The 42,454-nt window shown below is 67.3% G+C and carries 40 protein-coding genes; 26 read left to right on the forward strand and 14 right to left on the reverse strand.

Annotated elements, in window-relative coordinates:
• Positions 1-145 precede the first annotated feature (145 nt).
• Positions 146-1,093, forward strand: coding sequence for an MBL fold metallo-hydrolase (locus tag M2428_RS21100; protein ID WP_277527929.1), 948 nt, complete (start codon positions 146-148; stop codon positions 1,091-1,093).
• A 22-nt stretch (positions 1,094-1,115) separates the two neighbouring features.
• Here the strand turns inward: M2428_RS21100 and M2428_RS21105 are convergent, their stop codons facing one another.
• Together M2428_RS21105 and M2428_RS21110 are read right to left on the reverse strand one after the other, a co-directional pair.
• Positions 1,116-3,143, reverse strand: a complete 2,028-nt coding sequence (locus M2428_RS21105; protein WP_277527930.1) for a glycosyltransferase family 2 protein — start codon at positions 3,141-3,143, stop codon at positions 1,116-1,118.
• A gap of 163 nt (positions 3,144-3,306) precedes the next feature.
• Positions 3,307-3,540, reverse strand: coding sequence for a hypothetical protein (locus tag M2428_RS21110; RefSeq protein ID WP_277527931.1), 234 nt, complete (start codon positions 3,538-3,540; stop codon positions 3,307-3,309).
• 249 nt (positions 3,541-3,789) lie between these two features.
• Between M2428_RS21110 and M2428_RS21115 the strand changes: the two genes are divergently transcribed.
• From M2428_RS21115 to M2428_RS21130, 4 genes are all read left to right on the forward strand, one after another.
• A complete protein-coding gene (locus M2428_RS21115) occupies positions 3,790-4,395 on the forward strand; it encodes a DUF1992 domain-containing protein (RefSeq protein WP_277527932.1) in 606 nt (201 codons plus the stop codon).
• A gap of 39 nt (positions 4,396-4,434) precedes the next feature.
• Positions 4,435-5,343, forward strand: a complete 909-nt coding sequence (locus M2428_RS21120; RefSeq protein WP_277527933.1) for an SDR family oxidoreductase — start codon at positions 4,435-4,437, stop codon at positions 5,341-5,343.
• A gap of 442 nt (positions 5,344-5,785) precedes the next feature.
• On the forward strand, positions 5,786-7,267 hold the full coding sequence (locus M2428_RS21125) for a cytosine permease (protein ID WP_277527934.1): 1,482 nt from the start codon (positions 5,786-5,788) through the stop codon (positions 7,265-7,267).
• 259 nt (positions 7,268-7,526) lie between these two features.
• Positions 7,527-8,303: a hypothetical protein gene (locus M2428_RS21130; RefSeq protein WP_277527935.1), complete on the forward strand. Its 777-nt coding sequence runs from the start codon at positions 7,527-7,529 to the stop codon at positions 8,301-8,303.
• A gap of 117 nt (positions 8,304-8,420) precedes the next feature.
• Here the strand turns inward: M2428_RS21130 and M2428_RS21135 are convergent, their stop codons facing one another.
• A complete protein-coding gene (locus M2428_RS21135; protein WP_277527936.1) occupies positions 8,421-9,176 on the reverse strand; it encodes a FadR/GntR family transcriptional regulator in 756 nt (251 codons plus the stop codon).
• Between the two features lie 214 nt (positions 9,177-9,390).
• On the opposite strand from M2428_RS21135, the gene M2428_RS21140 reads away from it, so the two are divergent.
• The 6 genes from M2428_RS21140 (at position 9,391) to M2428_RS21165 (ending at position 15,629) form a co-directional block, all read left to right on the forward strand.
• Positions 9,391-10,755, forward strand: coding sequence for an MFS transporter (locus tag M2428_RS21140; protein WP_277527937.1), 1,365 nt, complete (start codon positions 9,391-9,393; stop codon positions 10,753-10,755).
• A 152-nt stretch (positions 10,756-10,907) separates the two neighbouring features.
• Complete coding sequence (locus M2428_RS21145; RefSeq protein WP_277527938.1) at positions 10,908-12,668, forward strand: dihydroxyacetone kinase family protein; 1,761 nt, start codon at positions 10,908-10,910, stop codon at positions 12,666-12,668.
• Positions 12,665-13,135 (forward strand): ribose-5-phosphate isomerase, encoded by a 471-nt coding sequence (locus M2428_RS21150; RefSeq protein WP_277527939.1) that lies wholly within the window; start codon positions 12,665-12,667, stop codon positions 13,133-13,135. The genes M2428_RS21145 and M2428_RS21150 overlap by 4 nt, the downstream gene beginning before the upstream one ends.
• Positions 13,119-13,937 (forward strand): triose-phosphate isomerase family protein, encoded by an 819-nt coding sequence (locus tag M2428_RS21155; RefSeq protein WP_277527940.1) that lies wholly within the window; start codon positions 13,119-13,121, stop codon positions 13,935-13,937. Before M2428_RS21150 ends, M2428_RS21155 begins: the two co-directional genes overlap by 17 nt.
• Positions 13,934-14,767 carry a sugar phosphate isomerase/epimerase family protein gene (locus tag M2428_RS21160; protein WP_277527941.1) on the forward strand — a complete coding sequence of 278 codons (834 nt, stop codon included), beginning with the start codon at positions 13,934-13,936 and terminating at the stop codon, positions 14,765-14,767. The genes M2428_RS21155 and M2428_RS21160 overlap by 4 nt, the downstream gene beginning before the upstream one ends.
• Position 14,768: 1 nt before the next feature.
• A complete protein-coding gene (locus tag M2428_RS21165) occupies positions 14,769-15,629 on the forward strand; it encodes a phosphogluconate dehydrogenase C-terminal domain-containing protein (RefSeq protein ID WP_277527942.1) in 861 nt (286 codons plus the stop codon).
• 160 nt (positions 15,630-15,789) lie between these two features.
• Here M2428_RS21165 and M2428_RS21170 read toward each other — a convergent pair whose 3' ends face one another.
• From M2428_RS21170 to M2428_RS21180, 3 genes are all read right to left on the reverse strand, one after another.
• On the reverse strand, positions 15,790-16,431 hold the full coding sequence (locus M2428_RS21170; RefSeq protein ID WP_277527943.1) for an NAD(P)-binding domain-containing protein: 642 nt from the start codon (positions 16,429-16,431) through the stop codon (positions 15,790-15,792).
• A gap of 222 nt (positions 16,432-16,653) precedes the next feature.
• Positions 16,654-16,839, reverse strand: a complete 186-nt coding sequence (locus M2428_RS21175) for a hypothetical protein (protein WP_277527944.1) — start codon at positions 16,837-16,839, stop codon at positions 16,654-16,656.
• A 99-nt stretch (positions 16,840-16,938) separates the two neighbouring features.
• On the reverse strand, positions 16,939-18,369 hold the full coding sequence (locus M2428_RS21180) for an LssY C-terminal domain-containing protein (protein ID WP_277527945.1): 1,431 nt from the start codon (positions 18,367-18,369) through the stop codon (positions 16,939-16,941).
• A gap of 110 nt (positions 18,370-18,479) precedes the next feature.
• Between M2428_RS21180 and M2428_RS21185 the strand changes: the two genes are divergently transcribed.
• Positions 18,480-19,808, forward strand: a complete 1,329-nt coding sequence (locus M2428_RS21185; protein WP_277527946.1) for a histidine kinase — start codon at positions 18,480-18,482, stop codon at positions 19,806-19,808.
• The gene (locus M2428_RS21190; protein ID WP_277527947.1) at positions 19,801-20,481 is read left to right on the forward strand and encodes a response regulator transcription factor; all 681 of its coding nucleotides are present in this window, start codon (positions 19,801-19,803) and stop codon (positions 20,479-20,481) included. The genes M2428_RS21185 and M2428_RS21190 overlap by 8 nt, the downstream gene beginning before the upstream one ends.
• Before the next feature lie 125 nt (positions 20,482-20,606).
• Here M2428_RS21190 and M2428_RS21195 read toward each other — a convergent pair whose 3' ends face one another.
• The 5 genes from M2428_RS21195 to M2428_RS21215 all read right to left on the reverse strand — a co-directional run bounded on the left by M2428_RS21195 (position 20,607) and on the right by M2428_RS21215 (position 27,083).
• Positions 20,607-22,052, reverse strand: coding sequence for a S8 family serine peptidase (locus M2428_RS21195; RefSeq protein WP_277527948.1), 1,446 nt, complete (start codon positions 22,050-22,052; stop codon positions 20,607-20,609).
• 121 nt (positions 22,053-22,173) lie between these two features.
• On the reverse strand, positions 22,174-23,556 hold the full coding sequence (locus M2428_RS21200; RefSeq protein WP_277527949.1) for an ammonium transporter: 1,383 nt from the start codon (positions 23,554-23,556) through the stop codon (positions 22,174-22,176).
• Positions 23,557-23,736: 180 nt separating this feature from the next.
• Positions 23,737-24,750 (reverse strand): CapA family protein, encoded by a 1,014-nt coding sequence (locus tag M2428_RS21205; protein WP_277527950.1) that lies wholly within the window; start codon positions 24,748-24,750, stop codon positions 23,737-23,739.
• 32 nt (positions 24,751-24,782) lie between these two features.
• Positions 24,783-25,025, reverse strand: a complete 243-nt coding sequence (locus M2428_RS21210; RefSeq protein WP_277527951.1) for a DUF2630 family protein — start codon at positions 25,023-25,025, stop codon at positions 24,783-24,785.
• A gap of 183 nt (positions 25,026-25,208) precedes the next feature.
• Positions 25,209-27,083: a Na+/H+ antiporter gene (locus tag M2428_RS21215; protein ID WP_277527952.1), complete on the reverse strand. Its 1,875-nt coding sequence runs from the start codon at positions 27,081-27,083 to the stop codon at positions 25,209-25,211.
• A gap of 175 nt (positions 27,084-27,258) precedes the next feature.
• Between M2428_RS21215 and M2428_RS21220 the strand changes: the two genes are divergently transcribed.
• From M2428_RS21220 to M2428_RS21235, 4 genes are all read left to right on the forward strand, one after another.
• Positions 27,259-27,825 (forward strand): type 1 glutamine amidotransferase domain-containing protein, encoded by a 567-nt coding sequence (locus M2428_RS21220; protein ID WP_277527953.1) that lies wholly within the window; start codon positions 27,259-27,261, stop codon positions 27,823-27,825.
• Between the two features lie 230 nt (positions 27,826-28,055).
• Positions 28,056-28,469 (forward strand): VOC family protein, encoded by a 414-nt coding sequence (locus tag M2428_RS21225; protein ID WP_277527954.1) that lies wholly within the window; start codon positions 28,056-28,058, stop codon positions 28,467-28,469.
• 105 nt (positions 28,470-28,574) lie between these two features.
• Positions 28,575-28,784, forward strand: a complete 210-nt coding sequence (locus M2428_RS21230) for a hypothetical protein (protein WP_277527955.1) — start codon at positions 28,575-28,577, stop codon at positions 28,782-28,784.
• A 190-nt stretch (positions 28,785-28,974) separates the two neighbouring features.
• Entirely contained in the window at positions 28,975-29,763 is a 789-nt protein-coding gene (locus M2428_RS21235; protein WP_277527956.1) for an alpha/beta hydrolase, read from the forward strand.
• A gap of 24 nt (positions 29,764-29,787) precedes the next feature.
• On the opposite strand, the gene M2428_RS21240 is transcribed toward M2428_RS21235, so the two are convergent.
• The gene (locus M2428_RS21240; RefSeq protein WP_277527957.1) at positions 29,788-30,522 is read right to left on the reverse strand and encodes a GAF and ANTAR domain-containing protein; all 735 of its coding nucleotides are present in this window, start codon (positions 30,520-30,522) and stop codon (positions 29,788-29,790) included.
• Positions 30,523-30,879: 357 nt separating this feature from the next.
• On the opposite strand from M2428_RS21240, the gene M2428_RS21245 reads away from it, so the two are divergent.
• Positions 30,880-32,244, forward strand: coding sequence for a phosphoribosyltransferase (locus tag M2428_RS21245; RefSeq protein ID WP_277527958.1), 1,365 nt, complete (start codon positions 30,880-30,882; stop codon positions 32,242-32,244).
• A gap of 84 nt (positions 32,245-32,328) precedes the next feature.
• Here the strand turns inward: M2428_RS21245 and M2428_RS21250 are convergent, their stop codons facing one another.
• Entirely contained in the window at positions 32,329-32,988 is a 660-nt protein-coding gene (locus tag M2428_RS21250; protein WP_277527959.1) for an SRPBCC family protein, read from the reverse strand.
• Positions 32,989-33,280: 292 nt separating this feature from the next.
• On the opposite strand from M2428_RS21250, the gene M2428_RS21255 reads away from it, so the two are divergent.
• Both M2428_RS21255 and M2428_RS21260 read left to right on the forward strand, forming a co-directional pair.
• Positions 33,281-34,153, forward strand: coding sequence for an NAD(P)-dependent oxidoreductase (locus M2428_RS21255; RefSeq protein ID WP_277527960.1), 873 nt, complete (start codon positions 33,281-33,283; stop codon positions 34,151-34,153).
• 20 nt (positions 34,154-34,173) lie between these two features.
• Positions 34,174-35,205 (forward strand): aldo/keto reductase, encoded by a 1,032-nt coding sequence (locus M2428_RS21260; protein ID WP_277527961.1) that lies wholly within the window; start codon positions 34,174-34,176, stop codon positions 35,203-35,205.
• A 7-nt stretch (positions 35,206-35,212) separates the two neighbouring features.
• Here M2428_RS21260 and M2428_RS21265 read toward each other — a convergent pair whose 3' ends face one another.
• Positions 35,213-35,962, reverse strand: a complete 750-nt coding sequence (locus M2428_RS21265; protein WP_277527962.1) for an FCD domain-containing protein — start codon at positions 35,960-35,962, stop codon at positions 35,213-35,215.
• 139 nt (positions 35,963-36,101) lie between these two features.
• Here M2428_RS21265 and M2428_RS21270 point away from each other — a divergent pair, with 139 nt between their 5' ends.
• The 6 genes from M2428_RS21270 to M2428_RS21295 all read left to right on the forward strand — a co-directional run bounded on the left by M2428_RS21270 (position 36,102) and on the right by M2428_RS21295 (position 42,270).
• The gene (locus M2428_RS21270) at positions 36,102-37,397 is read left to right on the forward strand and encodes a sugar ABC transporter substrate-binding protein (RefSeq protein WP_277527963.1); all 1,296 of its coding nucleotides are present in this window, start codon (positions 36,102-36,104) and stop codon (positions 37,395-37,397) included.
• A gap of 126 nt (positions 37,398-37,523) precedes the next feature.
• Positions 37,524-38,477, forward strand: coding sequence for a sugar ABC transporter permease (locus tag M2428_RS21275; RefSeq protein WP_277527964.1), 954 nt, complete (start codon positions 37,524-37,526; stop codon positions 38,475-38,477).
• Positions 38,474-39,367 carry a carbohydrate ABC transporter permease gene (locus M2428_RS21280; RefSeq protein ID WP_277527965.1) on the forward strand — a complete coding sequence of 298 codons (894 nt, stop codon included), beginning with the start codon at positions 38,474-38,476 and terminating at the stop codon, positions 39,365-39,367. The genes M2428_RS21275 and M2428_RS21280 overlap by 4 nt, the downstream gene beginning before the upstream one ends.
• Before the next feature lie 7 nt (positions 39,368-39,374).
• Positions 39,375-40,523 (forward strand): galactonate dehydratase, encoded by a 1,149-nt coding sequence (dgoD, locus tag M2428_RS21285; RefSeq protein ID WP_277527966.1) that lies wholly within the window; start codon positions 39,375-39,377, stop codon positions 40,521-40,523.
• A gap of 53 nt (positions 40,524-40,576) precedes the next feature.
• Positions 40,577-41,248 (forward strand): bifunctional 4-hydroxy-2-oxoglutarate aldolase/2-dehydro-3-deoxy-phosphogluconate aldolase, encoded by a 672-nt coding sequence (locus tag M2428_RS21290; protein WP_277527967.1) that lies wholly within the window; start codon positions 40,577-40,579, stop codon positions 41,246-41,248.
• Complete coding sequence (locus tag M2428_RS21295; protein ID WP_277527968.1) at positions 41,245-42,270, forward strand: sugar kinase; 1,026 nt, start codon at positions 41,245-41,247, stop codon at positions 42,268-42,270. Before M2428_RS21290 ends, M2428_RS21295 begins: the two co-directional genes overlap by 4 nt.
• The last annotated feature ends 184 nt before the right edge of the window (positions 42,271-42,454 follow it).

Here is a 42,454-nt window from a genome sequence, read left to right on the forward strand (position 1 = left end):
GGGGGGGGGGGGGGGGGGGGGGGGGGGGGGGGGGGGGGGGGGGGGGGGGGGGGGCGGGGGGGGGGGGTTTTGGGGGGGGGGGGGGGGGGCCCCCCCCCCCCCCCCCCCCCCCCCGCCACCAGAGCCGACGCACACAGGAGAACGCATGGATACGCCCCCGGAGCTGATCGACTTCACCGCAGGCCACCCCCGTTCCGGTGATCTTGACGTTTCCTGGATCCACGGATCAGAATCCGCGAAGCACAACACGGACCCGGACATCCAGGTCCACGCCTACGATGAGCACACGTTCATCCTGCGCCAGAACATGGCCGTCAACTACGAGGCCCCGTTCATGTTCCTGCTGTTCGGCAACTCCCGGGCCGTGCTCATCGATACCGGCGCCACCACGTCCGCGGACTTCTTCCCCCTGCGCAGCGTTGTCGACGGCCTCATGGACACGTGGCTGGCCGCGCATCCCCGCGACGGCTACCGGCTCCTTATCCTCCATACCCATCCGCATGGCGACCATGTTGCGGGGGACGCCCAGTTCGCCGGCCGCCCCGGTACCGTCCTGGTGGACGCGGACCGGGACAGCGCGTGGGAATTCTTCGGATTCACCGGCGCTTCCGGCGATTCCGGTAACACCGGCGACGACGACGACGGCGACGACGGGTTGGGCGGGTTTGGCGGCACCGCACTGCCGGCGCAGGTGGATCTGGGCGGACGAGTCCTGCAGTGCTGGCCCAGCCCGGGGCACCACAACGCGGCGGTGACGTTCTACGATCCCCACACCGGGTTCCTCCTCACCGGAGACACGGTCTACCCCGGCCGGCTGTACATCCAGGACTGGCCCGCGTTTGTCCGCACTATCGACCGGCTGATCGGGTTCTGCAGCACCCACCCCGTCACCCAGGTCCTGGGCTGCCACATCGAAATGTCGCGGGAACCCGGCGTCGACTATCCGGTCTTCACCACTTACCAGCCCGACGAACCATCGCTGCAGATGACCGTCGGGCAGCTCCGGGAGATCCGCCGGGCCATTGACGAGGTGGGCGGACGCCCCGGCCGGCACGTGTTTCCCGGCTTCATCCTCTGCCTCGAAGGGGGCTGAGGCGGCAACCGTCCCGTGACACTCAGCGCCCCCGCAGCGACGCCGCGGCGGGGACGCCGGGCGGGAAATCGGGCAGCGCCCCTGCGGGCGTGTGGAAGATCCACAACGAGAGCGCACGGTAGGTGGCCCAGTCGTCGTCGGCCGCCCGCAGGGACGCGATCTCGGTTCCGTCCGGCTGCCCAGTGGTGCGGATGACCTGTAGCCGGACCGGCGCCGCTTCCGGCAGCCGGAGCGTGACCAGTCCAGAGGCCGGCATCGTTCCGCGCGGGAAGCGAACTGCGGCGCCACCGACCGAAATGTCCAGCAGCTCTCCGCAAGTGCCCTCGGCTTCCACCAGCGCAGACACCTCCATCCGGTAGGCGTTGCGGCGGGACGTGGCGAATTCGGCGGCCCGGATCCGCCGCGTCCCGAGCACCAGGACAGCGCCGGCGAGCACCAGCCAGGCACCCGATGCCACCGTAGAACCGGGCGTCGTGCGCCAGGGCACCAGCCCGGCCAGCCCGGCCGCCGCGTACAGAATCACTGCGGTGATCAGGACAACCATCACGATTAGGATCCGCGGCGTCCGGCCCCGGAGCCGGAGGTCGGCGGCGCCCTTGGGCGTCACCTGGAACTCCAGGATGTTCCGGGACATGAGCCACCAGAGGCACGCGAGGCCCACCGGGACGCGGAAGATCCGCAGGGCGAAGGCTGTGGGCCAGTGGATTTCGTTGCGCATGAGCTGCTTGGACCCCCACAGGCGCACGGTGAACATGACCAGGAAGACCCCGGTGAAGAGCAGCGGGCCAGCGGTGGAGGTCTGTGCCCCGGACAGCATGATCACCACCGGAATAAGGAAGGCCACCAGCGTGGCGATGCCCTCCAGCCACCACAGCGTGCCGTTGAGGTACTCGTGGTAATTCCGCCACGACATCCAGCCCTTCGCCGCCCACAGTTTCTCGTGGACGAGGATCTGCATCGCACCCATGCCCCAGCGCCGGCGCTGCAACAGGTACTGGTCCGGCGTCGCCGGCGCGAGCCCGACGGCGAGCGTCTGGTGGTGGTAGACGGTCCGCCAGCCGCACCGGATGAGTTTGAGGGTGGTGTGCATGTCCTCGGTGATGGTCTCGGTCGCCACGCCGCCCACCTCCTCCAGGGCGCTCAGGCGCAACAACGACGTCGACCCGCACCAGAACGGTCCGGCGCCGGGAACGTTGCGGGACGCCATGAGGACGTTGAAGAAGGTGCCCTGCTCGCCGGTGATGCCGTCGTCGTCGAACGCGCCGCCGTTGTAGAAGGACTGCGGACCCTGGATCAGGGCGATCTCAGGGTCTTTGAACCAGCCCAGGGTGGCGGTGAGGAACGTTGGCAGCGGGACGTGGTCGCAGTCCAGGACCGCGATGATGTCGATGCCGGGGCCGCCGCCGGCTCTTTCCGCGGCCATCAGGGACAGGGCGTGGTTCATGTTGCCTGCCTTGGCGTGGTCGTGGACGGCCCGGCGGACATACCGGGCACCATAAGCGATGCACATTTCCTCGACCCAGGGCCGGTCCCCGTCGTCGAGAACCCACGTCTCATGCGCCGGGGCGAGCCCGCAGGCCGCGGCGACCGTGGGCGTCAGCACCTCGATGGGCTCGTTGTACGTAGGGATCAGCACCGCCACCCGCATGCCGTTCGGGGCCTCCGACACGGGCGCCGGAGGACGGCTGTCAATGTTCCACACGGACCACGCCTTCAGGACGAGGCCGGCCAACGGCAGGGCCTCGAAAGTGACCAGGATCCAGGCGATGGTCAGGTTCCATTCACCGGACGGCATTGTGAACAGGACACGCCAGGCCAGGTACAGGACCAGGGCGGCGATGGCCGCGATACCGCCCACATGCGCCAACCTCCGGGACCGGGGAGCCTCAGGTCCGGGAGGTCCCAGCCGGGCGGCCCAGCCGGCAATGCCGGCACGGGTCAGCGCCGCGGCGTCAAGCGCAACGGGCTGCGGCTCAGTGGATGTTCTTCCGGTGATTCGTCCCTCAGCGGATGCGTTTTCGGCGCGCTGCCGTAGGTCTTCACGAGGCACGTGATCTCCCTCAGCTAGATCCGGTGCTCAATGTCCGATCATCGTAGCCGTGGCGTGGCACGTGCAGGCGGGTCCGCCGGAATCCTTGCGCAAAACTGCGTTTGGAGTGGTCTTTGACATGGTGCCCCGCGTTCTAGTGCCCTGTGGTCTGGCGCCCTGCGGTCTAGTGGACTGCGACGTCTTCCGCGTCCTCGGGCCCGACGAAGTTGCACGAACCCGGGTGGCGCACGGGCAAGGTACAGGTGCGCCCGGTGGGCAGGTGGACGTTGGCGCACCGTCCCGCCATAGCCACGTCTTCGCGGACATGCGTGACGTGCGTGCTGCTCTGTTCCTGTGCCGCTTGCTCGACGCTGGTTTGTTGGGAGTTTCCGGACGCGCTGCGGTTTTGGCTGTTCACGGCTGCAACTCCTTGGGATCTGCGGTGCAGAAAGGATGGGAAGGTGCTTGGTTTTACCAGAAGTCCCCAGCTTCGCACGGGCGGGTTAACACGGGGTTACGGGAGTGTAAGGATCCCGTCTCGTCGAAGGTGCGCGGGCTGGCCGGGCCCCCCGGGGCGACACCGCCGAACGGCCTTTTGCCACCGCCGGCTGTTCCGCATACTGGAAAGCAGATCCGCGATTCCGGCAGGTGAGGACGGTGGTGGCTGATGAGCAGCGGGGTAGAAGGTTCCGGCAGTGCATTCCGGCGCCGGGTAGAGCGTGCCGCGGAACTCCGGGCGGTGCGGGCCTCGGGCAGCACCGCCCAGGAGAACGACGCGCTCAACGCCGCCGAGGAAGAGCTCCGGCAAAAGCGCGCCAAGATCGACGACGCTGCCAAGGCCGAGTACCTGATCCGGGATGCCATGGCGCAGGGCAAGTTCGACAACCTCAAGTACGCCGGCAAACCCATTCCCGGGCTGGGCGAGGCGTATGACCCCGACTGGTGGGTCAAGGGTCTGATCCAGCGGGAGAACATCTCTGGCCTGGGCCCGAAGGCGATCCTGCTCCGCACCGAGGACGCCGAGCTTGATGCCCGTCTCGATGCCCAGTTCAGCGAAAAGCAGGTGCGCGAGATCGTGGAGGACTTCAATGCCAGGATCATTGATGCCCGGCGGCAACTCCAGGGCGGCCCGCCCGTGATCACAAAGACGCGCGACGTCGACGTCGAACTGGAGCGCTGGCGGGCGCGCCGGGCTGCCGCGGCCACCGCGGCCCCGCCGGAGCCGGAACCGAAGCGGCCCTGGTGGCGGCGGCTCTGGAACGGGGCTGGCTAGGCGTTGCCCAAGGTGGGGCCGTCAATCTAGGAGAAAACAATGTCTGAACATGAACATGAACATGAACCTGTCCTGGTGATCGGTGCGACGGGATGGCTCGGCGGCCAGGTCGTCGACCGGCTTCTTGCCCGCGGAAAAAAGGTTCGCGCCTTGGTGCGCCCGACCTCGGACGCGGCCAAACTCGAAGCCAAGGGCGTCGAGATAGCCCGCGGCGATATGCTCGACCTCGATTCCCTCGTCATCGCGATGACCGGCACCGCGGCGGTAATCACGACGGCGGCCGGTTACACCGGAAAGAACAAGAACGCCCACGAGATCGACACCCGTGGCAACGCCAATCTCGCCATCGCCGCGAGCAAAGCCGGGGTGAAGCGCTTCGTGCTCACCAGCATCCTCACGAGTGACCAGACACCCGGTGTGCCGCATTTCTGGCAAAAGAAGCTCACCGAGGACAAGCTCGAAGAACTCGGTGTCCCGTTTGTCGCGCTGCGTCCCGGAGCATTTTTCGACCAGATTGCCCGGATTGGCGGTGACCCGTTCGAGAAGGGCCGCATCATCTGGCTCGGCTCCAAGAGCGTCCCCCTGACGTTCGTCCTGACCAGCGACCTCGCGACCTACCTCGCGGAAGCCGTCGACGCCGACATCGTCGGCGGGGAACGCATCGATATCGGCTGGACGCGCCCCATCAGCATGCGGGAAGGTGCTGAACTGGCGTCGCGGCTGGCGAACACCAAAGTTAGGGTCCTGTCTGTTCCCGCCGGGATGCTCCGCGGCATGGGCAAAATTTCGGGGAAGGCCGGTTCGCGCATGCGTGACATGGGAGCCATGGCGGTCTGGTTCGATACCGGCCGATACGTGGCCAACACGAGCCGGCAGATAGAACTCTTCGGTCCCGCGCCAACTCCGGAAGACGCAGTCGCGCGCTTCGCTGCCAGGCTTGGCCACTGACCAGCGCACGTCTGAAGGGTGCCTCGGTGTCCAGGTAATCGGGTGGTCCCGGTCGCTGGAACATGCGGTGGTGCGGTCCGTGTGGCTGCTGGCCAGCGCCTGGTTCGGGAAGGACGCGCCGGCCCGCGACATGAGGCCCGGGTAGCAGACCGGGCACGGCGAAGTCGCCGGAAACCTGCGAGGTCGCCGGAACATTCCGGCGAGGTGGCACGTTTCCGGCGAATTCGCGCGTTGGGGCTAGACGGTGCGGTCCCGATCCACCCGCCAGCTGGCCCATGTTGACGGTGTCGAGCCCAATTAGTCACGAAGCCCGGCCGCAAGCTCAGGGTCCAAGTCTGAAATCCCGGACGGAGAATCAAACTTCGCCGTGATGCAGCTCACGCGCCGTGCTCAGATGTACTCACGACTTCGTCAGGATCCATTCTCAATGTGAGGAACAGTCATGCAGGCCACTACAAGAACGGGAACAGCAGAGCCGCGCGTCGAGCGCCGCTCCATCGACTTCGTCCCTGAACACGAACGCCACGGGTCACCGACGCAGCAATTCACCCTATGGTTTGGCGCGAACATGCAGATCACGGCAATCGTGGACGGAGCGCTGGCGGTGCTTTTCGGCGCCGATGCCCTGTGGGCGATCCTCGGGCTGCTGATCGGCAACATCCTCGGCGGAGCCGTCATGGCACTGCACGCGGCCCAGGGACCCAAGCTTGGTCTCCCGCAGATGATCTCCAGCCGTGCGCAGTTCGGCGTCCTTGGCGCCGTGATCCCCCTGGTGCTGGTCATCATCATGTATCTCGGCTTCGCGGCCACCGGAACTGTCCTGGCGGGGCAGGCCGTAGAGCAGATCACCCACACCGGAACGCCGGCCGTGGGCATGGTCATCTTCGGGGCCTTGACCGTGCTGGTGGCGACCCTGGGCTACAAGTACATCCACCTGATGGGACGGATTTCGACCGTCGTGGGCGTGCTGGGCTTCACCTACCTGGGCATCAGGCTCCTCGCCAGTCAGGACGTCGGCGCGCTGCTGAGCTCCGGCAGCTTCGAATTCCCCACGTTCCTCCTGGCCGTCTCCCTCGGCGCCGGGTGGCAGCTGACGTACGGCCCATACGTCGCCGACTATTCCCGTTACCTGCCGTCTGACACTGCGCCCCGCCGAACGTTCCTGACCGCCTTCTTCGGCACGGTCCTTGGATCGCAGTGGTCCATGACCCTCGGCGCCCTGTTCGCTGCCCTGGCGCTGCCCAAGGGCCAGCGGTTCCTCGACGGTCAGGTGGCCTTCCTCGGCAACCTCAGCGGCGGTGGCCTAATCGCCGTCGTCATTTACCTGGTGATCGTGACCGGCAAACTGACCGTCAACACCCTCAACGCCTACGGCGGATACATGACGATGCTGACCTCTGTAACAGCGTTCACGCGCAAATCGACGGCACCGTCACGGACCCGGTTGGTCTATGTGATCGCCTTCATCGGGCTTTCCGTCCTCATCGCGGTACTGGCTTCGCCGGACTTCATCGCCAACTTCAAGAACTTCGTCCTGCTCCTGCTCATGGTTTTCATTCCGTGGAGCTCGATCAACCTCGTGGACTACTACCTCGTCTCGAAGGAAAAGGTGGACATCCCGGCGCTGTACGATCCTGACGGCCGGTACGGGCGGTGGAACAAGACCGCTCTCTTCTCCTACGCCGTCGGCATTCTCGTCCAGATTCCGTTCCTCGCCCAGACTCTCTACACGGGACCGATGACCAAGATGCTGGGTGGCGCCGACATCTCCTGGCTGGTTGGCCTGGTGGTCACCGCCCTCGTGTTTTATCCGCTGGCCAAGCGAAACTCGAACGCACCGGCGCACATGATCTACCCGGCCGACGCCGGCCCGCTTGCCACTGCCTCGGCCAGCGAACCGCTTCAGAGCAGCCAGGTGCCCTGAACCGGAACGAGCCAGACCGGCCGAATTCGCCGGAAACCTGCGCGCTCGCCTGAACCTTCCGGCGATCTCACAGGTTTCCGGCGAATTGGCGCGTCGACCCGAACGTCCGTGATAGATGCTTGCCGGCGCAACGGTGGCCGGCACATTCGGCCGCAAGATGCCGATCCAAGGCCCGTGGCTTCGCGGGCGCAATCGGCGTAGCCTGCGCTTAGGCGCACTCATCGCGGACCTGCGCGGTCGGCACGAAGCGGGCGATGCCATGAAAAAGTTCGAGCCGCAGGACAGCCATACCCCGCGGCCAGGCACTGGGTCTGAACCGGGGCGACTCGCAGCACTGCGCGCGCAGTTGCGCCTGGCCGCCACGCTGGCGTTTGCTGGCTTCGCGGTGTCGGTGATTGCCGGACTGTTCCATGCCGACACCGCCAGCGCGAACGACCACCCGGCCACGTTCGCGGAGTACGCCCGCAGCGGCATCTGGACGGCGGTCCATCTGGGGCAGTTCGCGGGCATGGCGCTTCTCATCTCAGGGCTGCTGGTCCTACTGGTGGTCCTGAAAGCGCCGGACGGGGTCATGGCCTGGGCGGCACGCTTCGGCATTGCGGCGGCGGTAGCCGCGCTGGCCCTATATGCCTCGCTCCAGGCCGTCGACGGGGTTGCCCTCAAGCACGCCGTGGACGCCTGGGCTGCCGCCGCGGAATCGGAGAAACCCGCCCGGTTTGCGACCGCCGAGGGCATCCGGTGGCTCGAGTGGGGCCTGCGCAGCTACCAGAGCTTCGTGCTGGGCGCGGCCCTGCTCCTGACCGGTGCCGTGGTTGTCGGGGCACACCGGGTCTCCCGACTGATCGGCTATCTCATGGCGCTCTCCGGCCTGGCGTACGTTGCCCAGGGCTGGATTGTCGGGGCCGAAGGCTTCTCCTCGGCGAACACTATTCCCATACTGGCCGGGATTGCCTTGATCCTGGTGTGGTCCGTGTGGCTGCTGGTCAGCGCCTGGTTTGGGAAGGACGCGCCGGCCCGCGACAGGAGACGCGGGTAGCTGGCCCCGCACGGCGAAGTCGCCGGGTAGCTGCGAACTCGCCGGAACGTTCCGGCGAACCCGCAGGTTTCCGGCGATTTCGCGTGCTGGGGCGCGCTTGCCGGTGCGGGGGCAGTGTCAGTCCGTGGCAGCCTGGTCGGCGTCGAACCCGGCCAGGAGGCGCCGCGAGGCCGTGTCCATGTGGGAGCGCATGGCTGCCGTCACCGCGGCCTCGTCCCGCGCTTCCAGGGCGTGGAAGATTTCCCGGTGCTCGGCCAGGGCCGCCGCCGCGTGCCCTTCGTCCGTCAAGGCGCGGTCTACCCAGATGCGCAGCAGCGAGCGGATGCTTTGCAGCAGTTCCTGCAGGACCTGGTTGCCGGAGGCGGCCGCAATCTCGCGGTGGAAGGCGGCGTCGGCCTCCACGAAGGTTGCGAGGTCGTCGAGGTTGTGCTCCATGGTGGCCAGATTTTCGCGCATCCTGCCCAGGGCGCCGTCGGTAATCCGCTGGGCCGCCAGCTGGCCGGCCTGAACCTCGAGTCCGCCGCGTAGCTCCACGAGTTCGCGTGTGCGCGGGGCGCCCAGCATGAGGCCCCAGCTCAGCGTGCGGGGGAGGAGTTCGGAAATGCCGTCGCGCAGGTAGGTCCCGGAACCCGGGCGGACGATGACAATCCCGAGGATCTCCAGCGCTGCGAGGGCTTCGCGGACCGCGGAGCGCCCGACCCCCAGCGATGCGGCGAGCTGGCGCTCGGCCGGCAGGCGGGTTCCGACGGCGATCTCGCCGCTCGTGAAGTAGCCCAGCAGCCGTTCGGCGACTTCGGAGACAACCGATCCTTGCTCCATGGAACCAAGCGCGGCACTGATTTTGGCCGTGGAAGCGGCGGAATTAACGGACACCTTCCCAGCGTAACAACCAGGACAGGCGCAGCCGCGCAGGCTTTACCCTCAGACATAAACATGTCAACCGGTTGACCAATTTGGGGTCCTCGCTTTATGGTGTTAATCACACGCTTAGTACCGGCCCCGCCAGCTTTCCCGAACTAGGCACTGAGACCCATCCCAAGGCATCCATCGCAGGCCGCCGCCGGGAGACCAACATCTAGGAGTCAATGTGGACACCACACAATCGGTGGTCGAAAGATCTGCAATTAAGAAGGTGGCATACCGGCTGGTGCCGTTCGTCGCCCTGATGTTCTTCATCAATTACCTGGACCGGACGGCTATCGCCTTTGCCGGCCCCAACGGCATGAACGCCGATCTGGGCCTCTCGGCCGCCCAGTTCGGCTTCGCGTCCGGGGTCTTCTTCATTGGCTACATCCTGCTTGAAGTACCCAGCAATCTGGCCCTGCACAGGTTCGGCGCCCGCCGCTGGCTCTCCCGCATCATGGTCAGCTGGGGCATCGTCTCCCTGCTGTTCGTCTGGGTCAGCAGCGTGGAGGGGCTCTATATTCTGCGCTTCATCCTGGGTGTGGCCGAAGCCGGCTTCTTTCCCGGCGCCATTCTGTTCCTGAGCCTGTGGGTCCCGTCCCGTCACCGCAGCAAGATCCTGGCCCTGTTCTACTTGGCCCAGCCGCTGACCACGGTCATCGGTGCACCGCTTGCCGGTTGGCTCATTCAGCAGGAGGGCCTCTTCGGCCTCGAGGGCTGGCGCGTGATGTACCTCGGCGTATCGGTTCCGGCCATCGTCGTCGGCATCATCGCCTGGTTCTACCTCGCCGATTCCCCGGCCAAGGCCAAGTGGCTCAACCCGGACGAAAAGACGTGGCTGACCAACGCCCTGGAGACGGAAAAGAAGGAAACCAAGGCGAGCCACAAGCACGTTAGCGTCCGCACTGTCTTCTCCAACGGCAGGGTCTGGATGCTGTCCGCGATCTACTTCGGCTTCATCTACGGCCTCTATGCGTTGGCGTTCTTCCTGCCCACCATCATCGCCGGCTTCGAAAGCCAATACGGCACCAAGTTCGATGTGCTCCAAAAGGGCCTCATCACGGCCATCCCGTATGTGTTCGCGGCCTTTGCCCTGTACTTCTGGTCCAGGGACGCCACGAAGCGCGGCGTCAAGACCTGGCACATCGCTTTGCCCGCGCTCATCGGCGGCCTGAGCGTCCCGCTGGCCTTGTTTGCCGGCTCTCCGGCCGCGACCATCGCCGTCATCACCGTCACGGCCATGGCCATCTTTGCCGCACTGCCCAACTTCTGGACCGTCCCCACCCAGTTCCTCACCGGAGCGGCGGCCGCGGCCGGCATCGCCCTGATCAACACCGTGGGCAACCTGGCCGGCTTCAGCGCCGGGTTCGTTACCGGCTGGCTCAAGGACTGGACCGGCGGCTACACCGTCCCGATGTTCGTCGTCGGCGGCTTCCTGCTTCTTTCCGCCATCCTCATGGTGGTGCTGAGCCGCTCCGGCAAGATCAGCGAAGGCGTACCCGCTGAAGCGCTTGATCCCTCGGGGGCCGGACACCACGCCGAACCGTAACAGACCCGGGGGCGTCCCCCTTACCCGGGGATGTCCCCGCACCAATCCGCGCCGGCCGGCGCATGCTGGCCGCAGACATGTCCGCCGCCACCAGTCGGCGTCCCAAGAACAATTTCCCTCAGCTAGCCTCTATATATTCCGGGAGACACCGCATGACCCGCCTGTTCAATGAACCTTCAGCCTTCGCTGACGAGATGATCGAGGGCTTCGTTGCCTCCCACCGCCGCTGGGTCAAGCGCGTTTCCGGTGGTGTTGTCCGTAACACCCGCAGCACACCCGGCACCGCTGCCCTGGTGATCGGCGGCGGCTCCGGACACTACCCGGCCTTTGCCGGGCTCGTGGGCCAGGGCCTCGCCCACGGTGCCGCGATGGGCAACCTGTTCGCTTCCCCGTCCGCGCAGCAAATCTACAACGTGGCGAAGGCCGCCAACAACGGCGGCGGTGTGCTGCTGGGGTACGGCAACTACGCCGGTGACGTCCTGCACTTCAACCAGGCCCAGGACCGGCTCCGCAACGAGGGAATCGACTGCCGGAGCATCGCTGTTACGGACGACGTCTCCTCCGCACCGCCGGCCGAACGGGCCAAGCGCAGGGGCATCGCCGGTGACCTGACGGTCTTCAAGGTGGCCGCCGCGGCCGCTGAAGCCGGCTACTCCATGGACGCTACGCTGGCGATCGCCGAACGCGCCAACGACCGGACCCGCTCCTTCGGTGTTGCCTTCACCGGATGCACCCTGCCCGGCGCCGACCACCCGCTCTTCTCCGTCCCGGAAGGCCGCATGGCCGTCGGGATGGGCATCCACGGTGAGCCGGGCATCGGGGAAACGGACATCCCGACGGCGGACGAACTCGCCGAGTTGCTCGTCAGCAGCCTCCTGGCAGAGGTTCCCGACGGCCTCGGGGACGGCGTCGCTTCCGGCGGTGCACGGCGCGTCGTCCCCATCCTCAACGGCCTGGGCAGCGTCAAGTACGAGGAACTCTTCGTGGTCTACCGCCGCGTCGCCCAGCTCCTCGCCGAGGCCGGCCTGGACGCCGTGGACCCGCAGGTGGGCGAACTGGTCACCAGCTTCGACATGGCCGGCACCTCCCTGACCCTGTTCTGGCTCGACGACGAACTCGAATCCCTCTGGGACGCGCCCGCCGACGCCCCGGCCTTCCGCCGCGGCGCCGTGACCGCCGAGGCCCTCGAGACCACCGAATTCACAGACCTCGCCGAGGTCGAAGCGCCGATCCCGGCAGCTTCCGACGAATCCCGTGCCGGGGCCCTCCGGGTACTGGCCGCGCTCGGCGCCGCAAAGGACGTGGTGGACGCCAACGCCGAGGAGCTCGGCAGGATTGACGCCATCGCCGGCGACGGCGACCACGGCATCGGCATGGAACGCGGCGTCGGGGCGGCTGTCACTGCCGCAGCGGACGCCGTCGCCCGCGGCGCGGGAGCCGCCACCACCCTCCGCCTCGCAGGTGACGCCTGGGCCGACAAAGCCGGCGGCACCTCCGGTGCACTGTGGGGCATGGCCCTGCACGCCGTCGGAGACGCCCTGGGCGACTCCAAGGCTCCCGACGCCGGCGCTGTCGCCGACGGCGTGGCCGCCGCGGCCGCCGCGATCATGGACTTCGGCAAGGCCAAGCCAGGGGACAAGACCTTGGTGGACGTCCTGGTCCCGTTCCGTGACGCCCTCAGCACCGGTGTCAGTACCGGAGAGTCCCTCACGCAGGCCTGGGGTACGGCGGCAGGGGTTGCCGAGCAGGCGGCCGAAGACACCGCCCAGCTGCTGCCGCTCATGGGACGCGCCCGCCCGCACGCTGAGAAGAGCCTAGGCACCCCCGATGCCGGCGCCGTGTCCATGGCGCTGATCGTACGAGCCATTCACAAAATCCTCGTCGAGGAAAAAACAGTTAAGGAGAACGCATGAGCGCCAAACTGCGCCTGGTCATCGGAGCCGACGACGCTGGATTCGACTACAAAGAGGCCCTCAAAGCCGATCTCGAGGCCAGTGACCTCGTCGAATCGGTCCACGACGTGGGCGTGGATGCCACCAGCCACACTCCCTACCCATCCGTGGCCATCGCGGCCGCCGAACTCATCGCCGCCGGCAAGGCGGACCGCGCCCTGCTGGTCTGCGGCACCGGGCTCGGCGTCGCGATCGCCGCAAATAAGGTCCCCGGGATCCGAGCCGTCACGGCCCACGACAGCTACTCCGTGGAGCGTTCTATCCTGAGCAACAACGCCCAGGTGCTCACCTTCGGCCAACGCGTCGTCGGCCTGGAGCTCGCCCGCCGGCTCGCCCGCGAATGGCTCACCTACACCTTCGACGAAACTTCCGCCTCGGCCGAAAAAGTCACACTAATTAAGGACTACGAGGGTGTCACTTCCTGCTAAGACAGCAACAAAACCGAAGGCAATCATCGGCGTCAGCCTGAAGATGTACTTCGGCTACGAACGCACGCTCGAATACTGCCGCGAGGTGGCCACCATCGCTTTCGCGCATCCGGCGGTCCAGAGCGGCGGCATCGAACTGTTCGTGCTGCCCACCCTGCCTGTACTGCCCGAAGCGGCCCGCATTCTCGGGACCGCCGGGGCAGCCGCCGGAGCCCAGGACATCTTCTGGGAGGACGAAGGACCCTACACCGGGGAGGTAGGCGGCAGGACCGTTGCTGAACTCGGCGGCCGCTACGCAGAGGTGGGCCACGCAGAACGGCGCCGGATCTTTGGCGAGGATGACAGGATAATCGGCCTCAAGACCGCCGCCGCCTACCGCAACGGGCTCACCCCGGTGCTCTGCGTGGGCGAGCTGCAGCCCGGTTCCGTGGAGGAAGCCATCCGGACCTGCTCAGCGGACATCGACGCCGCGCTCAACCGGGCACGGTCCCTGGGGCCGGCAGCGCGGACCATTGTGGCCTACGAACCGCAATGGGCCATCGGCGCCCCGGAACCGGCCACGCCGGAGTACATCAGCGCCGTCAGCGTCGGCCTGGACGCGCACCTGCGCTCCCTGCCCGGCCAGGCCGACAGCCGGGTCATCTACGGCGGAAGCGCCGGCCCGGGCCTGATCGGCCGGCTCGATGATGCCGTCGCCGGGCTGTTCCTGGGCCGCTTCGCCCACGACCCGAAGGCCCTGAAGACCATCCTGGACGAGACCGCCGAACGGCTGGGCCTGCTGTCCGGAAGGGCGGCAGCATGAGCACCATCGGCCAGGGCTCCCGGATCGGATCTGGTTCAAGAATTGGATTGAGCAGCTACGCCTTCTTCTGGCAGCTCTCGGAGAAGGTTTCGGAGCCCATCAGCCTCCGCGAGGCGCTGGAGCGCACCGCGGCCCTCGGCGTGGACCTCTTTCAGATCTGCGACTACGCACCGCTCGAAGCCATGAGCGAAGCGGAACTGAAGGACATCCGGGCCACGGCCGACTCGCTGGGGATCGCGCTGGAACTGGGCACCAAAGGCATCCGGCAGGAACACCTCCGGAAGTTCCTGCGGATCGCCGGGATCTTGGGCGCGCCGCTCTTGCGGACCATGTTCAACGTCCCGGGCCACACCCCGACACCGGAAGAAGCCGTGGCGATTTTCAAGGACGTGCTGCCGGAGTTCGAGGCCGCCGGAGTGAAGATCGCGGTGGAAACCTATGAGCAAGTTCCCACGGCCCGGATCCTGGAGGTCATCCGCAGCGTCGGGAGCCCCTACCTGGGCATCTGCAGCGATCCCGCCAACACCGTGGCGGCGCTGGAGTCCCCGCGTGAGGTGATTGACGCCGTCGCGCCCTATGTCCTCAACATGCACATCAAAGACTTTGCGTTCAGCCGCAAGGAGGGGTGGGTCGGCTTCACGTACTCCGGCGCTCCCCTCGGCGAGGGCCTTCTGGACTATGACTACATGGCCGGAAAGCTTCAGCCCAAAGAAAGAAACATCAACCAAATTGTCGAGCACTGGCTGCCGTGGCAGGACTCCGAAGAAGAGACCATCCGCCGCGAAAACCAGTGGACCCAGCAAAGCCTCGATTTCCTAAGGAGCAAGTGAAATGTCAGCAGAAAAATTGACCGTCGCCGTCATCGGGGCCGGAGGCAAAATGGGGCTGCGTGTTTCAGCCAACCTCCAGAAGAGCGCCCACAACGTCTTCTACAGCGAGAACTCGCCTGCCGGACAGGAGCGCGTACGCGCCGAAGGACGGGAAATCAGCAGCACGGAGGATGCGATCAAGGACGCCGATGTCGTGATCCTCGCCGTCCCGGACACCGTACTGGGCGTCGTTTCCCAGGGTGTGGTCCCGCAGTTGAAGTCGGGCGCCATCCTGCTCACCCTTGACCCGGCCGCCGCCTACGCCGGCCTCTTGGCCACGCGCGACGACGTCGTCCAGGCCGTGGCCCACCCGTGCCACCCGTCTGTGTTCCTGGAACGCACCACCAAGGAGGAATGGGCCGATACCTTCGGCGGACAGGGCGCCCCGCAGAACGTCGTCGCCGCGATCGACGAGGACGCCTCCGAGGCCGCCCGCGCCGCCGCCGAGGCGACCATCAAGGTCATCTACGCCCCCGTGATCGACGTCCACTGGGTCACTGTGAAGCAACTCGCCATCCTCGAACCCACCCTCGTGGAGACCGTGGCCTGCATGATCGGCACCCTGCTCAAGGAAGCCCTGCACGAGACCGTGCACACCGCGGGCGTCCCGGAGGAAGCCGCCAAGGCCATGCTGTTCGGACACGTCCAGATCGCCCTCACCAACGCCCTGCGCGGTTCCAACCCGTTCTCCGAGGCCTGCGAAATCGCCATCCAGTACGGCAAGGACACCATCGTCAAGGACGACTGGAAGAAGATCTTCGACGACTCCGAGCTCGACTACGTGATCGCCAAGATGCTCAAGCTCGACGCCGTCAAGCGCTGAGTCGACGCCGGACTCGCCCGATCTGGGCGGCGTCCCGGCTCACGAACGGCCGAAGTCGCCGGAAACCTGCGGGCTCGCCGGAACGTTCCGGCGGTCTCGCGGGTTTCCGGCGAACTCGCCCGTCGGGGCACGGACCGATCGCGCGTCCGGGCCCGGAGCGTCAGATGGTGCGCGGGGCCTTGGCCAGGTTCTCGGCCAGCTCGGCCACGTTCTGCCGGATCACGTAGGCGGGGCGGTCCCGTTCCGTGCGCCAGCTTTCGGACAGGGGGCCCATGTTGACGGTGTCGAAGCCGAATTCGTCATAGAGCCTGGTGACAAGCTCAGCCGCTTCCGGGAAATCGCTCGCCGTGGCCAGGGCCCGGCGGTTGGGTGTTCCGGCCGGTGTGCCGTCCGTGGTGATCTGGGAGAACCTGATGTGGTTGAAGGCCTTGGCCACCTTGGACTGGGGCAGGTGCTCCTGCAGCAGGCCGCAGGTGGTGGCCTCGCCGGCATCCAAAGCGGGCACATGCCCGTCGCGTTCCCAGTAGTAGTTGTTGGTGTCCAGAACGATCTTGCCCGCCAGCGGCTCCACGGGCACGTTCCGGATGCTCTTAAACGGCACGGAGACGACGGCGAAGTCGCCAGCAGTTGCCGCTTCGGCCGGCGTTGCGGCCTGGGCCCGGGGCCCTAGCTCCGCGACGAGGTCCGCCAGAGTTTCCGTGCCCCGCGAGTTGCTGATCACGACGTCGTAGCCGAGCTCCACGGCCTTGCGGGCGATCTGGCCGCCAATGTGTCCTGCACCGATGAATCCGATTGTTGTCATGTCGGGGCCAACACGCAGGCAGGCGAACATATTTCGTCCGTTGCCGGTTGTGTCCTGCCAGGACCATCAGGCCCAGGCACGCCGAAGTCGCCGGAAACTTGCCCGTTCGCCGGAAACTTGCCCGCTCGCCGGAAAGTTCCGGCGAGCTCGCAGGATTCCGGCGAGGTCGCGCGCCGAGGCCGCCATTCGTGCGTCGGGCCGCCAATAGGCGCGTCGGGGCCGCTACGGCCCGGTCCTGCCGCCCGGCGCGGCGTTGCCCTTGGCTCCGGGGCCCGGTTCGTCGTCGATGTCCGGGCCCTCTGCCGCGTCCTGGGAATGGGCCCGGTCGTCAAAGGGTTCAGCCGTTGCATCACCCTCGGCGGGGGTCTCGCTGTGGGCGCGTTCCGGCGCCTCTGAGTCTTCCCTCATGTCCGCTCCTCTGCTGCGAATCCTGCGATGGTTGTCGGCTCTTGACCATCTAGCTCCCGCAGCAAGAGGGCTGTCAAGACCTGCCGGATGCTTGGAGATTCAGAACGGTGCCCGGCCGCCGGGACGGCTGGAGTCCCGTTTAGGTTCTTTGCCGGGGCGCAGGGCATAGTCGCGGGACCGTTTGCTGGAGAGCGCCAGAAGCAACAGGATGTCCAGGGTCAGGCCGGGCAGATTGGACTGCAGCGTGATGTCCGGACCGCCGTGGAAGACATCGACGGCCTGGGCGCAGATGGCGGCCGTGCTGAGCGCCATGGCCACAGTCCGGGCCCAGTTTCGGCCCAGGAACACAAACCACGCCAGCAGGATCTCGGCCAGGGCAAAGAGCAGGACAACCACTGTTGCGGCGGTGACGGCCAATTCCGCCTGGGCCTCCGTGACGGCAAGACCCGCTACGGGCTGCACCAGGGAGTCCACGTGTGCGTCCTTGAAGAGCACCATGGACATGGCCAACAGGGCGGCCGCCGCCGCGCGGGCAGCGACGAAGACTGCCCCGACAATCGTGGTGGCCGGACGCCTGTTGCGGCTGTCGCTCGGGGCCCTGTCGCGCTGGGCTTTGTCGCTCTGAGGGCAGAGCGCCGCGGCCGGCCCCGCCGCGGCCGGCCCTTCCGCGGCCGGCCCTTCCGCGGCCGGCCCCACGGCGGCCTGCCTGAGATCGATGATCGGCAGATCGCCGTCCGTGGCAATGTTGTCGCCCCCGCCGTTGCGCGCGTGGTAGCCGGTCGAGAAATCGCGGATCACCCGGAGCTCGGCCGCGGGGTCGGCTCCGGTGATGGCGCCTACCACATGGTCGCGTTCGGCGTCGGTGTTCTCATCGATCTTGTGGGTGATCTGCAGGGTAAACAGGGACAGCCCGACGCTGCGGTCATACGTGCCGGCCGCCAGCCAGTCGACGGCCAGTCCGCCGGGCAGCAGCCAGCCGGCCGGGCATTGCCAGAAACGGACGTGGTGCCGCTTGCCTGGGGTGCCGTCGACTTCCTGCTGATAGGCAAAATCCTGCTGGCGGCCGAACAGGAACAAGGGACTGACCGGGGCCTGGAGATAGCTGCGGCGCAGGAGGGTGGAGGAAACGATCCGCCGGCTGCTGGCCAGCGTCACGTCATCGGCCAGTGTCCAGCCTGCCGCCCGCATCACCCCGTGCACCTGCGGTTCGGTTCCTAGCAAGGCCACGTTCACGGGATCGCCGAGCAACCCGTCGCTGGTGCGGGCCCGGCCGATGAAGTAGTCCGGAACGTAGAGCCGGGTCAGGATCCGGTGGAGACGGGGGAGGACCAGATAGGCGAGCAGGGCCCAGAAGATGAAGAGGAACCAGACCTGCGCCCAGCCCCACTGGAAGCTCAGCTGAACCAGCAGCGACGTCAGCCACACCGCCGCGACGCCGCCCACCACGAAGAACACGGTGTCCAGTACGGAATACGGCACCGCGGCCGCGGGGGCTGTGACCTCAACCGCTGCCTTGGTCATGGCCGTCATACTACGCGCACCGGCGGCGGCTGGCCCGAAAGATGAATCTTCTGGCCCAGAGGTTGAGTATGGCGTGATGTGACCGGCTAGCGCCCACCCCCGTGGATAGGGTGACAGTCATGGAAGCACTGTTGAAAGTCTTGCGGCATTGGGGCGCCCCCGCGGCGGCCGTTCTCTTTTTCACGCTGTGGTGCGTGGCCGAGGCGGGCAGAATGGGGCCAGGCCTCCACACCTGGTCCGGGACGTGGCCGCTGATCATCATGACAGCAGCCATTGCCCTGGCCGCCTGGAAGCCCTATGTGTCGCTCGGATTCACGGCAGGGCTGCTCGCGGGTCAGCTCGGGTACGCTATTCCCGCGATGTATTCCAACCACTGGGCCATCTACCTCGGGGCGTTTGTGGCACTGGCGTTCATCCAGTGGACGGCCGGGCGAAGGACACGCTTCGTTGCGGCCGGCGTCAATGTTGTCTTCGCCTGCGCCATGACATTCCTCATGCTGTCGTGGCGCTACAGTGCCGGCGTGGGTTGGTTTCCGCCGCTGTACATGGGTGACCGGTGGACGTTTCGGGCCTTCGGCTGGCAGCTCTTTTCGCTGCTGCTGCTGATCGCGGCAGCCTGCGCCGCCGTCGGGCTGGCACTGGCCCTCTACGAGGAGCGCGGCAGCCTCATCCGGGCCCGGACCATGGCCCAGACCAGCCTCCGGGAAGCCGAGGTGGAACTGATCGTGGAGCAGGAGCGGACGCGGATCGGCCGGGACCTGCACGATGTCCTGGCCCACTCCCTTGCCGTGATCGCGGCACAGGCGGATGGCACCCGCTACCTGAGCAAGGACCAGCCGAGAGCCGTGTTGAACGCCCTGGAAAACATCGCGACGTCGGCCCGGAGCGCCCTGGTGGACGCGCAGCGCGTCATCGAAGGAGTGCACGACGACGGCGCGGTCACCCCGCAGCCCCGGCTCAGCGACGTCGGGCCGCTTGTTGCGCGCATGCAGGACAGCCTCGCCATCGAACAGAGCGAGTCCGGTGCGCCCGCAGGGCTCTCTGCCGGGCAGCAACTGGCGGTCTTTAGGATCATCCAGGAATGCCTCACCAACGCCCTGAAACACGGCGGCCGCGGCACCGCAGTGCGGCTGCACCTGGACTGGAGCGGCCCCGGGGTGACCCTGCATGTGGCATCCGGGATCCCGGCCGCGTCGGACAACCCGGACCGCGCCGCCGAAACGCGGGTGGGCCGCGGTCTCGCCGGGATGCGGGAACGCGCCCACCTCGCAGGGGGCTGGATGACGGCCGGTCCCGACGGCGAGCAGTACCGGGTGACCGTCTTTATCCCCTACGGCACAGTGATTGCCGACGCCGCCGTCACCAGCGCGGAGCCAGCCCTGGTTCCCGCGGGAGGTCCTGCGGTAGGCGCGGACGTGTCGCCGGAGGAAGCCGACCACCGTGGCTGATGCCGGGGCGGCCATTACAGTGGCGATCGTCGATGACCAGGCGTTGTTCCGTGCGGGAATCCGGATGCTGGTGGAAAGCCAGCCGGACATGGCGATGTCCTGGGAAGCCGGCGACGGCGCGCAGGCAGCGGCATTCGCCGTCGAACGTTGCCCCGACGTGATGCTCATGGACCTGCGCATGCCGGTCCTGGACGGCGTCGGCGCCACACGGCGGATTGTGCAGCAGGCGGAAGCCGCGGGCACCGGAGCGCCGAAGATCATCGCACTGACCACCTTCAACCGGGACCAGGCGGTGGTCGACGCCGTGCACGCCGGGGCCAGCGGCTACCTGCTCAAGAGCGCCGAACCGGAGTTCCTGCTCGCCGCGATCCGGACCGTGTACTCGGGGTACTCCGTGATTGCGCCCGGATCAGTCCAGGATCTGTTCCAGCATGCCGCCCGGACCGTGCCGGCCGGGGGACCGGACCTGTCCGTGCTGGAAGTGCTCTCGGCCCGGGAACGGGACGTCTTCCTGCTCGCGGCCAAGGGGCTGGCCAACGGTGAGATAGCCGGAAGCCTGTTCGTTTCCGAGGCGACCGTCAAGACGCACCTCAGGAGCGTGCTGGGCAAGCTGGGGCTCGGCACCAGGCTTCAGCTGGTGGCCTTCGCCTATGAACGCCGGCTCCTGGGCTGAGGCCCGGCAACTGAGACGCGCAGGCTCAGACCCCCACTGAGATGCGAGGCTGAGGTCCGGCGGCTGAGACAAGCGGCTGAGACCGCCGGCCGAGGTTCGCGGCCAGCGGCCTCATGCCCGTTCTGTCAGAAGCTCGTCGTCTGCGTCAGATAGCCGTAGTAGTGCGACGAGATCGGGTGGACAGGATCGCCGTCGAAACCGTATTCGTTGTGCCGCTTCGTGTACGACTTCGTCGCGTGCAGGTAATCTGCCATGACCTGCTCGGCTGAACCCGTGCATTCGTTCTGGCTGATGCACAGGGCCACGGACCCTGCCACGGCCGGGCTGGCGAAGCTGGTGCCGTTGCTTACGTTGTAGCCGCCGGGCCAGGTGGAGAGCATGCACATTCCGGGTCCGGAAACCGTGTGGGCCTTGTCGTCGCTCGTGGTGGCGAAGTTGGAGAAGAATGCCGGTTGGTCATCCTTTTGCCCGTACTTCGAAAAGTCGTCCGGGCCGCAGGTCGGGGCGGCGTCGCCGCCGGCCTTTCCGTCGAAGTCGCCCATGGCGGTGGCGGTCAGCACCTGGTCGTACGTGGCCGGCACTGTGTTGGCGAAGTCCATGCCCTCGTTGCCGGCCGCGACAGCGTAGGTGACGCCGGCCCGGACAGAACGGCAGATGGCGTAGTGCATCGGGTCCGTGCCCTTGCCGCAGTTGGGCGTGTCAGAGGCGCCGCCGGCGATGCTGATGTTGGCCACGGCGATGTCGTTGTCCTCGTTCTCGTCCTTGTGCGTCGAGGTCACCCAGTCAATGGCGCAGATCAGGCTCTGCTCGGAGATCAGGCCGTTGTCGTCAACCACCCGGACGGACCACAACGGGGTGCCCGGGGCGGTGCCGATGACGCCTTGGCGGTTGTTCCGGGCGCCGATTACGCCTGCGACAAATGTCCCGTGCCCCAGAACGTCAACGGGGGTAACGTCCACGGGCGAGCCAGACTGGCAGTCCACGCCGCCCTTGACGTTCAGGTCCGGGTGGGTCGCATCAATGCCGCTGTCGATCACAGCAACGTTGACATTGATCCTGGCCGGCCCCCGGTCGAGGGCCTTCCGTACGTCTGAGTCGGTTCCGGCGATCCGCTTCCGCCAGAAGGGGGTCTCCTGGGTGGCCGCGGACCCAAGATCCCGCGGTTGCTGGAATGTTCGGCCCGCGGTGACGAAGTCAACGTTCGGGTCGGCCTGGAGGCGCTGCGCCTGGGATGCCGTCATGGTTGCCGAGTAGCCCATGACGGCGTTGCTGTAGAGCTTGGAGGCCGTGAATCCGTAGGCGCGTTGCTGGGCGGCCGCCGCGGCGCCGGCGTTCACGACGCCATCCTTGAGCACCACGATGTAGCTTTGCGCCTTCTGGGCCGCGGACGAGGGGGCGGCCGTCGCGAGGCCGAAGCAGGAGACCAGCGCAACGACTGTCAGCGAGGCCAGTGCGCGCCGGTACAGGAGTCGGTCAGGTCTGGGCAGGGCGCTGCGCCGGTGTCTGCGCGGGACCCGCGCCACCGATGTTAGCTGCGGGTCTGATGCCTTGCGGCTGGCTTGGCTGAACATCGTGGCCTCCCATTAAGCGAGTTCGCTAATTCGAGTGCCCCCCGCCCATATCTTAAGCCTCCGGTCGGGTCTTACACCCGGGCCCTTTGGAAAAACTTATGCCGGGCGTGCGGCCGCTGCCTCAGACGAGGCTGTCTTCCTTTGCAGGCGCAGGTGCAGGCGCAGGTGCAGAAACGGATGCGTTCCCCGGTGCCCGGCCGGCCGCGTGCGCTGCCGTCGCGGCGTGCACGGCGTGCGCAGCGCGGACGTGGTGGCCGAACGGGTTGAACCGGCTGGAACCGAGTTCGGCAAAGGCATACGCGGTCTCTGCGTGCTCGGACCGGTCGACCCCGGCGAGCTCGTCCTCGCGGCTGACCCGGAACCCGAGTGTCTTGTGGATGGCGAGCCCGATCACCGCAGTCCCGAGACCGGACACCGCCACCGTGATGAGGACGGCCACGGTCTGCGCGATGAGCTGGTGGAGCCCGCCGCCGTAAAACAGCCCGCCGCCTGCACCGTCCACCGGCAGGGCAATGAAACCCAGGGCGAGCGTGCCGATGAGGCCGCCGCCGAGGTGGACGCCGACGACGTCGAGCGAGTCATCAAAGCCAAATTTGAACTTCAGGTCCACGAACACCACGCAGGCCGCACCGGCCACGAAGCCCAGGCCCAGCGCGGCGAGGGGGCTGATGTTGGCGCACGACGGCGTGATCGCCACCAGGCCGGCAACGGCGCCGGACGCGGCGCCCAGGGAGGTGTGGTGGCCGTGGCGGATCTTCTCCACGACCAGCCAGCTGATCATGGCCGCGGCGGGGGCGGCCAGGGTGTTCACCCAGATCAGGCCCGCCTGCTCCACGGTGGTGGCGGCGCCGGCGTTGAAGCCGAACCAGCCGAACCACAGGATGCCCGCGCCGAGCATGATGAAGGGGATGTTGTGGGGGCGGTGGCTGGGGTCCTTGCCGAAGCCGTGCCGGTTGCCCAGGATCAGGACCAAAACCAGGGCCGCGGTTCCGGACGCGATTTCCACCACGGTGCCGCCGGCGAAGTCGATGACCTGGCCAAAGACGGCACTCACGGCACCGCCGGCACTCATGAGGCCACCTCCCCAGACCATGAAGGCCAACGGGCAGTACACGAGGGTGATCCAGATGGGAACGAACAGGGCCCAGGAAGTGAATTTAGCCCGGTCCGCGATGGCGCCGCTGATGAGGGCCACGGTGAGGATGGCAAACGTGGCGCTGTAGCCGGCCTTGATCAAGTCGGGCGAACCGATGAGGCCGCTCAGGCCGAAGCTGGCGAACGGGTTGCCGAACACGCCGAGGACGCCCTGCCCGGTGCTCATCGAGTAGCCCCAGAGGACCCACACCACGCCGACAATCCCGATGGAGACGAAGCTCATCATCATCATGTTGAGCGAGGCCTTGGCCCGGGTCATGCCGCCGTAAAAGAGGCCCAGTGCCGGGGTCATCAGCAGAACGAGCGCCGCCGAAATAATCATCCAGACGCTTCCAGCAGTGAGTTCCACCGGGGTCCCTTCTCGTCAGTCTTCCGTACCGGGACACGTCGCCGCCGGCCCCCCGGTCCGGACTTAATCCTCCCGGAGCCGTGTTTCCGGCAATGAGGCGAAAAGTTGCGGGCACGTTACGGGAATCGCGGCGGCGTGAAGTTCGCGTGACCGGCATGTTTCAGGAATGTAAACGGGGCCTCATCCGCGCGCCGGTTTGTCGAGTGGAATCTCCAGGCAGCGGCCGGATGCGTTCCAGGTGCTCAGTGTGCCCAGGTGGCTGCTCAGCCGCTGCATGCGGGCGGCGATATCGGGCGCCGACCCCCGGGCCAGCCGGGCCTGAAATCCGGCGATGATCGTGGGGTACAGCCGAAGCGTGCGTGGTGAGTTGCCGTCAGTGTCGAGCATGAACACGAATGACTGGTCATTGCGCTCGACGGGGTCCACCGCATAGTCGTCAATGAAGTCCCCGGCGCTGTAGATGATGGGGCGGTTCCGGTGGCTCCCGACGCCGCGGAAAATGTGCGGCGAGTGGCCGAACACGAGGTCGGCTCCGGCGTCGATGAGGTCCCGGGCGAGGTCCTGATGCCGGGCCGGGGCGTCGTGGCCCCAATTGCCGCCCCAATGGGCTGACACGATGAGGAACTGGACGCGGGCCTTCGTCCTCCTGACCAGGGCCAATAGCCCGTCTAATCGGCCGTCCGATCCTGCCCCGCCGCGGCGTCGGCCGCCGTCGTCCACCGGAACGTAGTAGACCCCGGGAGTCGCGGCGCCGGCCTCCCAGCCGGGCTCGTTGTCCGTGAAGGCAATGAATCCGACGGCGGCGCCGTCCACGCGCCGCACTGCCGGCCGGCGGGCGGCGTCCAGGTCCGGGCCGGCGCCGGCATGCAGGATGCCGCGGCCGTCCAGGGCCGGCAACATCTCCCGGAACGCGTCCTGGCCAAAATCCAAGACGTGGTTGTTGGCGAGCGAGACGACGTCGATCCCGGCGGCGAGGAGGCTGGCCACGTTCTTCGGGTCCGAGCGGAAGTGGAAGACCTTGCCGGGCTCGGGCTCGCCGCCGGACGCCAGGACGCACTCGAGGTTGGCGATGCGGACGTCCGCCTGCCGCAGTAGCTCCAGCGTGTCGCCCCACGGATAGGCAGGCCGAACCGTGGCCAGGTGCTGGTTCACCAGGCGGCCCAGCATGACGTCTCCCAGCAGCGCAATCTGCATGGCCTGCCGGCCCGTCAGGTCATGGCCGGGGGCTAGCTCTGGTAGCCCTCGACCTCGCTGACCGGCCGCACCTCCGCCTCGTCGGGGTTCTCGCCGTAGTCCTTCTTGGCGCGCCGCTGGCGGAGCAGGTCCCAGCACTGATCCAGCTGTTCTTCCACCTGCTGCAGCCTGAGAATGTCCGGGGCTCCGGCCCCGGCGGCCTGCGAGCCTTCGCGGAGGCCGTGTTCTTCCTCCACCAGGGCTTTGATGCGCTCCAGGATGTCTTGGTTGTCCACGGTGTCCTCTTTTCGTCCGACGGCGGCGGGTCCCCTTCTCTTGGCGGGTCCCTTCCAGCACGTCCCATTTCAGCAGATCCCTTTCCAGCCTACGGAGGGGAAGGGGCCCTGAACAGGGCCCGGCACGCAGTCACGGCACCCAGTCACAGCACGCGGCACGGCGACAGGTGCGGAGCCGGAGCCCTAGCCGAGGAGCTCGTCCGGGTAGCACCAGCGCCAGTCCTCGCCCGGCTCGACGCTGCGCATGACAGCGTGGCCGCTGAGCTGGAAGTGCTTGTAGGCATGGGTTCCCGGGGAGGAATCGCAGCAGGCCACGTTCCCGCACTGCAGGCACATCCGCAGGTGAACCGTCGTCGTCCCTTCCCGTATGCACGCGGCACAGAACGGCCCGGGCGGGACCGCCGTCTCCGGGGCGGACTCCAAGTGCTCGCACACCCCGAGGGGCCGGGCAATTCCCTCGCCTCCGCTGCCGGCGTCCGCGTCGGGTTCTTCCAGCGCGGCGTCCAGCATGGACTCTTCGACATCGAGGCGGTCAAGGACGTTGAGCAGGACCTCGTGCGCGTACCCGCCGCCGCGCCGCAGCTCGAGGACCTTGGCGCGCTCGGCGTCCAGCATCGCCAGCCGGAGCTGGGCGTAGCGCTGGCTGGGGGTGGTGGCTTCCGCGGACGGCCGTCCCAGCCGCTCCCATGCGGCCAGCCCGCGCTCCTGCGTTCGCCGTTTCAACATCGCCACGACTTCCGGCGGGTCGGCGTCCGAGCGCAGTTCCTGGAGCCGCTGCACGCCCGCCGCCGTCGCCATCTGCATCAGCGATGCCTCGTTGAGCGCGTCCTCGCGCGCGTCCGGTCCCCTAAGGTGCAGCCGCCGGACCAGGGCCGGGAGTGTCAGGCCCTGCAGGGTCAGCGTGCCGGCCACCACCACGAGGGCCATCAGGATCAGGACGGACCGGTGCTCCAGCCCTGCCGGCAGGACCAGGACGGCGGCAAGAGTCACCACGCCGCGCATGCCGGCCCAGGAGACGATCACCGGAACTTGCCAGTGCGGCGCGGGATCCTTGCGGCCGACCGCGGGAATGAGTCGCGGCAAATACGTGGCGGGGAAGACCCAGACCGGGCGCAGGACCAGCACGGCCAGCAGCACCGCGGCGCAGCCGAGCCAGATCCGTTCCGGCCCCAGCGTGTCATCCCGAACGCCCTCGATGATGGTCCGGACCTGCAGCCCAATGAGGAGGAACACAGAGTTCTCCAGCAGGAACTGGACCGTCTGCCAGTTGCTGCGCTGGCTCAGCCGGGCGGCCCCGTTCGGCATGGACGGCGCCTTGGTTCCCATGATCAGCCCGGTGACGACGACGGCCAGTACGCCCGAAGCGTGGATCGCTTCCGCCGGGAGGTAGGCCACGAGCGGGGCGATCAGGGAAATGGAGGTGTTGATGGACACGTTGCGGATCCGTTTGCGGAGCGCGGTGAGCACGAAGGCCGCGGCGATGCCCACCGCGAGACCCCCGCCGGCCGCAAGGACGAAGCCGCCGGCGATCTCCGCCGCGGAAACGGTTCCGGCGATTCCGGCGATGGCGGCCCGCAGGCAGACCAGCGCCGTGGCGTCGTTGACCAGCGATTCGCCCTCCAGAATGCTGACAATCCGGCGGGGCATGCCCACCTTTCGCGCAATGGCGGTCGCAGCGACGGCGTCCGGCGGTGCGACGACGGCGCCCAGGGCCATGGCCGCCGCAAGCGGGATCTCTGGGAACATCCAGGCGACCACTAGCCCGACGCCGACGGTACCAAAGATGACGTAACCCACCGAAAGCAGGCCGATGGAGCGGCGGTTGGAACGGAAATCGAACAGCGAGGTTTGTAGCGCGGCTGCGTAGAGCAGCGGCGGCAACAGCCCGACCAGGACGAGTTCGGGGTTCAGCTCGACGGTGGGGACAAACGGGAGGAACGAACCCACCACGCCGGCCAGCACCAGCAGAAGAGGGACGGAGACGTTGATCTTGTGGCCCAACGCGCTGCAGGCGCAGACAATGGCGACGAGGGCCAGCAGCCCGAGAGCGACTTCCATTGGCCCATTCTCTCAGCTTCACGCCCGGTGCCGGAGGGATTCCTCCATCACATCATCAGCTTGCTTGTGACTTGGCAGGTTCCTAGAGTTGAAAATGCTAGCCAAGTGAGATTCTGCGCTGGCGCCGGGCACGGACGAATGCTGCCCGGCCCGCGCCCAGGCACGAGGAGGACACATGTCAGAGCACAATATTTCGGGCAAGAAAGTGGCGTTCCTGCTCACGGATGGTGTGGAGCAAGTGGAACTGACCAGCCCGTGGAATGCCGTGAAGGAAGCCGGCGGCGTGCCCACCCTGGTCTCGCCGAAGAGCGGTAAGCTGCAGGGCTTTAACGGCACTGAAAAAGGCGAAACGTTTGCCGTCGAGCTCACCGCGGCCGAGGCCGACGCCGCCGACTTCCACGCCCTGGTCATTCCCGGCGGCGTCGTCAACGCCGATCACCTCCGCGTCGACAAGGACGCCCAGGCGTTCACCCGGGCCTTCTTCGAGCAGCACAAGCCCGTCGCCTCCATCTGCCACGGTCCGTGGCTGCTGATCGATGCCGGTGTGGTCAGCGGCAGGAACGTGACCTCCTATCACACGCTCCAGACGGACCTCAAGAACGCCGGCGCGAACTGGACCGACGAGCAAGTGGTGGTGGACCAGGGCCTGGTGACCAGCCGCAGCCCCCGCGACCTCCCGGCCTTCAACGCCAAACTCGTTGAGGAAATAGCCGAGGGCGAACACGCGGGCCAGACCGCCTAGCCGCCTTCCCGCTGCAGTGTCCGACGGCGGCGCAGGCCACCGTCGGACGCTTCCGGCTGGGATCTTCTGCTTTGTGTGTCCCGCTGCTTTGATCTTCTGCTGCCCTGTTTGCCAGGTACCTACCCACGCTGGCGGTTTTGCGGCAGGATATGCCGTGTAACGTGCACCGTCGTCGTTGCCGTCCAGGCCGACGCCCCAGCAGCCGCCCCAAGCAGCAAGGAGTTTCGGACATGACCACGCTCAATCCCTACCTCGGTTTCCGCGATAACGCCAAGGACGCCATGACGTTCTACCAGTCGGTGTTTGGCGGGGAACTGACCATGAGTACCTTCGCCGAATACCATGCCAGCCAAGACCCTGCGGAGCAGGAGAAGATCATGCATGCCCAGCTGAGGACCGACGGCGGCATGGTGCTCATGGGAGCAGACACGCCCAACAGCATGGACTACACCCCTGGCAACAACTTTTCCGTGTCCCTCAGTGGGTCCGACGAAGCCGAGCTTCGCGGCTACTTCGACAAGCTGGCCGAGAGCGGCACCATCGCGATGCCACTCGAAAAGGCGCCCTGGGGCGACATCTTCGGCATGTGCAAGGACAGGTTCGGCGTGGACTGGCTGGTGAACGTCGGTTCCGAGCCCGCCTAGGAAGGGCCGGCGCCGGCGTCCCGACCCGCGCCAGATACGGCTATCCTGAATGCAGCCAGGACAGTGCAGGCTCGAGTCCGAACTCCTGGCGCAGAGAGGCATGAAATGACCGAGAAGCTGCACCTCAGTCCGGAAGACGAATTCCCCGAAGACCTCGCCAAAGTCGCCGACAAGGATCTTCAGGTCCTCGACAGCCAAGTCCAGCGCCAACTGGACTATGAGTACGTGGTGGAGGGGGAGCCGAATCCGGAGACCGAATTCCGGCACTACGACCTCGATGAGGAGTTTGAAGAGCGGGACAAGCGGGACACCTGATCCGCCGGAATCATCCCGGGTGGGTCGGTTGCTCCGCACGGCGTCCGGGATCTAGCCAGCAGGCTTACTAGACTGGGCCGACCACTCTGCAAAGAAACGAGCCCTCCATGACCCCGGCTGCTGCCACGCGGTCCCTGCCGTACCCGTGCTGCGTGCCGCCGTCACGCACAGCATGAGGGAACCCGTCCGCTTGGAGATTTCGGTGGCGGGCCACGCCGGCCACGTCTTCGCCTCGCGTGAAAGGGCCGGCGGCTCCGCGCCCGCGTCTGGGCCCGCCGTCGTGCTCATCCATGGAATCGGCGCGTCACACCGCTACCTGAGCAGGCTGCACCAGCTCCTGGCCGGGTCGATGGAGACCTACTCCATTGACCTGCCGGGTTTCGGCGCCACGCCCAGGCCCGCGAACACGCTCTCCATTGCCGCCCACGCCCGCTACATCCTCGGTGCCATGGAACAGCTTGACGTTCCGGAATTCGTGCTCGTGGGGCACTCGATGGGAACACAGTTCGCCACGGAGGCGGCCCTCCAGGCGCCTGGACGGATCTCGAATTTGGTTCTCATGGGTCCCGTGGTGGACCCCGAGCGCGCCACCGTGGTGCAGCAGGCCCTGGCGCTGGGCCGCGACTGCCTGTTGCACGAAAGCCCCTCCTCGAACGCCTTGGTTTTCACCGACTACCTGCGTTGCGGTCCCGTCTGGTACCTCAAGAACCTGCGGCTCATGATGGAGTACCCCATGGAGCAGAAGATCACCGGTGTCAGCGCGCCGGTGCTTGTGGTGCGCGGCGCCAACGACCCCGTCGCGGATGCGGACTGGAGCCGCCGGCTGGCCGGGCTCGCCCGCCGGGGGCAGCTGCAACAGGTGCAGGGAACCGGGCATGTGGTCCAGCACAACCGGGCCCTCGAAGTCCGGGACGGGATTCTGGCGTTCGCCGGCCTTGGCGCGGCGGCGGGCGAGCCGCTGCCGGGACACCCGGCGTGACCGCTCAGGCTGCGCCAGCGCCGGCTAGACCTCAAAGTGGGTCCGGGTGGGGCCCTGGCCGAGTGACTCAACCACCCCGGACGCGACGACGTGGAGCTTGATGTTCCGGGCGCTTGATGCCGATTTCAGGAGCTCGAACGCCTCGACCTGGCTGCAGCGGTTCTGCGCCATGATGATGCCGACGGCGACGTCGATCACGGTCCGCGTTTCCAGGGTGGCCTTGAGGTCGGCGGCCGTATCGCTGCTGTGCGCGAACCGGACCGCGAGCCGCAGGGCCATGGATGTCTGGTGGACGAAATCACGGGCCAGTTCCGTGGCACGATCATCGAACCGGCCCGGACGGTGCGAGTACAGGTTCAAGGCGGCCCGGGTTTCGCCTTCGAGCACGAACGGCAGTGCCAGGATGGACCGGAAGCCGTGTCCGCGCACCGTCGCGGCGTACTGCGGCCAGCGACCATCGAGATCCAGGTCCTCAACGTGGACGGTTTCCTGTTCCCGGGAAGCCGTCATGCACGGGCCGTCGCCGAAGGTGTACTGGATTTCGTCCATGGCTTGCGCGGCGGGGCTGCTGCTGGCGACGGTGGCCGCCTTCCGTTGCCGCAGGAGCGTGATGCCGCACAGGATCTCGTCCCCGGGCTCGGACAGGCTGCGCGCGGACACCCGAGCGAGCCCGCCCAGGAAGTCCTCGACGTCCGAGCTGCTGAGTACCAGTTCATGCAGCTGCTGGTTTATTGAATTTGCGGTTGACTCGATGACCACTTGTCTGTTGTGCCGTTTCACTCAGGTCAAGACGACCCGGCTGTGCTTCCCACCGCGGCAAGGAGCGGATACGGCAGCGGCCGGATCGAAGAACAATCCAACGGCTCGCTGCAAAACCGTACCGAGAGAGTATATACATCCGAACCGCTGCTCGGCAGCCTGCGGGCCGGGTCGGCACTCAGGCCCAAAAACCGGGCATAAAGGCCCTCACAGGGCTTCGGCCGCGGGCGGATAGTTGGATGCAGCGGCCACCGGGTCCATTTCGGGTTTGGGGGAACCCGCCGGAGCGCACCAGTTTCAGCAGCAGCACACGACTGATGGCCGATGGTCCACGTTTCGACTTGAAAGCCATATCCCATGAGCATTTTTGAAGACAGGGTCGACGCCGGAAGGCAGCTCGGCCGACGTCTGGCGGAATTGCGTGGCCAGGACATTGTGGTCCTGGGCCTGCCGCGCGGCGGCGTGCCGGTAGCCTTCGAAGTCGCCGCCGCCCTGGATGCTCCCCTGGACGTGATTGTGGTGCGGAAACTCGGGCTTCCCTACCAGCCCGAGCTCGCCATGGGGGCGATCGGTGAAGGCGGTGCCAAGGTCCTGGACGAGCAGGTCCTTGCCCATTCACGGGTCGGCGGCGCCGAACTGCGGGCCGTTGAAGAGCACGAACGTGCCGTGTTGGAAACCCGGCTCGTCCTGTTCCGGAAGGGCCGGACCCGGCATGACCTGACCGGACGCATCGCGGTGATCGTCGACGACGGGATTGCCACTGGCTCCACCGCCCGCGTAGCCTGCCAGGTCGCCCGCAAACAGGGCGCGGCACGCGTGATTCTGGCCGTTCCCGTTGCCCCCGCGGAAACCCTCGCCAACCTGAGCGAACCGGACGAAGTGGTCTGCCTGGCGACGCCGCGCCAGTTCACCGCCGTCGGATACCACTACCGGGACTTCTCGCCGACTGACGACGACGAGGTGCTGCGCCTGCTCGATCTTGCGGCCAAACGCGTCGAGACCAAGCCGCCGCCCTTCTGGGCTTCGGCGGCGGCCCGCGCCGACAGCGCCGCCGACGTCGACGAGGAAGTAGAGATCCCGTCCCGCGCGGTGCGGATCCAGGCGCAGCTCCACCTTCCGGTGCCGGCCCGGGCCGTGGTGCTGTTCGCCCATGGCAGCGGCAGCGGCCGCCACAGCCCCCGGAACCGCTACGTGGCCGGTCTCCTGCAGCAGGCTGGCCTGGGTACGCTGCTGCTGGACCTGCTGACCACCGCGGAGGAACGCAGCCGCGCCAACGTCTTTGACATTGAGCTCCTGGCCCGCAGGCTGTCCTCAGCCACGGACTGGCTTTCCACCCGGGCAGACACGGCCGCTTGCGCTGTGGGTTACTTCGGTGCGAGCACGGGCGCAGGGGCCGCGCTGTGGGCGGCATCGGAGCCGTCGGCGCGGATCTCGGCTGTCGTGTCCCGCGGCGGCCGCCCGGATCTCGCCGGCCCGCGGTTGTCCGCCGTGACAGCGCCCACGCTCCTGATTGTGGGGAGCTTGGACCACGAGGTCCTGGAGCTCAACCGCCGAGCCAAGGCGATGATGCGCTGCCCCAACCAGCTCGCCATCGTGCAAGGGGCGACGCACTTGTTTGAAGAACCTGGCACCCTCGCGGCGGCGGCCATCCTGGCGCGGGACTGGTTTGTCGACTACCTGATGGCCCCGAACGGTGCCAGTCCGCGGGCTGCGGGGGTCTGAGGGGCGGCAATGGGCAGCTGGGCGCCCGACCCCCGACGAACCGCGTGAAACGCAGGAGGACCGGGGACACGAATGCCGCGGACGCTAGCTCCGGCGTCCCTCTGCCCTGGACCGGATCCCCAGGAGCATCCGCCGCTCCATCAGGAACTGCATGGGTTCCAGCAACGTGCGCAGGGCCAGCCCCTCAACCAAAGGCGAGTAGTCATACCGGGTGCGGGACAGGAGCCTGGTGGCCTGGGGACCCGCAGGCCGCAACACGAACGTCCAGCCGATGTCCAGCCGGCGCCCGGTAGGACGGACGCCGGCCGGTGACATCTTCCCCGTGCGCAGGTCGATGGATCCGCCCAGCCCCAGTACGGCCCCGGACTCGAGAAGCCTGACCGGCAGGCCGCCGTCGGGGGAGAGCGGAACGATGTCGCCAACCTCCAGACGCTGCAGTTCCGGGAGAATCCTGTCCGCACTCCTGAGGCCTAGACCCGTGGTTTTTTCGAACCAGTCATAGGAGTAAAAGCCGCCGCGCCCGGCGCCCAACTGGACAAGCCAGGGCCAGACCTCTGAGACCGGGGCCGCAATTGTCACTGCGCGGGTGCTTTGCAGGCGCGGGGCGGGCACGATCTCGTCCCCGGCGAGCGGTCCGGCGGCTTCCTGGGTGGTCGCCCCCCAGTGCAGGAGCCGTGGCCGGACCGCCAGCACGTAGGCGGCGCCGGCCGATGCCGCAGCCAGCGCCGCGAGCGGTCCGCGCAACCGACCGGGAGCACGCGTCAGCGGCCGCCTTTCCGGCGGGGGTCCTGGGTGGTTCATTCGGTGGTCCGGTGGACCCGATGTGCGTCCGCGGGCACGACAACGGGCTGGTCACGGTTCATGGCCCCAGCCTGCCGCCCGGCCCGGGGACTGCCTAGGGCCGAAAGTCACGCGGGGCTGGGCACCGTGGCGGCCTCCGCTTAGGGTGGAACGGTGACCGCCGGCACCGGAGCAAGTTCCGGACCACGCGCCGGACCATGACGGTCCGCAACGCCTGCCACCCGAGGAGTTCCTGATGAGAGTTGCTGTTACCGGAGGAAGCGGAAAGCTGGGCCGAAGCGTCGTGCGTCGGCTCAGCGATGACGGGCACGAGGTGACCAACCTGGACCGGACGGGCGCCCGCAGCCCCGGGTTCACGGAAGTGGACCTGCGCAACTACGGCCAAGTGGTGGATGTGTTCCTTGGCCTCGAAGACCGCCATGCCGGCTTTGACGCGGTGGTGCACCTGGCCGCGATTCCCGCGCCGGGCCATGCCCCTGATGCCGCCACGTTCGAGAACAATATGCAGTCCACCTACAACGTGTTCCAGGCCGCACGCCGGGCCGGGATCAAGAAGATCGTTTACGCGTCCAGTGAGACCGTGCTCGGGCTGCCGTTCGACGTCGACCCTCCCTACATCCCGGTGGACGAGGACTACGCGGCCAGGCCGGAAAGCACGTACTCGCTGGTCAAACATCTTGAGGAGCAGATGGCCGTCCAGCTGACCCGATGGGACCCGGACCTGAGCATCACCGGCCTGAGGTTCTCCAACGTGATGGACCCGGAGGACTATGAGGCGTTCCCCTCCTTCGACCACGACGCGAGGATGCGCAAGTGGAATCTCTGGGGCTACATTGACGGCCGGGACGGCGCGCAGGCCGTGGCCCGTGCCCTGGAGCACGGTAAACCCGGCTTCGAGGCCTTCATCATCGCCAACGAGGACACCGTGATGAGCCGCTCCAGCGCCAGCCTCGCCGCCGAGGTGTTCCCGAACGTGAAAGTGGTCAAGGATCTGGGCGAGCACGAGACCATGCTGTCGATCGACAAGGCCAAGCGGCTGCTGGGCTACGCGCCTGAGCACACCTGGCGGACGTACCACTCGCTGCGCACCACCCCCACGGAAGACTGACCCCCAACTCGAGGAGTTCCATGCAATACCGCACTCTGGGCACCAGCGGCGCCGTCGTCTCCAACTACGCGCTGGGGACCATGACTTTTGGCGCCGAGGCCACCGAGGAGCAGTCCCGCGCCATCCTGGATGACTACTTCGCGGCTGGCGGCAACTTCGTCGACACCGCCGACGTCTACAGCTCGGGGGTGTCGGAGGAAATCATCGGCCGGTGGCTGGCGGACCGGCCGGACGTCCGGGACCGGGCGGTCGTGGCCACGAAGGGCCGCTTCCCGATGGGCCAGGCACCCAACGACGTCGGAACCTCCCGCCGGCACCTGGTCCGGGCGCTGGATGACTCGCTGCGCCGGCTGGGCGTGGAACAGATCGATCTCTACCAGCTGCACGCGTGGGATCCGATCACCCCCCTTGAGGAGAGCCTCCGGTTCCTGCACGACGCCGTCACCAGCGGCAAGATCGCCTACTACGGCTTCTCCAACTTCCTGGGCTGGCAGTTGACCAAAGCCGTCCATGTGGCGAAGGCCCATGGCTGGAGTGCGCCGGTGACGCTGCAGCCGCAGTACAGCCTCCTGGTCCGGGACATCGAGTCGGAAATCGTCCCGGCCTCGCTGGACGCCGGGATCGGGCTGCTGCCATGGTCGCCGCTGGGTGGCGGGTGGCTCTCCGGCAAGTACAAGCGCGACCAGCCGCCCGCCGGGGCCACCCGGCTCGGCGAAAATCCGAAGCGGGGAATGGAGGCCTGGGAGGCCCGCAACGCCGATCCCCGCACCTGGGACGTGATGGCCGAGGTAGAGGAAACCGCCGGGCGCCACGGCGTAAGCGCGGCCCAGGTGGCGCTGGCGTGGCTGGCGGACCGGCCGGCGGTCACCTCGGTGATCCTAGGCGCCCGCACCACCGCGCAGCTGGCGGACAATCTCGCGGCAGCGGATCTCCGGCTCACTGCGGGCGAGACGGAGCGGCTGACCGAGGCCGGCCGGCCGCGCGTCGGCGTCTATCCGTACGGGCCCATGGCCCAGGAGCAGCGCAGCCGGAAGCTCGAGGGCGGCCGCTGACCAAGCGTTAGGTCTCCGGGGAGGCGGGGGAGCCGGCGTGATAGCTGGACCAGATGTCGCCCATTTCCTCGGTGGACTGTTCCACGATCCTGCTCATGGCGGCGTGTGCGGCGTCCGCCTCGCCGCGCTGAATGGCGCTGGCCACATCCACATGCAGCTGCAGGGCCTCGTGGTGTGGCAAGTGCGGCATGAGGCCGTGCTCGGTGCGCCCCGTCAGCACCTCGGTGACCAGGTTGTGCAGCTGCGTAAACATGGCGTTGCCGGAGGCCCGGAGCACCGCCGCGTGGAAGTCGATGTCGAGCCGGAGGAACTCGTCCTGGTCCCCGCGCTGGCCGGACGCCCACAGCCGTGCGGCCAGGGAGACGAGATCGCTGCCGGCATCCCAGGATGCCCTCTCGGCGGCGAGGCGGGCAGCCTGCGGTTCGATTGCTCCGCGGAGCTCGTTCAGGGCCTGCAATTGCTCCAGCCGCTTTGAGGACGCGAGCCGCCAGCGGATCACTTGGGGGTCGTACGCGTTCCACGATTCCTCCGGCTGCACCACCGTGCCCAGCCGCCGCCGCGACTCCAGCATCCCCTTAGAGGACAGCACGCGGGTGGCTTCGCGCACCACGGAGCGGGAGACGTTGTGCTTGGCCTCAAGCTCGTCCAGGCGCAGGATCGAGTGTGGCGCCAGCGTCCCTTCGGCGATGGCCAGCCCGAGGTTCTGGACCAGCACGGAATGCAGGTCAGAAGTTGGCTCCGCCTTTGGAGTTTTCATAAATAAATCATACGGGTGGATGCAAGGGTCTTGTTTAAGTCTGCTTTATTTCTCTATGATCGCTTCCAGAGCAGATGTAAAGATGCATTTGCAGCCGGCTGGACGTTCTCGCCAGCCCTGAAAACCAAAGGAAGTCGTAATGAAGCGACGTTCAATTGCGAAGTACGCGGCAGTCGCCGCGGTCCTGTCCCTGGGGCTGACGGCCTGCGGCGGCGCCAGCGGCAGCACCGATGCCAAGACCTCCGGCACCGTCCGGGTCACCCTCGCGAACCATGTCTGGACCGAAGGCATCAAAGCGGCCATTCCGGAATTCGAGAAGTCCAGCGGACTCAAGGTCGAACTGACCCAACTGGGCGAGGACCAGCTCTCGGACCAGTACAACGTCAAGCTCAACGCCGGCAGCGACGAGATCGACGTGATGATGTACCGCCCGCTCCAGGAAGGCAAGGCGTTCGCGAAGAACGGCTACCTCGCGGACCTGACGTCCAAGGTTTCCTCGGACGCCACGTGGGACTGGAAGGACTACCAGGAGGGCCCCGTCAAGGCCACCACCGCCGACGGCAAGGTGGTCGGCGTCCCGATCATCACCGAGCGCGAAGTCCTGTACTACCGCAAGGACCTGCTGAAGGCCGCCGGCCTGGCGGTTCCCAAGACCATGGACGAGCTCGAGGCCGCGGCCAAGGCCATCAAGGCTTCCTCCCCGGACACGGCCGGCTTCGTGGCCCGCACCGGCAAGTCCGCCGCCGTCACCCAGTTCTCCAGCTTCCTGTACTGCTTCGGCGGCGACTTCACCGACGCCAGCGGCAAGTCCGCCGTCAACTCCGACGCCGCGAAGAAGGCCTATGCGTTCTACGGCGGCCTGATCAAGAACTACGGCCCCGCCAACGTCAGCACGGACATGAGCTGGCCCGAGGCGATGGCAATCTTCACGCAGGGCAAGGCTGCCTTCTACACCGAGGCCGACTCGCTCTACAAGAACGCCACCGACCCGGCCAAGTCCAAGGTCGCCGACACCGTCGGCTTCGCCGCACTGCCCGCCGGCCCCGCAGGTTCCAAGCCGTACAACATCCCGTCCTGGGGCCTCGCCATCAACCAGGCATCAAGCAACCAGGACAACGCCTGGAAGTTCATCCAGTGGGCCACCAGCAAGGAACGCACCCTCGAAGCACAGAAGGCCGGCGTCCCCGGACCGCGCGCCTCAGTCTGGGCTGACCCGGCCGGAACCTCCACCTACCCGAAGGACCTCGCCGAGGCCATCACCGCCAGCGCCAAGAACGGCGTCGGACACGACCGTCCCGAGGTTCTCACCGTAGGCAAGGCCCGCGAAATCGTGGGCGGCCCGATCGTCGCCACCATCACCGGCTCTGACGGTTCCGCCGCAGCCGACACGGCTCACGACGCCTTCCAGAAGTTCCTGGACACCGAAAAGAAGTAGCGCGGCCGGCGCTACGCGCCTGCCGCACTACCCGCGTGATGCACCATCCAGCCCGGCGGGACGGCAGTCCGCCGCCGTCCCGCCGCGGCCAGCTCTTCACTTCACCCCCAACTCCTTAGGTGAACCATGTCTGTATTGACCCCTCCCCGCAGCGCGCCATCCCGGAAGGCCGCCCGCCCACCCAGCGCACGCGAGAACTTCTCGGGCTGGGCCAACCGGCACCGCAAGTGGCTGTTCGCCGCCCCCGCCATGATCTTTGTCGGCGTCCTGATCGTCTTCCCCCTGGCCTGGACCCTGTACCTGAGCCTGACCGATTCGCAGGGCTCGGTAAGGGCTGCCTCCGAGTTTGTCGGCCTGCAGAACTACCTCACAGTCCTGTCCGACGTCGAACGCTTCTGGCCCGCCGTCGGCCGCACGCTCAGCTTCACCGGCGTTGCCCTCGTCTGCGAGGTGGTGCTCGGCATGTGCATCGCGCTGCTGCTGTGGCGCCCGTTCCGCGGCGAAAAGTGGGTCCGCGTGGCCATCCTGCTTCCGCTCGTCGCCACCCCCGTGGCGGTCGGCATGATGTGGCGGCTGATCTTCGACCCCAACATCGGCTTCGTCAACCAGCTGCTCGGCATGGTCGGCATTCCCGCCCAGCCCTGGCTCTCCGGCCAGGACACGGCGCTCGGCACCACCATCTTCATGGACGTGTGGCAGTGGACCCCCATGGTGGTCCTGATCCTGCTGGCCGGGCTGACCTCCCTCTCCGAGGAGCCCGACGAGGCGGCCCGGATGGACGGCGCCAACGCCGCCCAGCGCTTCTTCTTCATCACGCTGCCCCTCATGATGCCGACCGTGATCGTCGCCATCCTGCTCCGGGGCATCGACGCCCTGAAGACCTTCGACATCCTCTACGCCACCAAGGGCAAAGGTGGCGGGTCCTTCCACGAAGTGGAGACGCTGAACGTCTACGCCTACGGGCTGAGCTTCGACTACAACCAGTACGGGCTCTCCTCCGCTGTGCTGATCCTGTTCTTCATGATCATCATCGGCTCCATGTGGCTGCTGACCATGCGCAAGAAAGCGGTAAGCAAATGACCGTACTGTCCCAAAACACCGAACCCCAAACTGCCCCCGCCGAGGCGGCCAAGACGGCGCCGCGCCCCAGGAAGCCGCTGGGCACCCGCGCGTACAAGGTGTTCCGCGTCGCCGCACTGGTGGCCGTGGTGCTGTTCCTGATCGCCCCGCTGTTCTGGATGCTGCTGGCCTCCCTCAAGACCAACGTGGACATCTACGACACCGGCAAGTCGTTCTTCTTCACCCCCACGTTCGAGAACTACGCCAATGTGCTGCAGCGGAACAACTACTTCGTCTTCATCTTCAACAGCTTCTGGGTGGCCTTTGTCTCCACAGCCCTGTCGCTAGTCCTGGGCGTGCCCGCCGCCTACGCCATGAGCCGGTTCACGATGCACCGCTCGGCGCTCGTGGTCCTGATGGCCCGCGTCATCCCCGGTGTCTCCCTGCTGGTGCCCTGGTACTACGTTTTCTCCAACCTGAAGATGGTGGGCGGCTTCGAGGTCCTGATCCTCAGCCACATGTTCGTCGCGCTGCCGCTGATCGTGTACATCATGATGAGCTACTTCGATTCCCTGCCGCTGGAGCTGGAGGAATCGGCCCAGGTGGACGGCCTCACCCCGATTGGCGCCTTCCGCCGCATCACCCTGCCGCTCTCCGTCGCCGGAATGGCCACCGCCGGCATCCTGTCCTTCATCTTCTCGTGGAACAACTTCATGTTCGCCCTGGTGCTCTCCGGCTCCAAGACCAAGACCCTGCCGGTCGCGATCTTCGATTTCGTCTCCTACGCCAGCATCGACTGGGGCGGACTCATGGCGGCCGCCACCGTGGTCACCATCCCGATCATGATCATTGCGCTCTTCACGCAGAAGTACATCGTCTCCGGCATGACCGCCGGCGCGACCAAGGGCTAGGCAACAGATGACACTCATCAGCAGGATTGAAACGTTCCTCGTCGCGCCGCGCTGGCTCTTCGTCCGGATCGAGACGGACAGCGGGATCGTCGGCTGGGGCGAGGCGAGCTGCGAAGGCCGCAGCGAAACCGTGCGCACCGCCGTCGACCAGCTCGCCGAGCTGCTCATCGGCAACGATGCGCTACGGATCGAGGACCACTGGCAGGTCATGACCAAGGGGTCCTTCTACCGCGGCGGGCCCATCCTGGCCAGCGCCGTGTCCGGCCTGGACCAGGCCCTCTGGGACATCGCCGGCAAGCACTTCAACACCCCCGTGCACCAGCTTCTCGGTGGCCACGTCCGGGACCGGATCCGGATGTACGGCTGGGTGGGCGGGGATGAGCCCAACGAGGTGGCTGACCAGATCAGCGCACAGCTGGAGGTCGGGCTCACGGCCATCAAGATGAACGCCAGCGGCCGGATGAGCCCCATCGCCTCGGTGGCCGAGCTCGACGGCGTCGTCCGCCGGGTGGCCGCTGCCCGTGAGGTCCTCGGCGACCACCGTGACGTGGCCGTGGACTTCCACGGCCGCTTCAGCCTCGCCAACGCCCGCCGGGTGGCGCCGCTGCTGGAGCCGTACCGGCCCTTCTTCCTCGAAGAACCGGTGGTCCCGGAAAACACCCACCTGCTGCGCGAGTTCACCTCCTCCACCACGACGCCGGTCTCCACCGGCGAGCGGCTGTACAGCCGGCAGGAATTCCTGCCCGCGCTGCAGGCCGGCATTGCCGTGGCCCAGCCGGACCTCTCCCACGCCGGCGGCATCACCGAGGTCCGCAAGATCGCCTCGCTCGCCGAAATCTACGAGGTCCAGCTCGCCCCGCACTGCCCGCTGGGCCCGCTGGCCCTGGCCGCCTGCCTGCAGGTGGGCTTCGCGACACCCAACTTCCTGATCCAGGAACAAAGCATCGGCATCCACTACAACCAGAGCGCCGAAGTCCTGGACTACGTGGTGGACAAGTCCCCGCTGAAGTTCGTGGACGGACACATCGAACGGCTCACCGGCCCGGGCCTGGGCATCGAGATCGATGAGGCCGTGGTCCGTGCCGCGGACAAGCGCGGGCACGCCTGGCGCGGTCCTGTCTGGCGGCATCCCGACGGCGCTTTCGCCGAGTGGTGAACGCCCCCGTGCCGAGCCCGGTCCTGTTCGCCCCGACGAAGGAGAAGCCTGACATGAAGAACACCCTGACGCCCGAATCACTGCTGGCCGGTATCCGGGCGACCCGGCTGGTGGCAATTGTGCGCGGCACGGACGGGGCAGCCGCCGCGAAGGCAGCCCTCGCGGCGATGGAGGAGGGCTTCCGGTACGTCGAGATTGCGCTCACCACACCGGGGGCCCTGGAGGCGATCCGCGAGGTCCGCGCGGCCGCCCCGGCGGACTGCTTCGTCGGGGCCGGAACCGTGCTGACCGCCCAGGACGTTCACCGGGTTGCCGAGGCGGGCGGCCAGTTCATGGTGACCCCGTCGCTGGCAGAGTCGATCGCCGAATCAGCCCGGCTAGGACTGCCCGTGCTGGCAGGTGCGCTGACCCCCAGCGAGGCCTATGAAGCCATGAACCGGGGCGCCACCGCGGTCAAGCTCTTCCCCGCATCGATCGGCGGACCGGGGTACCTCAAGGCGCTCCGCGATCCCTTCCCCGGGATCCCGTTCGTCGCCGTCGGCGGCGTCGGGCTGGATGAAGCAGCGGGCTACTGGGAAGCCGGCGCGATCGCCGTCGGGCTTGGCGGACCGCTGTTCGGCGACGCCGGCTCCGGCGGCGACCTCGCCCCGATGCGGGAACGGGCCCGCGGTTTCGTGGCCCTGGCCACCGAATTCGGCCGTCCGCGCGCGGAGAGCCTGCGGTGACGGCCGCCGTCCACAGCGCTTTCGCGCCGCAGGCCGTTGACCTGCTGACCTTTGGCGAGTCCATGGTCTCGCTGCGGTCCACCGGCCCGCTGTCCGCCGGCGGCACCCTGGGCATGCACGTGGCCGGGGCGGAATCGAACGTGGCCGTCGGGGTTGCCCGGCTCGGGCACAGCGTCACCTGGGCCGGGGTGGTCGGCGCCGACCCGCATGGCGAGTACATCCTGCGGCAGCTGCGCGCCGAGGGGATCGGACTGCGGCACCGGATTGACGCCGCACGGAACACCGGGGTGATGTTCCTCGAACAACGCACGGCGGATGTCACCCGGGCCTTCTACTACCGCGCCGGTTCCGCCGGATCCACCCTCGGCCGGGAGGACCTGGACCATGCCTTGAGCGCCGGTGCCCGGATCCTGCACCTGACCGGCATCACCGCCGCCCTCAGCCCGGACGCCAGAAAGGCGGTGGAGTACGCGGCCGAGCGCGCGGCCGCCGAAGGCATGGAAGTCTCCCTTGACGTTAATTACCGCAGCAAGCTCTGGTCCCGGGAGGAGGCCCGCGCTGTGCTCACACCGCTTGCCCGGCACGCCAGCATCGTGATCGCCTCCGACGACGAGCTCGGGCTGGTCGCGGCGGCGGTCGGGGCGGTCCCGGCCGGAACAAGGGACCGCGACGCCGGTGCCGACGCCGGCGAAACGGCTATGGCCGCCGAACTGCTGGACCGCGGGGTCCGGGAAGTCGTGGTCAAGCGCGGCGCCGCCGGAGCCGGCGTCCACACCGCCGACGGATGCTGGGAGGCACCCGCCGTGCCGGTGACCAGCATCGATACTGTGGGGGCCGGGGACGCCTTCACCGCCGGTTACCTTTCGGCCCTGCTCGACGGCGCCGACGTTGCCGGCCGCCTGCAGCGCGGCGCCCTGACGGGAGCCTTTGCAGTCAGCACCGCCGGGGACTGGGAAGGCCTGCCGGGCCGCGCGGAGCTGGCGCTGCTCGGGAGCACCCCGGGCGGAACCACGCAGCGCTGACCCGCCTCGGGCGGAACCACGCAGCGCTGACTCGCCGCTGACCCGGGCCGCCCCGGGAAGCCATCAGCGCCGCCGCCCATTCATCGGGCAAGACACCCCGAAAGACCAGAAAAGGACCTGTTGTGAAAATCATTGCCGCTGAAGTCTTTGTGACCAGCCCCTCCCGGAACTTCGTGACCCTGCG

It is taken from the genome of Arthrobacter sp. ES3-54 (genome assembly GCF_029504395.1).
Classification (GTDB): domain Bacteria; phylum Actinomycetota; class Actinomycetes; order Actinomycetales; family Micrococcaceae; genus Arthrobacter.

Bases quoted from the DNA above. Each gene is read 5' to 3' on its own strand.
- M2428_RS21100 (WP_277527929.1), top strand. From the start codon at position 146: ATGGATACGCCCCCGGAGCTGATCGACTTCACCGCAGGCCACCCCCGT.
- M2428_RS21115 (WP_277527932.1), top strand. From the start codon at position 3,790: ATGAGCAGCGGGGTAGAAGGTTCCGGCAGTGCATTCCGGCGCCGGGTA.
- M2428_RS21120 (WP_277527933.1), top strand. From the start codon at position 4,435: ATGTCTGAACATGAACATGAACATGAACCTGTCCTGGTGATCGGTGCG.
- M2428_RS21125 (WP_277527934.1), top strand. From the start codon at position 5,786: ATGCAGGCCACTACAAGAACGGGAACAGCAGAGCCGCGCGTCGAGCGC.
- M2428_RS21130 (WP_277527935.1), top strand. From the start codon at position 7,527: ATGAAAAAGTTCGAGCCGCAGGACAGCCATACCCCGCGGCCAGGCACT.
- M2428_RS21145 (WP_277527938.1), top strand. From the start codon at position 10,908: ATGACCCGCCTGTTCAATGAACCTTCAGCCTTCGCTGACGAGATGATC.
- M2428_RS21150 (WP_277527939.1), top strand. From the start codon at position 12,665: ATGAGCGCCAAACTGCGCCTGGTCATCGGAGCCGACGACGCTGGATTC.
- M2428_RS21160 (WP_277527941.1), top strand. From the start codon at position 13,934: ATGAGCACCATCGGCCAGGGCTCCCGGATCGGATCTGGTTCAAGAATT.
- M2428_RS21165 (WP_277527942.1), top strand. From the start codon at position 14,769: ATGTCAGCAGAAAAATTGACCGTCGCCGTCATCGGGGCCGGAGGCAAA.
- M2428_RS21170 (WP_277527943.1), bottom strand. From the start codon at position 16,431: ATGACAACAATCGGATTCATCGGTGCAGGACACATTGGCGGCCAGATC.
- M2428_RS21175 (WP_277527944.1), bottom strand. From the start codon at position 16,839: ATGAGGGAAGACTCAGAGGCGCCGGAACGCGCCCACAGCGAGACCCCC.
- M2428_RS21180 (WP_277527945.1), bottom strand. From the start codon at position 18,369: ATGACGGCCATGACCAAGGCAGCGGTTGAGGTCACAGCCCCCGCGGCC.
- M2428_RS21185 (WP_277527946.1), top strand. From the start codon at position 18,480: ATGGAAGCACTGTTGAAAGTCTTGCGGCATTGGGGCGCCCCCGCGGCG.
- M2428_RS21195 (WP_277527948.1), bottom strand. From the start codon at position 22,052: ATGTTCAGCCAAGCCAGCCGCAAGGCATCAGACCCGCAGCTAACATCG.
- M2428_RS21205 (WP_277527950.1), bottom strand. From the start codon at position 24,750: ATGCAGATTGCGCTGCTGGGAGACGTCATGCTGGGCCGCCTGGTGAAC.
- M2428_RS21215 (WP_277527952.1), bottom strand. From the start codon at position 27,083: ATGGAAGTCGCTCTCGGGCTGCTGGCCCTCGTCGCCATTGTCTGCGCC.
- M2428_RS21220 (WP_277527953.1), top strand. From the start codon at position 27,259: ATGTCAGAGCACAATATTTCGGGCAAGAAAGTGGCGTTCCTGCTCACG.
- M2428_RS21225 (WP_277527954.1), top strand. From the start codon at position 28,056: ATGACCACGCTCAATCCCTACCTCGGTTTCCGCGATAACGCCAAGGAC.
- M2428_RS21230 (WP_277527955.1), top strand. From the start codon at position 28,575: ATGACCGAGAAGCTGCACCTCAGTCCGGAAGACGAATTCCCCGAAGAC.
- M2428_RS21245 (WP_277527958.1), top strand. From the start codon at position 30,880: ATGAGCATTTTTGAAGACAGGGTCGACGCCGGAAGGCAGCTCGGCCGA.
- M2428_RS21255 (WP_277527960.1), top strand. From the start codon at position 33,281: ATGAGAGTTGCTGTTACCGGAGGAAGCGGAAAGCTGGGCCGAAGCGTC.
- M2428_RS21260 (WP_277527961.1), top strand. From the start codon at position 34,174: ATGCAATACCGCACTCTGGGCACCAGCGGCGCCGTCGTCTCCAACTAC.
- M2428_RS21265 (WP_277527962.1), bottom strand. From the start codon at position 35,962: ATGAAAACTCCAAAGGCGGAGCCAACTTCTGACCTGCATTCCGTGCTG.
- M2428_RS21270 (WP_277527963.1), top strand. From the start codon at position 36,102: ATGAAGCGACGTTCAATTGCGAAGTACGCGGCAGTCGCCGCGGTCCTG.
- M2428_RS21275 (WP_277527964.1), top strand. From the start codon at position 37,524: ATGTCTGTATTGACCCCTCCCCGCAGCGCGCCATCCCGGAAGGCCGCC.
- M2428_RS21280 (WP_277527965.1), top strand. From the start codon at position 38,474: ATGACCGTACTGTCCCAAAACACCGAACCCCAAACTGCCCCCGCCGAG.
- dgoD (WP_277527966.1), top strand. From the start codon at position 39,375: ATGACACTCATCAGCAGGATTGAAACGTTCCTCGTCGCGCCGCGCTGG.
- M2428_RS21290 (WP_277527967.1), top strand. From the start codon at position 40,577: ATGAAGAACACCCTGACGCCCGAATCACTGCTGGCCGGTATCCGGGCG.